Annotated in this window: 47 protein-coding genes, 5 tRNA genes and 1 other RNA gene (1 of these 53 running past the window's edge); 27 read left to right on the forward strand and 26 right to left on the reverse strand. The window is 71.9% G+C overall.

The features are described from left to right. Positions 1-67 precede the first annotated feature (67 nt). Complete coding sequence (opcA, locus tag AC061S_RS30220) at positions 68-1,003, forward strand: glucose-6-phosphate dehydrogenase assembly protein OpcA (protein WP_478689066.1); 936 nt, start codon at positions 68-70, stop codon at positions 1,001-1,003. On the opposite strand, the gene AC061S_RS30225 is transcribed toward opcA, so the two are convergent. Together AC061S_RS30225 and AC061S_RS30230 are read right to left on the reverse strand one after the other, a co-directional pair. Continuing rightward, on the reverse strand, positions 949-1,425 hold the full coding sequence (locus AC061S_RS30225) for a cupin domain-containing protein (protein ID WP_327253689.1): 477 nt from the start codon (positions 1,423-1,425) through the stop codon (positions 949-951). The genes opcA and AC061S_RS30225 overlap by 55 nt on opposite strands. A gap of 54 nt (positions 1,426-1,479) precedes the next feature. Beyond that, positions 1,480-2,118 carry an HhH-GPD-type base excision DNA repair protein gene (locus AC061S_RS30230; protein ID WP_478689067.1) on the reverse strand — a complete coding sequence of 213 codons (639 nt, stop codon included), beginning with the start codon at positions 2,116-2,118 and terminating at the stop codon, positions 1,480-1,482. Positions 2,119-2,226: 108 nt separating this feature from the next. On the opposite strand from AC061S_RS30230, the gene AC061S_RS30235 reads away from it, so the two are divergent. Next, positions 2,227-3,039 carry a VOC family protein gene (locus tag AC061S_RS30235; protein WP_478689068.1) on the forward strand — a complete coding sequence of 271 codons (813 nt, stop codon included), beginning with the start codon at positions 2,227-2,229 and terminating at the stop codon, positions 3,037-3,039. Positions 3,040-3,079: 40 nt separating this feature from the next. Here the strand turns inward: AC061S_RS30235 and AC061S_RS30240 are convergent, their stop codons facing one another. After that, positions 3,080-3,427, reverse strand: coding sequence for a DoxX family protein (locus tag AC061S_RS30240; RefSeq protein WP_478689069.1), 348 nt, complete (start codon positions 3,425-3,427; stop codon positions 3,080-3,082). Between the two features lie 257 nt (positions 3,428-3,684). Here AC061S_RS30240 and AC061S_RS30245 point away from each other — a divergent pair, with 257 nt between their 5' ends. Next, positions 3,685-4,104, forward strand: a complete 420-nt coding sequence (locus tag AC061S_RS30245) for a TOBE domain-containing protein (protein WP_243341847.1) — start codon at positions 3,685-3,687, stop codon at positions 4,102-4,104. Positions 4,105-4,123: 19 nt separating this feature from the next. Here AC061S_RS30245 and AC061S_RS30250 read toward each other — a convergent pair whose 3' ends face one another. Next, positions 4,124-4,570 carry a molybdopterin-dependent oxidoreductase gene (locus AC061S_RS30250; RefSeq protein WP_478689070.1) on the reverse strand — a complete coding sequence of 149 codons (447 nt, stop codon included), beginning with the start codon at positions 4,568-4,570 and terminating at the stop codon, positions 4,124-4,126. Positions 4,571-4,917: 347 nt separating this feature from the next. Between AC061S_RS30250 and AC061S_RS30255 the strand changes: the two genes are divergently transcribed. Next, positions 4,918-7,683, forward strand: coding sequence for a PKD domain-containing protein (locus AC061S_RS30255; RefSeq protein ID WP_478689071.1), 2,766 nt, complete (start codon positions 4,918-4,920; stop codon positions 7,681-7,683). Between the two features lie 58 nt (positions 7,684-7,741). Here the strand turns inward: AC061S_RS30255 and AC061S_RS30260 are convergent, their stop codons facing one another. Both AC061S_RS30260 and AC061S_RS30265 read right to left on the reverse strand, forming a co-directional pair. Further along, complete coding sequence (locus tag AC061S_RS30260) at positions 7,742-10,528, reverse strand: molybdopterin-dependent oxidoreductase (protein ID WP_478689072.1); 2,787 nt, start codon at positions 10,526-10,528, stop codon at positions 7,742-7,744. Continuing rightward, the gene (locus AC061S_RS30265) at positions 10,525-11,361 is read right to left on the reverse strand and encodes an FAD binding domain-containing protein (RefSeq protein WP_478689073.1); all 837 of its coding nucleotides are present in this window, start codon (positions 11,359-11,361) and stop codon (positions 10,525-10,527) included. Before AC061S_RS30265 ends, AC061S_RS30260 begins: the two co-directional genes overlap by 4 nt. Before the next feature lie 234 nt (positions 11,362-11,595). On the opposite strand from AC061S_RS30265, the gene AC061S_RS30270 reads away from it, so the two are divergent. After that, complete coding sequence (locus tag AC061S_RS30270; protein ID WP_478689074.1) at positions 11,596-13,107, forward strand: helix-turn-helix domain-containing protein; 1,512 nt, start codon at positions 11,596-11,598, stop codon at positions 13,105-13,107. Positions 13,108-13,117: 10 nt separating this feature from the next. Here the strand turns inward: AC061S_RS30270 and AC061S_RS30275 are convergent, their stop codons facing one another. After that, positions 13,118-13,519, reverse strand: coding sequence for a TOBE domain-containing protein (locus tag AC061S_RS30275; protein WP_478689075.1), 402 nt, complete (start codon positions 13,517-13,519; stop codon positions 13,118-13,120). Positions 13,520-13,698: 179 nt separating this feature from the next. Here AC061S_RS30275 and AC061S_RS30280 point away from each other — a divergent pair, with 179 nt between their 5' ends. Further along, positions 13,699-14,589 (forward strand): universal stress protein, encoded by an 891-nt coding sequence (locus AC061S_RS30280; RefSeq protein WP_478689076.1) that lies wholly within the window; start codon positions 13,699-13,701, stop codon positions 14,587-14,589. A gap of 36 nt (positions 14,590-14,625) precedes the next feature. Here the strand turns inward: AC061S_RS30280 and AC061S_RS30285 are convergent, their stop codons facing one another. The 6 genes from AC061S_RS30285 to AC061S_RS30310 all read right to left on the reverse strand — a co-directional run bounded on the left by AC061S_RS30285 (position 14,626) and on the right by AC061S_RS30310 (position 22,670). Beyond that, positions 14,626-15,399 (reverse strand): ATP-grasp domain-containing protein, encoded by a 774-nt coding sequence (locus tag AC061S_RS30285; RefSeq protein WP_478689106.1) that lies wholly within the window; start codon positions 15,397-15,399, stop codon positions 14,626-14,628. A 182-nt stretch (positions 15,400-15,581) separates the two neighbouring features. Continuing rightward, on the reverse strand, positions 15,582-17,282 hold the full coding sequence (locus tag AC061S_RS30290) for an aspartate:alanine exchanger family transporter (protein ID WP_478689077.1): 1,701 nt from the start codon (positions 17,280-17,282) through the stop codon (positions 15,582-15,584). A 147-nt stretch (positions 17,283-17,429) separates the two neighbouring features. Continuing rightward, positions 17,430-18,206 (reverse strand): SDR family oxidoreductase, encoded by a 777-nt coding sequence (locus tag AC061S_RS30295; RefSeq protein ID WP_478689078.1) that lies wholly within the window; start codon positions 18,204-18,206, stop codon positions 17,430-17,432. Further along, entirely contained in the window at positions 18,206-19,159 is a 954-nt protein-coding gene (locus AC061S_RS30300; RefSeq protein ID WP_478689079.1) for an RNA polymerase sigma-70 factor, read from the reverse strand. Before AC061S_RS30300 ends, AC061S_RS30295 begins: the two co-directional genes overlap by 1 nt. Positions 19,160-19,168: 9 nt before the next feature. Continuing rightward, entirely contained in the window at positions 19,169-19,879 is a 711-nt protein-coding gene (locus AC061S_RS30305) for a histone deacetylase (RefSeq protein WP_478689080.1), read from the reverse strand. 367 nt (positions 19,880-20,246) lie between these two features. Next, positions 20,247-22,670: a helicase-associated domain-containing protein gene (locus tag AC061S_RS30310; RefSeq protein WP_478689081.1), complete on the reverse strand. Its 2,424-nt coding sequence runs from the start codon at positions 22,668-22,670 to the stop codon at positions 20,247-20,249. A 556-nt stretch (positions 22,671-23,226) separates the two neighbouring features. On the opposite strand from AC061S_RS30310, the gene AC061S_RS30315 reads away from it, so the two are divergent. Both AC061S_RS30315 and AC061S_RS30320 read left to right on the forward strand, forming a co-directional pair. After that, a complete protein-coding gene (locus AC061S_RS30315; RefSeq protein ID WP_478689082.1) occupies positions 23,227-23,502 on the forward strand; it encodes a hypothetical protein in 276 nt (91 codons plus the stop codon). Then, positions 23,499-23,927: a PIN domain-containing protein gene (locus AC061S_RS30320; protein ID WP_478689083.1), complete on the forward strand. Its 429-nt coding sequence runs from the start codon at positions 23,499-23,501 to the stop codon at positions 23,925-23,927. Before AC061S_RS30315 ends, AC061S_RS30320 begins: the two co-directional genes overlap by 4 nt. A 131-nt stretch (positions 23,928-24,058) precedes the next feature. On the opposite strand, the gene AC061S_RS30325 is transcribed toward AC061S_RS30320, so the two are convergent. Further along, positions 24,059-24,146 (reverse strand) — tRNA-Ser (locus AC061S_RS30325). Positions 24,147-24,286: 140 nt separating this feature from the next. Here AC061S_RS30325 and ffs point away from each other — a divergent pair. From ffs to AC061S_RS30355, 6 genes are all read left to right on the forward strand, one after another. Beyond that, positions 24,287-24,385, forward strand: an RNA gene (gene ffs / locus AC061S_RS30330) — signal recognition particle sRNA small type. Positions 24,386-24,542: 157 nt separating this feature from the next. After that, the gene (locus AC061S_RS30335) at positions 24,543-26,768 is read left to right on the forward strand and encodes a DNA polymerase III subunit gamma and tau (protein WP_478689084.1); all 2,226 of its coding nucleotides are present in this window, start codon (positions 24,543-24,545) and stop codon (positions 26,766-26,768) included. A 60-nt stretch (positions 26,769-26,828) separates the two neighbouring features. After that, positions 26,829-28,082 carry a phosphoribosylamine--glycine ligase gene (gene purD / locus AC061S_RS30340; RefSeq protein ID WP_478689085.1) on the forward strand — a complete coding sequence of 418 codons (1,254 nt, stop codon included), beginning with the start codon at positions 26,829-26,831 and terminating at the stop codon, positions 28,080-28,082. A gap of 309 nt (positions 28,083-28,391) precedes the next feature. Then, entirely contained in the window at positions 28,392-30,020 is a 1,629-nt protein-coding gene (locus AC061S_RS30345; RefSeq protein ID WP_478689086.1) for a hypothetical protein, read from the forward strand. A 189-nt stretch (positions 30,021-30,209) separates the two neighbouring features. After that, positions 30,210-31,697 carry a N,N-dimethylformamidase beta subunit family domain-containing protein gene (locus AC061S_RS30350; protein WP_478689087.1) on the forward strand — a complete coding sequence of 496 codons (1,488 nt, stop codon included), beginning with the start codon at positions 30,210-30,212 and terminating at the stop codon, positions 31,695-31,697. A gap of 88 nt (positions 31,698-31,785) precedes the next feature. After that, positions 31,786-32,688 carry a phosphoribosylaminoimidazolesuccinocarboxamide synthase gene (locus tag AC061S_RS30355; RefSeq protein WP_478689088.1) on the forward strand — a complete coding sequence of 301 codons (903 nt, stop codon included), beginning with the start codon at positions 31,786-31,788 and terminating at the stop codon, positions 32,686-32,688. A gap of 109 nt (positions 32,689-32,797) precedes the next feature. Here the strand turns inward: AC061S_RS30355 and AC061S_RS30360 are convergent. The 6 genes from AC061S_RS30360 to AC061S_RS30385 all read right to left on the reverse strand — a co-directional run bounded on the left by AC061S_RS30360 (position 32,798) and on the right by AC061S_RS30385 (position 35,511). Then, positions 32,798-32,870, reverse strand: a tRNA-Gly gene (locus AC061S_RS30360). Between the two features lie 24 nt (positions 32,871-32,894). Beyond that, positions 32,895-33,506, reverse strand: coding sequence for a response regulator transcription factor (locus AC061S_RS30365; protein ID WP_266907114.1), 612 nt, complete (start codon positions 33,504-33,506; stop codon positions 32,895-32,897). Further along, a complete protein-coding gene (locus AC061S_RS30370; protein ID WP_478689089.1) occupies positions 33,503-34,747 on the reverse strand; it encodes a sensor histidine kinase in 1,245 nt (414 codons plus the stop codon). The genes AC061S_RS30365 and AC061S_RS30370 overlap by 4 nt, the downstream gene beginning before the upstream one ends. A gap of 137 nt (positions 34,748-34,884) precedes the next feature. Then, positions 34,885-34,957: transfer RNA gene (locus AC061S_RS30375), tRNA-Gly, on the reverse strand. 78 nt (positions 34,958-35,035) lie between these two features. Further along, a tRNA-Gly gene (locus tag AC061S_RS30380) sits at positions 35,036-35,107 on the reverse strand. Positions 35,108-35,193: 86 nt separating this feature from the next. Next, positions 35,194-35,511, reverse strand: coding sequence for a histone-like nucleoid-structuring protein Lsr2 (locus tag AC061S_RS30385; RefSeq protein ID WP_356511550.1), 318 nt, complete (start codon positions 35,509-35,511; stop codon positions 35,194-35,196). Between the two features lie 356 nt (positions 35,512-35,867). Between AC061S_RS30385 and purS the strand changes: the two genes are divergently transcribed. From purS to AC061S_RS30415, 6 genes are all read left to right on the forward strand, one after another. Continuing rightward, positions 35,868-36,119, forward strand: a complete 252-nt coding sequence (gene purS / locus AC061S_RS30390; protein ID WP_008740952.1) for a phosphoribosylformylglycinamidine synthase subunit PurS — start codon at positions 35,868-35,870, stop codon at positions 36,117-36,119. Between the two features lie 2 nt (positions 36,120-36,121). Continuing rightward, positions 36,122-36,802 (forward strand): phosphoribosylformylglycinamidine synthase subunit PurQ, encoded by a 681-nt coding sequence (gene purQ / locus AC061S_RS30395; protein ID WP_478689090.1) that lies wholly within the window; start codon positions 36,122-36,124, stop codon positions 36,800-36,802. After that, on the forward strand, positions 36,799-39,048 hold the full coding sequence (gene purL, locus AC061S_RS30400; protein ID WP_478689091.1) for a phosphoribosylformylglycinamidine synthase subunit PurL: 2,250 nt from the start codon (positions 36,799-36,801) through the stop codon (positions 39,046-39,048). Before purQ ends, purL begins: the two co-directional genes overlap by 4 nt. A 123-nt stretch (positions 39,049-39,171) precedes the next feature. After that, on the forward strand, positions 39,172-39,711 hold the full coding sequence (locus tag AC061S_RS30405) for a hypothetical protein (protein WP_478689092.1): 540 nt from the start codon (positions 39,172-39,174) through the stop codon (positions 39,709-39,711). 36 nt (positions 39,712-39,747) lie between these two features. Continuing rightward, a complete protein-coding gene (locus tag AC061S_RS30410; RefSeq protein WP_478689093.1) occupies positions 39,748-40,539 on the forward strand; it encodes a maleylpyruvate isomerase family mycothiol-dependent enzyme in 792 nt (263 codons plus the stop codon). A gap of 48 nt (positions 40,540-40,587) precedes the next feature. Continuing rightward, positions 40,588-41,415, forward strand: coding sequence for an META domain-containing protein (locus AC061S_RS30415; RefSeq protein ID WP_478689094.1), 828 nt, complete (start codon positions 40,588-40,590; stop codon positions 41,413-41,415). A 13-nt stretch (positions 41,416-41,428) separates the two neighbouring features. Here the strand turns inward: AC061S_RS30415 and AC061S_RS30420 are convergent, their stop codons facing one another. Continuing rightward, positions 41,429-42,862, reverse strand: coding sequence for a sulfatase-like hydrolase/transferase (locus AC061S_RS30420; protein WP_478689095.1), 1,434 nt, complete (start codon positions 42,860-42,862; stop codon positions 41,429-41,431). Between the two features lie 153 nt (positions 42,863-43,015). Beyond that, positions 43,016-43,111, reverse strand: coding sequence for a putative leader peptide (locus AC061S_RS30425; RefSeq protein ID WP_323187867.1), 96 nt, complete (start codon positions 43,109-43,111; stop codon positions 43,016-43,018). Between the two features lie 148 nt (positions 43,112-43,259). Between AC061S_RS30425 and purF the strand changes: the two genes are divergently transcribed. Further along, a complete protein-coding gene (gene purF / locus AC061S_RS30430; RefSeq protein ID WP_327253640.1) occupies positions 43,260-44,777 on the forward strand; it encodes an amidophosphoribosyltransferase in 1,518 nt (505 codons plus the stop codon). Between the two features lie 161 nt (positions 44,778-44,938). Further along, entirely contained in the window at positions 44,939-46,009 is a 1,071-nt protein-coding gene (gene purM, locus AC061S_RS30435) for a phosphoribosylformylglycinamidine cyclo-ligase (protein WP_478689096.1), read from the forward strand. A gap of 157 nt (positions 46,010-46,166) precedes the next feature. Here the strand turns inward: purM and AC061S_RS30440 are convergent, their stop codons facing one another. Both AC061S_RS30440 and AC061S_RS30445 read right to left on the reverse strand, forming a co-directional pair. Next, positions 46,167-46,433 (reverse strand): DUF3073 domain-containing protein, encoded by a 267-nt coding sequence (locus AC061S_RS30440; RefSeq protein WP_266878982.1) that lies wholly within the window; start codon positions 46,431-46,433, stop codon positions 46,167-46,169. Between the two features lie 299 nt (positions 46,434-46,732). Continuing rightward, a complete protein-coding gene (locus tag AC061S_RS30445; RefSeq protein WP_478689097.1) occupies positions 46,733-47,842 on the reverse strand; it encodes a Leu/Phe/Val dehydrogenase in 1,110 nt (369 codons plus the stop codon). Between the two features lie 217 nt (positions 47,843-48,059). On the opposite strand from AC061S_RS30445, the gene AC061S_RS30450 reads away from it, so the two are divergent. Then, positions 48,060-48,890, forward strand: coding sequence for a DUF8083 family protein (locus AC061S_RS30450; RefSeq protein WP_478689107.1), 831 nt, complete (start codon positions 48,060-48,062; stop codon positions 48,888-48,890). A gap of 637 nt (positions 48,891-49,527) precedes the next feature. Continuing rightward, positions 49,528-49,734 carry a developmental transcriptional regulator BldC gene (gene bldC, locus AC061S_RS30455; protein WP_003949541.1) on the forward strand — a complete coding sequence of 69 codons (207 nt, stop codon included), beginning with the start codon at positions 49,528-49,530 and terminating at the stop codon, positions 49,732-49,734. A 728-nt stretch (positions 49,735-50,462) separates the two neighbouring features. On the opposite strand, the gene AC061S_RS30460 is transcribed toward bldC, so the two are convergent. After that, positions 50,463-50,536, reverse strand: a tRNA-Asp gene (locus AC061S_RS30460). Positions 50,537-50,605: 69 nt separating this feature from the next. Further along, positions 50,606-54,541 carry an ATP-dependent RNA helicase HrpA gene (gene hrpA, locus AC061S_RS30465; RefSeq protein ID WP_478689098.1) on the reverse strand — a complete coding sequence of 1,312 codons (3,936 nt, stop codon included), beginning with the start codon at positions 54,539-54,541 and terminating at the stop codon, positions 50,606-50,608. A gap of 161 nt (positions 54,542-54,702) precedes the next feature. On the opposite strand from hrpA, the gene AC061S_RS30470 reads away from it, so the two are divergent. The 3 genes from AC061S_RS30470 to AC061S_RS30480 form a co-directional block, all read left to right on the forward strand. Then, positions 54,703-55,215, forward strand: a complete 513-nt coding sequence (locus AC061S_RS30470; protein ID WP_478689099.1) for a hypothetical protein — start codon at positions 54,703-54,705, stop codon at positions 55,213-55,215. A gap of 68 nt (positions 55,216-55,283) precedes the next feature. Continuing rightward, positions 55,284-56,045 (forward strand): DsbA family protein, encoded by a 762-nt coding sequence (locus AC061S_RS30475; RefSeq protein ID WP_478689100.1) that lies wholly within the window; start codon positions 55,284-55,286, stop codon positions 56,043-56,045. Next, on the forward strand, positions 56,042-56,573 hold the 5' portion of the coding sequence (locus AC061S_RS30480) for a cytochrome c biogenesis CcdA family protein (RefSeq protein ID WP_478689101.1). It continues 311 nt past the right edge of the window; the window shows 532 of its 843 coding nt (coding positions 1-532); the start codon lies at positions 56,042-56,044; the stop codon falls past the right edge of the window. Before AC061S_RS30475 ends, AC061S_RS30480 begins: the two co-directional genes overlap by 4 nt.

The raw sequence follows: 56,573 nt of genomic DNA on the forward strand, positions 1-56,573 counted from the left end.
GGCGGGGGATCGCGCGGGCGGAGGGATTCCGTAGCTGGCGCACCGTCCGGCCTGCGAGACTCGGAGCATGCGGACCGAACTCACCGATACGACATCCAGCAAGGTCAACCGGGCCCTGCTCGACGCGCGACGGGCCGTCGGGAGTCCCACGATGGGGCTCGTGCTGAACCTCCTCGTCGCCACGGACGAGGAGAACGCCTACGACGCCGTCCGCGCGGCCTCCGAGGCCTCGCGGGAGCACCCCTGCCGGATCATCGCGGTGATCAAGCGCACCGCGCGCGGCTCGCACCGGCTGCGGCAGAACCGGCTCGACGCCGAGCTGCGGGTCGGCTCCGACGCCGGGTCCGGGGAGATCGTGCTGCTCCGGCTGCACGGGACGCTCAACGAGCACGCGGGCTCCGTGGTGCTCCCGCTGCTGGTGCCGGACGCGCCCGTGGTGGCCTGGTGGCCCGCCGAGGCCCCGGCCGCGCCGGCCCGGGATCCGCTGGGCGCCCTCGCGCAGCGCCGGATCACGGACGCCGAGGCGGCCGCCGACCCGGTCGCCGCGCTCGACGGCCGGGGCGCCGCCTACGAGCCCGGGGACACCGATCTGGCCTGGACCCGGCTCACCCCGTGGCGGTCGCTGCTGGCCGCCGCCCTGGACCAGAAGCCGCTCCCGGTGACGGGCGCGGCCGTGGAGAGCGAGCCGGGCAACGCGAGCTCCGAGCTGCTGGCCCGCTGGCTGGAGGACCGGCTCGGCGTACCCGTGGAGCGGGTGGCGACCGAGGGCCCCGTCATCACCCGGGTCCGGCTGACGACCACGGGCGGGGAGATCCGCGTGGACCGCCCGGACGGGGTCCTGGCCACCCTGCTCCTTCCGGGCAGCCCCGACCGCAAGGTGGCGCTGAAGATCCGCAGCAGCGCCGAGCTCATAGCGGAGGAACTGCGACGGCTCGACGCCGACGAGATCTACGCTTCGGCGCTGCGCTTCAGGCGGCCGGCCCAGGCGTCGCTCTCCGCGTAGTGGTTGTCGTAGACGGGCTGGCTGTCGATGATGTCCTGCACCGTGGCCTCGCCGGCCCGGACCCGGCCCAGCAGCCGGTAGTAGTCGAAGCGGCCCATGCCGGGGGTGAAGCCGACGAAGACCTCCGCGGTGCTGTCCGCGGCCGGGGCGAAGGCGTGCTTCACGCCGGGCGGCACGGCGAGGAAGTCGCCCTTGGTCAGGGTGTGTATCTCGTCGCCGAGCAGGACGTCGAGCGTGCCGTCCGTGACGTGGAAGAACTCGGTCGCCTTGGTGTGGAAGTGCACCGGAGCACCCGCGGCGCCCGCCTCGAAGGTGGCCGTGTTGCACGTGAGCTCGGCGGTGTCCGTGAGCAGGGTGATCAGGCTGCCGGGGCCATCGGAGATGATCTCGGCAGTGGCGGCGCGTGTCAGGTTCTCAGTCATGATCACGAGCTTAGGGGCAGGGTCTGACAATGGGCGGGACACTCGCCCGAACCGTCAATTCCGTTTGGTGGCACCGCCGGTGGCCGCTTTCTCGGCCTTCGCGGCGGCCTTCGCCTCCTGCTTGTGCGCCCGTACCTTGGCCAGTGATTCCGGCCCGGTGATGTCGGCCGCCGACCGGTAGACGTTCGCCGGCCCGTACCCGCCGGCCGCCTCGCGCCAGCCGCGCGGCCGTACCCCGAACCGCTTGCCGAGCAGCGCCAGGAAGATCTGCGCCTTCTGCTCCCCGAAGCCCGGCAGCGCCCGCAGCCGCGCCAGGAGCTCGGTGCCGGTGTCCACATCGGTCCACACCGCCGACGCGTCCCCGTCGTAGTGCTCCACCAGGTACGCGCACAGCTGCTGCACCCGCTTCGCCATCGACCCCGGGTAGCGGTGCACGGCCGGCTTCTCGGAGAGCAGCGCGGCGAAGGCCTCCGGGTCGTGGGCGGCGATGGCGTGCGCGTCCAGGTCGTCGGAGCCGAGGCGCCGGGCGATCGTGTAGGGCCCCGAGAACGCCCATTCCATGGGGACCTGCTGGTCCAGCAGCATTCCGACCAGTGCGGCGAGCGGGCTGCGGCCGAGCAGCTCGTCGGCCTCCGGCTGCTGGGCGAGCCGGATGGTGACCCGGCCGGCGCCGGCGTCTGCGTTCTTGTCCATGTCCCCAGGGTCCCGCGCGGCGGTGCTCCCCGCGCGATTGTCGGACCCCGCGCCTAGCGTGAGTACCGAGACGGGTCACGTCGTACACGACACAGGAGTCGATCGATCATGGCTGAGTTCACGGAAGGCGCGCCCTGCTGGGCGGACGCGATGTTCTCCGATCTGGAGGGCGCGAAGACCTTCTACGCCGACGTGCTGGGCTGGACCTTCGGAGAGTCCAGCACCGAGTACGGCAACTACACGCAGGCCTACTCCGACGGCAAGGCCGTCGCGGCCATCGTGCCTCCGATGCCGGGGGCGGACGCCCCTTCCCAATGGTGTCTCTACCTCGCCTCGTCCGACGCCGCGGCCACGGCCGCGAAGATCAAGGCGGCCGGCGGCGAGCTCCTGATGGAGCCGATGCAGGTCGGCTCCTTCGGCACGATGGCCATCGCGAAGGAGCCGAGCGGCGCGGTCTTCGGCGTCTGGCAGCCGGGCGACCACAAGGGCTTCGAGAAGACGGGCGAGGCGGGTGCGTACTGCTGGGCGGAGTTCTTCTCGCGCGACGTGGCCAAGGCGGACGCGTTCCTCCCACAGGTCTTCCCGTACGAATCCCAGCAGATGGACGCCGGTGACGACCCGGAGATGGCCGGGATGGACTTCAAGGTCTTCAGCCTGGGCGGCCCGGAGAACCCGGTGCTGGGCCGGATGAACATGGGCACCGACTTCCCGCCGGAGATCCCCTCGTACGTCCAGGTCTACTTCGCCGTACCGGACTGCGACGAAGCGGTCGCGAAGACCCAGGCCCACGGCGGCACGCTGCACTTCGGCCCGATGGACAGCCCGTTCGGCCGCTTCGCGGCGGTGACGGACCCGCAGGGCGCGGCGTTCGCGCTGATCGACGTGACGAAGACGGTCGGCGAGATGCCGAAGTTCGCCTGACGGGCGGTGCGGGGGCCCCGCCCCCGCACCCTCGTGCGCCCTACGCGGCGTAGCCGAGGGCGAAGGCGGCGACGACCGGGGCCAGGTAGATCACCGGGAAGGGGACGTGGGCGTAGGCGCGGGCCCGGGCCACGGTGATCACGGCGCCGGTGTAGTAGAGGACCAGGCCGATCCCGGCGGCGATGCCGACGGCCGGGACGAGGAGGCCGGCCAGCAGGCCCAGCGCTCCGGCGGCCTTGGCCGCGCCGAGCGGGGTCCACCAGGCCTCGGGGACCCCGTACTGCCCCATGGCCTCCACGACCCAGGGGGCGCGGCGCAGGAGCGAGTAGCCCGAGAAGCCCGACATGGCGGCGGCGAGTACGGCGACGACGGTGGCGGCGATCTGCATGAGGGGCTCCTCGGTAGGCGGTGCGTCCGGCGGTGCGGACGGTGTTTTTTCTTCCTCACCGCACTGACCCGCGCCGCCGCACGGATGTGACAGGAACCCCGAAGATCTTTTTTCCACGCATAGGCCAGCCGCCCGGGTGGTTCCGGGTGGCGGATGAGACGGGTTGAACGCACGCCGGCGCACGGCCGCCTAGCGTCGATCTTGTGCGGTTCTCCCCGGGCCGTACGGAACCGTCTATTCAAGAGGTCGAACCACACATGAGCCTGAGCATCCGCAACCAGATCGCCGGCACCGTCACCTCCGTCACCTCGGGCGAGGCCATGACGACGGTCAAGGTCCGCCTGGAAGGCGGCCAGGACATCACCGCCGCGATCACCACCGACGCCGCCAAGGACCTCGGCCTCGCCGCGGGCTCCTCCGTCAAGGCGCTGGTCAAGGCCACCGAGGTGGCCCTGGCCACCGGCGCCGTCGACGGCATCTCCATCCGCAACCAGATCGCCGGCACCGTGGCCGACATCGCCACCGGCGGCGCCATGGCGTCCGTCAAGGTGGACGTGAACGGCGGTGGGCTGACCGCCGCCATCACCAAGGACGCCGTAGAGGCGCTCGGCCTGGCCGCCGGGTCCTCCGTCGTCGCACTGATCAAGTCGACCGAGATCTCCCTCGCGACGGTCTGAGGGCCGGGGCCGTCCTGCCCTACAGCCCCAGGCTCGGCGGCGACAGCGCGCCGAACCACACGTGCGTGACCGCGCTGACGTAGCGCGCCCCGCACCGGTCCGAAGGGACCACCAGCTGTGCACCCGCCTCGTCGAGGTCCTCCCCGTCGAGGCGGGTCGCCAGCAGCACCGGACTCGCGCCGAAGTCGTCGTCCAACTCGGCCCAGGACAGCATCGAATGATGCCCGTCCCCGCCGGTCACGGCGAGCAGGAAGCGCGCACGGTCCTTGCGGCGGCGGGCGTCGAAGGCCGGGCCGGCGTCCGAGACGACCTCCCGGAGCAACGGGCCCTCGAACACGTGGTGCTGCGGACCGTTCTTCGCGCAGTCGAACGTGACCGCGGCCCGGTGCTGTGCCCAGTCCCGCAGGTCCGCGACGCTGAGCGTCGCCGGGTGGTCCAGGTCTCCGTGCAGCATGAGTTTGGCCATGGGTCACTCATGCCCGGCATCACGGCCATCAGAACCTCATCTGCAAGGTTGGTGGCATGATCTGAGCCGCACCTGTGTGGGATTTGGTCCGTTCTGCCTGGCAGATCGCGATCGCACTGCGTTGTGCGGTAGGCCGCTGGGCGCCAGCCCGGCCGGGTTGACGGGCCTGATCGCCGGTTAGGCCGTTGACCGGGAGGTTTCGCGCCATGGATGATGATCGAACGCTTCTGCGGATCGCGTGCGCCCGACTGTCTCTTTGGGGGGGACAGGACTTTTACCAGTTGTGCGGCGCCGCACCCGCATTGACAGCGGACTACACGTCGCTTCTTCCTGAAGGAAAACTACTGGTGCGTTCCAACCGTGCGGCAGCCTCGCTGACCGCAGGCCTTGTCACTCTTCTCGGTGTTCCGGCGGCATTCGCCGCCGAGACTCCGACCGACCTCTATGTGCGAGTCGGTGCCAATTCGAACTGCTCCGACACCGGGACCGGTTCGCAGGCCGCTCCCTTCTGCTCGATCGCGGCGGCGGCCAAAGTGGTCCTGCCGGGCCAGACCGTGCGCATCGCGTCGGACCTGATCTACACCGATGCCGTCACCATCAACCGCTCGGGAGAGCCGGGCAAGCCGATCACCTTCGTCGTCGAGGGCGACGACGAGGGCACCGACCGTGCCGTCCTGGACCGGCGCCTGACCATCGACGGGGCCTCCCACGTGGTGGTCCGCGGGCTCGACACCACGAAGGGTGTCCGCGTCGAGAACTCCCACCACGTCACGCTGGAGAGCCTCCGGGCCGCGTACTTCGGCGAAGCGAACTCCCTCGCGATCGGCAAGGAGAGCACGGACGTAGCCGTCCGCTGGAGCCAGTTCCACGGTGTCCGCGTCGACGGCGGTGCCCAGCGCACCGTACTCGCCCGCAATACGGCCTACAGCTACAGGCAGTCGCCGATCCAGGTGGTGGACGCGCCCGGCACCGTCCTCACCAACAACACCGTGACCGGTTCCTGTGCGGCGGCCATCTCGGTCGGCGGCACCTCGACCGGCGCGTCGCTCACCAACAACCTGCTCTACACCGCGAACACCGGCGGGACGTGCACGTCCCCCGCCGATCAGCGGACCGGCATAGCGGTGGAGCAGGGCGCGACGCCCGGCACCCAGGTCGACTACAACCTGATCACGGGCAACACTTCCACCCCCCTGGTTCCCTACAGCTGGGCCGGCACCGGATACCCGACCGTGGCGGCGTTCAAGGCCGGCAGCGGTCAGGGTGCGCACGAGATCCTCCGCTCGACGGCCGAGGGCGTCGGTCTGGTCGAGGGCTCGCCCACGATCGACTCGGGCGATGCGACGGCGCCGGGAGCGCTGCCCGTCTCCCCCGGCGGCACGTCGATGGTGGACGACCCGAACGTGCCCAACACCGGCAAGGACGGCGGGTACATGGACCGCGGGTCCGCCGAGTTCCGGGAGCTCATGCGCGGCGTCACCCTGACGGTGGACGAGGTCTGGGCGCCGGTCGGCACGCCCGTGAAGGCTTCGGCCCAGGTGGACAGCCGGTGGCCCGTGGAGGTCACGTACCACTTCGACTTCGGCGACGGGACGGCCCCTGTCGTCACCGAGAAGACCACCGCCGAGCACACGTACGCCACGCCGGGCGACTACGTGGTGAAGGTGCGGGCGGTCAACGCCGCCGGCGAGGAGGTCTCCAAGGAGAGCGGGCCGGTCAAGGCCACCCCGGCCACCCCGCTGACCGCGGACTTCACGAGCGGGTCGGTTCTGCCGGACTCGACCAGCCCCAACGAGCGCGTCCGCCCGCTGACCGTCAAGATCGACCGCGTAGGCAGCGCGACTCCGTGGCCGATCCAGTCCATGACCGTGGACTGGGGCGACGGGTACACGAGCTACGGCGACCCCGCCGGCGTGGTCACGCACAAGTTCGGCGCACCTGGCGAGCGCAAGGTGACGATGACCCTCCAGGACTCCAAGGGTGGGAAGTCCACGGTCAGCAAGACCGTGAAGGTCGACTACGCCCCGTCCGGCTACACCGCCACCGAGCCGTTCCGCATCGAGGACACCCGGAAGGACAACGTGCCCATCGCGGGCGGTATCCGGAGGGGCGTGGTTCTGCCCGTCGGGACCAACATCCCGGGCCACTCGCTCTCGGGGGGCATGGCTTCCGTCGTCCTGAACGTGACCGTCACCGGCGCCACCGAGGACACCCACCTCACCGTCTGGCCCCAGGGACAGGACCGCCCGGCCACCTCGAACCTCAACGTCCGTGCGGGCGGCACCTCCTCCAACACCATCACGGTCCCCGTCGGCAGCCAGCCGATGCCCAGGGACCTCTGGGTCCAGCTGAACTCGGGCAAGGCCTCGCTGATCGTGGACTTCGTCGGCTACTACCAGCCCAACGCCGGCGACCGCTTCTCCCCGCTGACCCCGACCCGCGTCCTGGACACCCGTACGACCGGCGGTGCGCTGGGCGGCGGTAAGACCCGCACGGTGAAGGTCGCGGGGGTCAACGGCATCCCGGCCGACGCCAAGGCCGTCGCGCTGAACCTGACCGGCACGGGCGCGACGCAGCCCGCGCACGTGATCGCCTACCCGAACCCGGCGAAGCGCCCGACCACCTCGAACCTGAACGTGGAGCCGGGCAAGGACAAGTCCAACCAGGCGATCGTCCCGGTCGGCCCCGACGGCACGATCACCCTGTTCACGAACAGCGGCTCGACGCACCTGGTCCTGGACGCGGTGGGCTACTACGGCAAGGACGGCAAGGCGCTCTTCACCCCGGTCGTCCCGAGCCGCCTGGCCGACACCCGTACGACCGGCAAGGTCGCCCCCGGCGCCACGACCACGGTTCCCGGCCTGCCGGCGAACGCCCTGGGCGCGGTCCTGAACGTGACGGCGACGGACACGACCGGTCCGGGCTTCCTGACGGCGTACGCCTTCGGCGGCAAGCTCCCGGGCGCCAGCAGCCTGAACACCCTGCCGGGCACCACCGTCCCGAACCACGTCACCACCCCGATCGGGACCGGCGGCAAGGTCAGCATCTTCAACAGCTACGGCGGCCCCAACCACGTGATCACCGACCTGCTCGGCTACTTCACGCAGGGCTAGACCGCGGCGCGGACCGATTCCAGTGGGGCAGCTCCGGCGGAGCTGCCCCACTGGCGTGTCAGGGCCGGCCGCCGGCCTCGTGGATCTTCTGCCAGACCATGTCCCGGGTCACCGGCAGCTCCGTGAAGCGGATCCCCGTCGCGTCCCGCAGCGCGTTGGCGAAGGCGGGGCCCACCGGGTTGAAGGGGCTCTCGGACATGGACTTGGCGCCGAGCGGGCCGATCGCGTCCGAGGTCTCCATGAAGTGGACCTCGGTGCGCGGGACGTCCGCGTACTGCGGGAGGCGGTAGCGGCGGAAGGCGGCCGTGGTGACCTCGCCGCGCTCGTTCACCCGTACGGTCTCGAAGAGGGTGGCGCCCAGGGCCTGGGCCACGCCGCCCTCGACCTGGCCGCGGCACTGCATCGGGTTCATGACCTTGCCCGCGTCGGCCGCGTGGACGCTGCGCAGGATCTTCATCTCACCCGTGCCGGGGTCCACCGCGAGGCGGAACCACTGGGCGTTGAAGGCCACCGAGCGCGGGGAGCCGCCCCAGTGGCCGTCGGCGGCGACCTCGTCGAGGCTGCCCGCGTCGTGCGCGGCCTCGTACAGCTCCTTGAGGGTGAGGACGCGGCCCGCGCAGTCGAAGGCCTCGGCCCCGAGCGTGCACAGGTGCCGGGCCACGCCCGTGTGGCGGGCGGCGAAGCTCTTGAGGCGCTCGGCGAGGGAGTCGGCGGCCAGCATGACCGCCTTGCCCGCCACCACCGTGCCGGCCGAGCCGAAGGCCCCGGTGTCGTGCCGGACCACGTCCGTGTCCGACTGGCGGACCGTGATCCGGTCGACCGTGGTGTTCAGGGCGCCCGCGGTGATCTGCTTGTGGACGGTGGTGGTGCCGTTGCCGAACTCGGCCGTGCCCACCGCGATGTCGTACGTCCCGTCCCGCAGCAGGCCGACCCGGGCGTCGGCGTAGTGGCCGCCGGGCGGGCCGGTCGCGATCATCGCGACCGCCGTGCCCGTGCCGGTGAGCCAGCCCTCGGGCACCTCCTCGTGACTGCGGTCCTCGGCGACGGCCCTGCGGACGACGTCCATGCACTGCTTCATCCCGTACGAGGCGATGAAGAGGTCCTCCTCGTGCCCGATCGGGGTCACCATGGGGTCGCCGGGCCCGATGACGTTCTTCTCGCGCAGGACGAGCGGGTCCATGCCGAGCCGGACGGCGAGCTCGTCCATCGCCGATTCGAGGGCGAAGAGGACCTGGCCCAGGCCGTAGCCGCGGAAGGCTCCCGCGGGCACGCCGTTGGTGTAGACGGAGTAGGCCTCGACCTCCTTGTTCGGGGCCTTGTAGACCGCGAAGGACTCGCCGACGCTGTGGAACATCACCGCCGGGCCGTGGTTTCCGTAGGCGCCGGTGTTGGAGACGACCCGGATGCGCAGGGCGGTGAGGGTGCCGTCGGCCCTGGCGCCGATCTTGACGGTGATCTTGAAGGGGTGGCGGGTGGTGGCCCCGTAGAACTGCTCGGCCCGGGTGAATTCGAGTTTCACCGGGCGCCGCAGCTTCAGGGCGGCGAGGACCACGATGTCCTCGGTGAGCATCTCCTGCTTGCCGCCGAACCCGCCGCCCACCCGGCCCGCGACGACACGGACCTCGTCCTCGCCCAGGTCGTAGAGGGCGCACAGCGCCCGCCGGGTCAGGAACGGCGCCTGGGTGGAGGACCGGACGGTGATGCGCTCGCCCGGGGAGCCGTCTTCCTTGGGCTCGAAGTACGCGACGCTGCCGTGGGTCTCCAGGCTGGCGTGCTGCACGCGCTGGGTCTGGAAGGTCTCCTCGTAGACGACGTCCGCCTCCGCGTACCCCCGCCCCATGTCGCCGAGGGTGTTGTGGACCTCGCCGCACACGTTGTTCCCGGCGCGGAAGATCCCCGACTCGGGGCCCTTGGGGTGGAGGACGGGGGCGCCCGGGAGCATGGCCTCCTCCGGGTCGACGACGTACGGCAGTTCCTCGTACGTGACCACCACGCGGCGGCACCCCTCCTCGGCCGCCTGCTCGCTGTCGGCGACGACGGCCGCCACGCGCTGGCCGACGAAGCGGACCACGTCGTCCAGGACCCGGGTGTCCATCGGGTCCTCGGTCGGGTGCTCGTGACGGGCACTCGAATAGAGCCGGTCAGGCGCGTCGTGGTGAGTGAAGACCGCGTGGACCCCGGGGACTTGGAGCGCGTCGGCCGTGTCGATGGAGACGATGCGGGCGTGCGGGTGCGGGGAGCGCAGCAGCTTCATGTGGAGCAGGCCGGGAACGGCGACGTCGAAGGTGTAGCGGGCGGTTCCGGTGACGACCTGGGGTCCGGCGGGGGCGCCGGGGCTCTTGCCGACGGCCTGGCCCGCCTCGGGGGTTTCGACGTGCCGCACGCCGCGTACGGCGTCCTCGATGGCGCGGTAGCCCGTACAGCGGCAGATGTTGCCCTTGAAGGCGCGGGGCAGGTCGTCGAGCTTGCCGTCGTCGTGGGCGGTGCCCCGCTCGGCCTGGAGGGCGGAGGTGGTCATGAGGAAACCGGCGGTGCAGAAGCCGCACTGGAAGCCCTGGGCGTCGAGGAACCGCTGCTGGACGGGGTGGAGTTCGCCGCCGGGCGGGCACAGCCCCTCGACGGTGGTGACGGAGCGGCCCTCGGCGCGCACGGCCGGATAGAGGCAGCTGTGGACGGGCTGCCCGTCCACGTGGACCGTGCACGCGCCGCAGTCGCCCTGGTCGCAGCCCTTCTTCACGCCGAACCAGCCGCGCTCGCGGAGGTAGGTGCGCAGGCACTGGCCGGAGCGGGGCTCCTCGGTGAAACGCTGCTCGTTGATGTCGATCTCGTAGCTGCCGCTGCTCATCGCAGCGCCTCCGGGGTGTCGTCGCCCGCCAGTTCGCGGCGGACCTCCTCCGCCAGGCGCAGGCCCATGTGGCGCCGCCAGGCGGGCAGTCCGTGGATGTCGTCGAACCACTCGTCGGGCCGGACGGTGTCGTCGATCGCCCGGCGGAGCGCGGACGCCGTGGGCGGCAGCGCGAACCAGAAGCGGAAGGGGCGGGTGGTGGCGGCCGAGACCGTCACGGCGAGGGAGCCGTCCCGGGGGTCGTGGGCGCCGATGACGAGGGCGCCGGAGCGGCCGAGACCGTAGAGGGAGGCCTGCCGGAAGGCCGTACGGGAGTCCAGGGCGCGGGCGGGCAGCCGCACCGAGCGCAGCAGCTCGCCCTCGCGCAGGTCCTTGACGCCGGCTCCGCGGACGAAGTCGGTGACGGGCAGGCGCCGGGTGGAGCCGTCCTGGCCCTGGAGGAGGACGGTGCCGTCGAGGGCGGCGGAGAGGGAGACCATCGGGCCGGCGGGGAGGGCGTTGCAGAGGTTGCCGCCGACGGTCGCCATGTTCCAGATCTTGAAGCTGGCGAGGAAGGCCCGGCAGCACTGTTCGAAGAGCGGCGCGGCCGCGGCGGGCAGGGTTCGGCCGAAGCGGGACAGCTCGGTGATGGTGCAGGTGGCGGCGATGTCTAGGGAGCCGTCGGGCTGCCAGGACAGGGGCGGCCAGCCCATCCGGGAGAGGTCGACGAGACGGCGGAGGTGGGGCTGGGGCTCGGAGAAGAGGTACGTGCCGCCGCCGAGCCAGGCGTCACCCGGACGCCAGGGTTCGCGGCGGCGGGCGTCGCGTACGTCGAGCACCGTGTTGAGATCCATTTCCCGCCATCCCTTCCGTCGTCATCTGGTCGTTCTTCGTCGACCGGTTCAGTGAAACAACGGGCCGGGGGCGGGGACGACTGGTCCCCGGCACGGAAAAACACGAAGGCCGCCCGGGTGTCCCTGGTGAATCATCCAAGAGGCTGTTCGAATGCTTGCCCTTGCATTTACCATGGCAACCCGCCTATTCACCTCGCGATTGTGGGCTGTCACCCGCCGCAAGGAGTCCCTGCCATGCACGTCCTCGACCTGCTCCAGTCCGACAACCTCGGCCTCACCTTGCTGTGGGGCGAGGAGTCCCTTCTCGGCCAGGAGGTCAGCGGGGTGACGGCCACCGACCTGGAGGACCCGGGCCGGTTCCTGGGTCCCGGCGAGCTCGTGCTCAGCGGCCTCGTGTGGTGGCGTCCGGGAGCCGCGGCCGCCGCCAGGACCGACCGCTTCGTGGCGGCCCTCGCCGACGCGGGAGCGCGGGCGCTGCTGGCGGGCGAGGAGACCCACGGAGGTGTGCCCGAGGAGCTCGTCACCGCCTGCCGGGCCCACCGGATGCCGCTGGTGGCGGTGCCCGCGCGGACCAGCTTCCGGGGCGTCACCGAAGCGGTCTACCTGCGCCAGTGGGGCGACCTCAGCCGGCGCCCGACCCGGCACTTCGCGCTCCCCGAGAACGTGCGCAGCGAGCTCAGCCGGCTCCTGGAGGGCGGGGCCGGGCCGGCGGAGCTGCTGGACCGGGCGTGCGCGCACCTGGGCCGGCTGCCCTGCTACCTGCTGACCGCGAGCGGCCGCACGGTGGCCCGTACCCCGTCCGCGCCCGTGATCCCGGCGCAGCGGGCCGCGTCCGCCGCGAAGGGCGGGGTCTCGCTGGGCGTCGAGGCCGAGAGCTCACCGTACGACGCCTGGCTGCTGCACGTCCCGGACGCGGACGCGGCGCCGCCGCGGGTGCTCCACGAGATCGCCGAGGTCTTCGCGCAGTACCGCGACGGCCGGGCGCGCCGGGTGGCCGCGCGACGGGCCGCCGGGCGGGAGCTGCTCGCCCTGGTGGCGGCGGAGGCCGAAGCGGACCTCCTCGGCGCCGCCCTCCAGGCGGCCGGGCTGCCCGCGGGCGGCCCGTACCGGGTGGTGGCGGCGACCGACGGGGAGGCGCTGGCGGAGGCACTGGGGCACCTGGAGGGAGCCCGCTGGGCGGCGGGCCCCGGCGGGGCGGTGCTGTACGAGGGCCGGGACGGCGGCGTCGCCGGGGCCGCCGGGGCCGCCGGGGCCGGGGCAGGCGGCGGCGCGGCCGGGGACACCGCCGAGCTCACCGACCGGCTGCGCGCCGTGTGGCCGCTGCTCCGGGCCTGCGCCGACCCGGGGGCCGACCTGCGGCTCGGCGTGGGCGCGCGGGTGGCTTCGGCCGACGGGCTGCGCGCGTCCCTGGGCCAGGCGCGCTTCGCGCTGACGGCGGCTGACGCGGTGGTCGCGGTCCGCGGGGTCGACCAGTTGGACACCCTGACCGAACTGCTCTCCGGGGTCCCGCCGGAGGTGCGCGGGGTGTTCGGGGCGCGGACGCTGGGCTCGCTCGGGGACGGGATGCTGCGCGAAACCCTGGAGGTGTTCCTCGCGAACAACTGCTCCTGGACGCGTACGGCGGAGGCGCTGCACCTGCACGTGAACACGGTCCACTACCGGATCGAGCGGGTGGAGGCCCTGACCGGCCGCGACCTCTCGCGACTCGACCACAAACTGGACCTGTACGCGGCGCTGCGCTGCTAGGCCCCGGGGGCTAGAAGGCCAGGTCGATGTGCATGTCCGTGGACTTCACCCGGGCCGTCACGGTGACCCCGACCGCGATGCCGAGCTCCTCGACCGACTCCCGGGTCACCACGGAGACCAGGCGGTACGGGCCCGACTGGACCTCCACCTGGGCCGCGACCTCGTCGAGCCGCACGGCGGTGACGATCCCCGCGAAGGAGTTGCGCACGGAGGTGGCGGCGGCCGTCGCCGGAACCGGATGCAGACCGGCGGCCCGCTCCTTGGCGAAGGCGGCGAGGGCCACGCCGTCGATGCTCCGCACCCCGTCGGGGGACCGGCGCTCGGGCAGCCGTCCCCCGTCGGCCCAGCGGCGGACGGTCTCGGGGCTCACGCACAGCAGGCCGGCAGCCTGCCCGATGGAGTACGACGGCACGCCCGCAGCCTAGGGCCTGCCCGGCTCCGGCCGGGCCCGTATCCCCGGGCTCCCCGGGCTCCCCGAGAGGCGGGGAAGATTCCCGGCAAGGCTCGCGAAGGGGGTAAAAGCGGCAGTTGGCGTAGCGTCGTAGGTGCGACCAGGAATTGGCCGCGGCATGTGAAAGAAGGGTGCCGCCGATGTCCGTCCCGCCTGCCCAGCCCGACCAGCCCGACCAGCCCGACCAGTCCGACCAGGCCGCCCCGTCCACGCCGCCCGCGCCCCCCGTCCTCGTCGGGTTCGACGGGTCCTCCCGGAGTCTCGCCGCCGCCCGGTGGGCCGCCCGTGAGGCCGTGGCGGCCGGGGTGCCGCTCCGGCTGCTCCACGTGGGCCAGGCCTGGCCGACCATCCAGCCGATATCGGTGGAGTTCCAGCCCGTCCTCGGCGCGAGCGAGCACGTGGCGAGGACCGCGCTGACGGCCCTGGTCGAGGAACTCCGCGCCACCCACCAGGGCCTGACCGTCGAGGCGGCCACCGCCGAGGGCGGACCGGGCAACGAGATACCGCGGGAGGCCGCCCAGTTGCACGCCGGGCTGATCGTGCTCGGCGCGAGCGGCGAGGACCGCCACGTCGTTCCGCGGCTCGGCTCCACCGCGCTGCACGTTGCGGGGCGCGCCGAGGTCCCGGTCGTCCTGATACGAGAGCCCGCCGAGCGCGCGCCGCACGGACACGGGGTGGTCGTCGGGGTGGACCCGGCGGGCGACCACGCCGCGGTACTCGACTTCGCGTACGCCTGGGCGGCCAAGCACGCGCTGCCGCTCCGCGCGGTGCACGCCGTGACCACGGGCCCGGCGGCCCCGGAGCCGCTCGAAGCGGTGGTGACCGCGGCCGGCGCGCGCTACCCGCGGGTCCCGGCCGAGTGCGTGACCCGCCCCGGCACCCCGGCGGAGGTCCTGCTCGACGAGTCCGCGCGGGCCGACCTCCTGGTCGTGGGCCGGCGCCACCACCGCCCCCTCCACGGCATGGGCCCCACGGACCACGCGGTGGCCCACCACGCCCACAGCCCCGTGGCCCTGATCCCACACGGCTAGGCCACCCGCTACCCGGGAGCCGGCACCCGGGAGCCGCTACCCGGGAGCCGGGCCGCGCACGAACCCGAGATCTGACTCCGAGACCCGTTCCCGGGGGCCGGCCGAGCGGAGCACCACATCGAGGACATGGCCCGGATCGGCGGCGTAACAGTTCGAGAACCACGCCATGTTGGCCTCCACGACCAACGCGGTGCCGTCGGCGAAGCCGACGTCGACGGTCACCGCACTCGGCAGGGTGTCACCCGCCACCGCGAGCAGCCGGGACGCGAAGGCGCGTACCTCGGCGGCCCGGGGATCCTCGTCCAGCGGGGCGGAGTCCAGCCGGCCGTGGACGGCGTAGCGGCTCCCGGCGGCGATCTCCCCGTCCAGGAGGAACAGCCGGTACTCGGTGGCGAAGTCCACGACCCCGGAGATCAGCACCGGGGTGTCGGGCGGAAGCCCGGGCAGCGCGGCGCCGTCCGCGTACACGGCGGCCGGGAAGGACTTCTCGCGCGGCGGCTTCACGAAGGCCGGCCCCCGCAGCGCCTCCCGCGCCTCGCCCAGGCTGGTCAGCCGGATCCCGCGTCCGGTGGCCCACTCCGGCAGCCCGGCCAGCCAGTCGTCCGGCGGCTCCAGCAGCCCGATCCCGAGCGCCCCGGCCACCCGCGCCCCGGCCGCGGGCCCACCGCACCAGTACACGCCCCGCCCGGCCAGCCCCCCGACCCCGGCGTCGAGCCCCCGCACCTCCATCCCCCGCCGCGCGGCCACCTCACCGAGCAGCCCGGCCGTCGTGGTCCGCTGGCCGGGCACCAGGAACACCGCGTCGTCCATACGGCCGCTCACCGCCGGTCGGTCCCCTTGTCCTCAATGAGGTCGAGGTCGAAGGCGACGTCGGCGAGCAGCTCGTCGTCGAGCTCGCTGACGGTCCGGCTCACGAGCCACCTCCTTCGCTGTCGGCGCGGATGCGGCCGACGTCTCCGAGTGTGTCTCCCGCGCTGCCGTGGCGAAAGCCCTCACCGCCGCAGCAGCACGATCACCGACCCCCACATCGTCAGCAGTACGTTGCCCAAGGCGTACGGCACCGTCGTCCCCAGGGCCGGGATCTGGCTGCGGGCGCGTTCCGTCAGGGCGCCGAGGGCGGCCGTCGTGGTCTGGGCTCCGGCCAGGGCGCCGAGCAGGATCGGGAGGGGGAGCCGCTGCACGAAGTGCCCGTAGGCGAATCCGGCCAGCAGCGGCACGCTCGTCACGGCCGCGCCCCAGAGCAGCAGCGGCCAGCCGGCCTCGCGCAGGCCCGGGGCGAAGCTCGGGCCGGCGTTGAGGCCGACGACCGTCACGAACACGCACAGGCCGAGCGTGCCCATCAGCCACTGCGCCGCCGACGGCAGGTTCCCGTACGTGGGGTACTTGCTCCGGATCCAGCCGAAGACCAGCCCCATCAGCAGCGCCCCGGTGGAGGTGGACAGGGACAGCGGCGCGCCGGCCGCGTGCAGCGCCGGGATGCCCAGGCAGCCGCCGAGGAACAGCCCGAGCGCGATCCACACCATGTCCGTGGCGAAGCTGGTCGGCACCGGCTTGCCCAGCGCCGCCGCGGCCGCCTCCACCCGGCTGCGCGGCCCCGTGAGGACCAGGGTGTCGCCCCGCTCCACGGTGGTGTCGAGCCGGACCCGCAGGTCGGCGCCGGCCCGCCAGTGCTCGTCGACGAAGACGCCCGGCATGAACTCCTCGTGGCGCAGGGTGCGGATGGTGCGCCCGCTGAGGTTCCGGTCGGTGATGACCACGTGCAGGGACTCGGTGCGGTAGGCGAGCAGCTCGAAGTCGTCCGTCTCCATCCCGATGTGCGTCCGCGCGTCGTACGCGACGAGGTCGCCGCGGACCGCGCTGACGGCCAGGACGTCCCCGATCTCGACGCGGGTGTCCGCGGTGTGCTCCAGGATCTCCCCGCCGCGGCGCAGCCGGGTGATGTAGAGCCGCCGCCCGGCGGCCTTCTGCTCCGCCTCGAACTCCCCGATCGTGCGCCCGGCGAAGGCCGCCACGTCGACGGCGTACGCGCGCAGCACGTGCTTGTAGTAGCCCTCCCCGGCGTCGGGGTCGTCCTCGGCGGCCTCCAGGTCGGCGGCGAGCACGGCGCTCTCGGCCGCCAGGTCCCGGCGCAGGAGGCGGGGCAGGAAGCCGGCGAGGAGCAGCGCGGGCAGGACCGTGCCGAGGGGGTACGTGACCGCGTAGGCGACGGCGATCAGATGCGACTGGTCCCGCGCCTCGTCCGCGCCGACGCCGGGCAGGTGGGCGATGGCGTCGGAGCCGACGCCGATGACGGCGGACTGGGTGAGGCCGCCGCCGAGCAGACCGGCGGAGAGGCCGGGCCCGTAACCGGCGAGGGTGGCGAAGGCCCAGGCGGAGGCGAGTCCGGTGACGCAGACGATGAGGGCGAGGACGACCTGGGGAAGGCCGTCCTTGCGCAGGGCGCGGAAGAACTGCGGGCCGACGTCGTAGCCGAGGGCGAAGAGGAACATGAGGAAGAAGACGGACTTGATCGGACCGTCGATCTCGACCTTGGCCTGGGAGCCGATGACCAGGCCGGCGACGAGGCATCCGGTGACGGCGCCGAGGGCGATGGACTTGTACCGGACGCGGCCGAGCAGGAAGCCGACGGCGATGGTCAGGAAGATCAGCAGCTCGGGATAGGGCTGGAAGATCTCCGTCCTGAGCCAGTCCATCCACGCCACCCGCCACTCACCCGCTTCCCGCGCGCCGGCTTCGCCCGCCGGCGCCCGCTAGCGGTGCCGCCCGCGCGACCTCCTCGGCCGTCTCGGGAAACGGTATGTGCCGGTATGTCCGACCGCACCTCAGCGGAGTCAGCAGGTTCAGCGGGCGACCCGCTCGGCGAGGTACTGCTCCCAGGTGCGCCTGCCGAGCGCGTGGCCGGGGGCGGTCAGGTGGCCGGCGCGCCAGGCGGCCCCGATCTTGCCGGGAATGCGGACGGGGAGGACGGCGCGGTGCTTGCCGGCGGCGCGCAGCCAGTCCTTGGCGAGGCCGGCGGCCGGGTACACGGTCGGGCCGGCGAAGTCGGGCACCCGGCCGGCCGGCTCGCCCAGGGCCAGCTCGACCAGCCGGTCCGCCACCTCGCCCGCGTCGGCCGGCTGGCAGTCGGTGCCGGACGGCACGAGGAGAACGGGAAGCTTGGACAGGGCCCCGAGGGCGAGGTCGAGCAGCGCGGGGAACTGGGTGGCCCGCAGGTTGGTCCAGCCGATCCCCGAGGCGGCGAGCACCTGCTCACCCTCCAGCTTGACCCGGAAGTACGGGTAGGGGATCCGGTCGACGCCGACGATCGAGATGTTGACGACGTGCTCGACGCCGGCCCGCTTCCCGGCGTCCAGCAGGTGCCGCAAGCCCGGGACGTCGTTCTTGAAGTGCCGGATGTCGCTCGCGCAGTGGATGACCGTACGGACGCCCGCGAGCGCCTCGTCGAGTCCGGCGCCGCTGGTCAGGTCGCCGGTGTACCAGTCCACGCCGGCGTCGTCCGGCAGCGCGGTCCTGCGCGTGAGCGCGCGGACCGGGCGGCCGGTGCGGCGGACCCGCTCCAGGACCTCGCGGCCGAGCATGCCCGTCGCTCCGGTCACCATGATCGTGTCGTTCTTCATCAGTCTCGGCCTTCCGAATCCCTCGTCGCTCTCGCCGTCACTGATGAAGAACCGGCGGGTCGGGCGTTCTGTGACAACTCTCGGAGCTGAGTCGCGAGGAAGGCGAGTTTGTCCGGGTTCAGGACGAGCCGGATGCCGGTGATCCCGCTCTCGCCGAGCTCCAGCGCCCCGAACGCGGTCAGCTCGCCGTCCGCCCAGCTGACCACCGCCGGAACGCCGTTCGCCTCGGCGAACCCGATCTGCGCGCCGTTGACCCACCGGGAGAAGAGGCCGACCAGGAAACGGGCCGCGTTGTCCCGCCCGGCCACCGGCCGGCTCGACGCGCTCGCCTTGCCGCCGCCGTCCGACCAGACGACCACCTGCTCGGCGAGGAGCTCCTCCAGCCGGTCCATCGCGCCCTCGGACGCGGCGGCCAGGAACCGGGCGAGCAGCTCGTCGTCCTGCTCCCGCGAGGCGGTGAACCGCGGCCGGCCGTCGGCCAGGTGCTGCTTGGCCCGGCGGTAGAGCTGGCGCGCGTTCGCCTCCGAGCAGTCGAGTACGCCCGCGATGTCCCGGTGGCTGTAGTCGAATGCGTCGCGCAGCACCACGGAGGCCCGCTCGGGTGCCGACAGCCGCTCCATCATCGTCAGCACGGCGAACGACACCGAGTCCCGCTGCTCCGCCGTCTCCATCGGCCCCAGCGTCCCGGCGCCGGTCCCCACCGGCTCCGGGATCCAGGGCCCGAAGTACTCCTCGCGCCGCACCCGGGCGGAGGTGAGCCGGTTCAGGCACAGGTTGGTGACCACCTTGGCCAGCCACGGGCCGGGCGCGGCCACCTGGCCGGGCTCGACTCCGTGCCAGCGCAGGTACGCGTCCTGCACGGCGTCCTCGGCCTCGGCCGCCGAGCCGAGCATCCGGTACGCCAGCGAGAACAGCCGTGGCCGGTGGTTCTCGAATTCCTGTCCCGTGTCCATGACCTCACGCTAGTGCGGGGCCCCGCTCCCCTCCGCCATGCTCCCCTCCGCCCCGCTCCGCCCCGTGAGCAGGTCGAGCACCTGTCGCGGTGTCCAGTGCCCGGCCGCGCCCGGGCAGGCGCACAGGTACTCGGCGATCTCCTGCTCTTGCCACGGTCCCGACTCCAGCAGGCCGCCCGCCAGGTACCGCAGGTACGCGGCGGACGGCATGAGCGGCTCCACGTCCCGGAGGGACCACGGAGCGGTGAGCGTCAGCACGGGGATGCCGTCGACCGTCCCCGGGCAGATCAAGGTCTCGTAGCGGCCGCCGCCCGACTCGTCGCGGCCGTCGCGCAGCACCTTGGCGAGGTCGAGGTCCTTCCCCGGTTCCCGGTACATCTCCTGCGCGGCGATGTCCGAGATCTGGCCGACGGTCACGAGGTGGGCGCGCCCCAGCAGGCGACCGGGCGCCGACGGGTCGTAGAAGCCCCTGCCCCCCGTCCACACCGGGGACTCGGTGGCGAAGTAGAGGCATCCGTCGAGCTGGACGGCGATCGACCGCTCCGGCGCCCGGCGGTCCCGGCAGCCGGGATGGGAGCGCGTCGCGCCGGGCGGCGTCCCACCGGCGATGTAGGCGGCCAGCCGGTCCATGTGCATGTTGGAGCCGTACGAGGCGTACCAGACCCGGCCGTGGCTCCTCGGCGACTCGACGCCGAACGGAACCGCGGTGTGGACGACCATGCTGTTCCTCGCCTGTGGGAAGGGGAGCCGGCATCAGTTCGTCAGTATGTGAGGAGAGACGCGAAGAGCCCCGCTGCAAGCAGCGGGGCTCTTCGCTTATTGCCCGGTGAGAGCAATGGCGGAGGATACGAGATTCGAACTCGTGAGGGGTTGCCCCCAACACGCTTTTCAAATGTTCGTACGCCCGTCCGGCGGAGGCCGTACCGGTCCTGACCTGGGCCGGAAGCTGACCCAGAGGGTTCGCCGGATGGCCCTGGACGGGTACGAATGAGACCGGAACTGAGACCGGTCTCGGGTCCCGAAGCCAGCTCAGGGATCCGTACCGTGGCGGACCACGACGTCAGCCGAGAAGCGGCGCCTCACCGGCCTACTGGGGCATGACGCCGTGGATGCGGGAGAGCGTGAAGACGCGGTCGGCTTCACGCAGGTGACACCAGGCTTCCAGGTAGGGCGGGTCGAGTTCCAGGCTGCTCAGGGTGCGTACGGTGCGACTGCCCGAGGTCGCGACGTACTCGACCGTGATGGCGGTGCCGGCGTCGATGGCTTGGGCGAGCTGGCGGACATCGCCGTACGACAGGTGCTGCGCGTATCCGGCGACGATTTCCTCGGTGTCCGTCCCGAAGGGGACTCCGCTGCCGAAGGGGTCGGGTTGCGGCGCGGTCGGTGGTGCGGCCAGCAGCCGGACAGCCAGATCATCAATGTCGGCCCCGCCCGGGACCTTCGACGTGCGGATGGCGCTTCGGGTGCCGCGCTTGTCGCCGGTCTGCCGAGGGGCTGGAACAGGAGCGGCCGCCCGCTGGGGCCGGACCTTCTCGACGCGTACGGTTCCCCCGGCCGTTTCGGCGACGGGGGCGTAGCCCTCGGCGCGGAGCGTTGCGAGGGTAGTGTCGAGCGAGCTACGACTGACCAGAACAGTCGGGGCGAGCCGGCGCAGGCCGAGCTTGGAGAGCCCCCGGTGGGCGGCGAGTTCGGCCAGGAGCGCCGGCTCCTCGCCGTGGAGGACGCAGGCGGCCGGGGCGATGCGCACGCGTCCGTGGCCCCGCGCGGTGTCGGCGATGAGATAGGACAGCGGTTGGGGCAGGGGCCCGGCTGTGATGGCGGCCAGATCGGCTGCGATGTCCCCCGGGGCGCGGCCGGCGTCCAGGGCCCGTCGGATGCTGGCGGAGCTGAACCGCCACACCGAGGCCGTGCCACTGGTTTCCCGGTCAGCGGTGGCATCGAGGACCACGGCGACCCGCGCGGCCGGTGTGCCGGCGACGACGGCGGTGAGGTCGCCGCCGATCCGGGCGGTTTCGGCGGCCGGGGGCAACAGTCGTCGGCAGGTGGCGGTCAGGCCTTCCTCGTCGTAGGTGAGCAGATGGGCGCCCAGAGCCGACAGGGCGCCTCGGGCGATCACTCCGAACATTTCGGCCTCGCGGATCACCGTGGCGAACGGGGTGATGTCCGTAGGTGAGGTGTCGGCGAGCGGGCGGTGCCAGGCCACCGCCGGTCCGAGATCGGAAGCGTTCTTCACCCCCTGACCGGCCGGGAGCTGTGCCGCTGCGGCAAACAGCCCGTGGCGGGCCTGGCGGCAGCCGTTACAGGGCGGTGCTCCCGCGAGGGCAGGTAGCGCCTTGTTGTCCTCGTCGCGCGCCCGGGTGGAGGTGAGCGGCAGTTCGCGCCATGCCTGGAGCAGCGTGGCAAGCCGCTCTGCGGGCTCCTGTTCCGCCCAGACGTCGTATGCCTCGGTCGGTGCCACGCGGTCGCCGACCCTGGCCAGCAGCCCGGCCGTGTACGCGGCCTCCAGGGTGATGCGGACCACGGCATCGTCGGCATGGGCGGCCTTGCCGATTCGGGCCAGCTCACGCGCGCCGATCCCACCGGACTTGAGTCTGGCGGGCGGAGCCGAGGAACAGGCCGAGAGGACCGAGGCGGCCTGGGTCAACAACGCCGCGGCCGAGGCTGCGGCCTCCCGCTCCACCTCGGCGGGGGTGATGGACACCAGCTGAGGGGACGGTGGAAGCGGGGCGAAGGGGGCGTGCCAAGTGGGCCCGCGCAACGCCAGCGCGACTTCGACGGGCATACGCGCGGGACCGTATCGGCGGCGATCTTGGATCAGGAGGCCCCGGTCGAGCGCCCATCGCGCCCCCGGTTCGAGGACGGGGCCAGGGGTCCCGAACACGATGGCCTGCGGCTGCCTCGGCGCAGGCCCTGCCCGGTGGGTCAGCAGCTTCTGTGTGACCGCGGGCGCTCGTGCCACCACTTCGGCAATGACCTCGGGGTCGCTGTGGTGCGCGACGAGCGCCGCCATACGCTGCTGCTTGGTGCCGGGCGGCTTGATGCCCAGCGCCACCAACATGCCGCGCAGCTCGTCGGAGGTCATGTCCGCCAGCAGCTCCGCAAGCGGTGCGTCCAGCCCGAGCGGCGCGTCCCACGCCTGCTGCAACGGTGCCGCCGTGTGGAGCCTTCCGTTGTGGTCCGGCCAGACCAGCGCGTGCCCGGCCAGAGTCTCCAGGACCGCTTCCAGTGCGAGGCCGGCCTCGCTTGCCGTCGCTCCCAGCAGCTTCGCCAGGGCCTCGCGCGACGCGGTCGTCCCGAGCGCCGCCACGGCCTCGGCCACCTGCAAGTCGGGCAGGGTGAGCAGGGGCAGCGCGAGTGCCACCGACCCCGGCCGCTGAAGGCGGTCCGCCAGCTCCCCCACCGAGCGGGGCTCCGGAGGGGACGTGGTGTCGTTCCGTGTCGCGAGCACGCGTGCCAGGCGCGGGCCGTCGAGACCGCTCAGCCAGGCTGTCAGCGTTGATCCGGACGCCATGGAAACCTCTCCTCCGGCCAGGAAACGGGCCGTGGCCGGACCTCGGCCAGTCCGGCACCGGGCTCAAGGATGGCCCATCCGGTGGGTGTGGACGTCTCGCAAGGCGAAAGATCCCCGCCCACGGGTGACCTCGAGCCGCGGACGCGCCCTGCCCACCCTGACGCCGGGCGGGTTCGGCAGGCTGACAGGTCCTCCACCGAGCGCGGTCCGGGGCGGAGGCGTCCTCCCGATTGGCGGCATTCGACAGGTGCGCTCTGCCCGCGGCAGCGTGAGGTCCTCGGCCGCAGGTGGACCATGCCGACCTCGCGCCAAAAGGCCTGACGGTCCGACGGAACCGGAGTCGGCCCCGCTACGCGCACGGCTGCGTCAACCGCTGTGGGGCGCAGTTACTCGCTGTCGCAGGCGGACTACGGCTGCCGGACACAGTCGACGGCGACTCGGCGGATGTGTTCCGTCACAGCTCGGATTCGGGTTGTTCTCGGCCCTCTCCAGGGTGGTCCGGCCTAGGGTGGTCTTCAGGCATGGGCCCGTGGACCACAGCGTGGAGGAGCCGATCATGAGCACTGCCCCGAATCTGCCGCTCCCGCCGCGCAGACCCGAGGAGCCTCATCCGCTCCGGACGATCCGGGAGATCCGGGAGTCTCTGACCGAGCAGCAGCTCGGGCACTTCGATGCCGAGCTTGCCGACACCGACATCGATGCCCTGCCCGACATGCTTCACCGCTGGGCGACCCTGGGCAGCGACGGGTTTCTCGAACGGCTCGCGGCGGCCCCCTTCGAGGGCCTGGAGTTCGGGCAGCGGTCCTACGACGACGAGGCGGATGGCGAGTGATCTATCTGCTCGACACCAATGTGGTCGCCGAGATCACCACCCGGCCGAAGCCTGCCCCGGCCGTCGTCGCCTGGGCTCGGTCGGTTCCAGCTCCTGCCCTCTACCTGAGCGTCATCACGATCGCGGAGATCGAAGCGGGCATTGAGGGAACACCTGATCCGGTGCGGCGTACCGCTTTCGAGCTGGCGCTCATGGAAATCCGTGATCAGTACCGCGACCGGATCGCCGCCGTTGGAGAGCGGGAGGCACTCGCCTACCTCGCTCTTCACCGGAGGCTCAAGAGTGCCGGGACCAGCATCGATCCCCCCGATGCGCTGATCGCTGCCACCGCCCTGGCGAACGGCTGGACGCTGGTGAGCCGGAACATCAAGCATCTGGCGCGATCAGGCGCACTCCTGCTGAACCCATGGGAGCACGAGGGATAGGCCATCGAGGCCGGATCTGGTGGATCGCCCGGTTATGCGGCAAATAAATGAGACTGGAACTGAGACCACGGAACGCAAAGAGCCCCACCGCAAGCGGTGGGGCTCTTCGACGTATTGCCCGGTGAGAGCAATGGCGGAGGATACGAGATTCGAACTCGTGAGGGGTTGCCCCCAACACGCTTTCCAAGCGTGCGCCCTAGGCCACTAGGCGAATCCTCCGCGGCAAACAATACAAGACGTTGAGGGGTGCTCGCGAACGTGATCGCCGGGCGGGCCCGGGCCGGGGTCCAGGTCGGGGTCGGGTGGAGCTCCGGCCGGGGTCCGGCTCGATTCCGGGGCCCTCCATCCGCTAGGGTGGGGCCAGCCCCTCACGTGGCGCTATCTCACCCAACTCCCCCAGGGCCGGAAGGCAGCAAGGGTAAGTGGGCTCTGGCGGGTGCGTGGGGGGCGCTTTGCGTTCCGGGACGGGTCGGGCCGGCCGGGCCGCTCAGCCGCATCACGTCGGACCTCGGGGGACCCGCGTCGTGTCGGACCGCGTCGGATCGCGGGGGACCACGGCGGGCCGGGCGGGTCCGCGGGCCGCCGTTGTCGGTGGGCCCGGATAACCTCGTAGACGTGTCGTCCCTTGCGCTGTACCGCCGCTACCGCCCCGAGTCGTTCGCCGAGGTCATCGGGCAGGAGCATGTCACTGACCCGCTGATGCAGGCCCTGCGCAACAACCGGGTCAATCACGCGTACCTGTTCAGCGGGCCGCGAGGCTGTGGCAAGACCACCAGCGCGCGCATCCTCGCCCGCTGCCTGAACTGTGAGCAGGGCCCCACGCCCACCCCCTGCGGGGAGTGCCAGTCCTGCAAGGACCTCGCGCGCAACGGGCCGGGGTCCATCGACGTCATCGAGATCGACGCGGCCTCGCACGGTGGTGTGGACGACGCCCGTGACCTGCGCGAGAAGGCCTTCTTCGGGCCCGCCTCCAGCCGGTACAAGATCTACATCATCGACGAGGCGCACATGGTCACCCCGGCGGGCTTCAACGCCCTGCTGAAGGTGGTCGAGGAGCCGCCGGAGCACCTCAAGTTCATCTTTGCCACGACCGAGCCCGAGAAGGTCATCGGGACCATCCGGTCCCGGACGCACCACTACCCCTTCCGGCTCGTGCCCCCCGGCACCCTGCGGGACTACCTCGGCGAGGTCTGCGGCCGCGAGGGCGCCCACGTCGAGGAGGGCGTGCTGCCGCTCGTCGTGCGCGCCGGCGCCGGCTCCGTCCGTGACTCCATGTCCGTCATGGACCAGCTCCTGGCCGGCGCCACCGAGTCGGGTGTGACGTACGCCATGGCCACCTCGCTCCTCGGGTACACCGACGGGACCCTCCTCGACGCCGTCGTGGACGCGTTCGCCGCCGGGGACGGGGCCGCCGCCTTCGAGATCGTCGACCGGGTGGTGGAGGGCGGCAACGACCCGCGCCGCTTCGTCGCCGACCTGCTGGAGCGGCTGCGCGACCTGGTGATCCTGGCCGCCGTGCCCGACGCCCGGGAGAAGGGGCTCATCGACGCCCCCGCCGACGTGGTCGAGCGGATGCAGGCCCAGGCCTCCGTCTTCGGGGCCGCCGAGCTGTCCCGGGCCGCCGACCTGGTCAACACGGGGCTCACGGAGATGCGCGGGGCCACCTCGCCCCGGCTGCAGCTGGAGCTGATCTGCGCCCGCGTGCTGCTCCCCGCCGCCTTCGACGACGAGCGTTCCGTGCAGGCGCGGCTCGACCGGCTGGAGCGCGGCGGTGCGGCCTCCGCCGCCGCTGCCTTCGCCCCGGCCCCCGCCATGGGCTACGTACCCGGGCCGGAGGCCCACGCCATGGCCCCGGCGACCGTACGGCCCCCCGCGCAGCCGGCTCCGGCGCACCAGGCCCCCGCTCCGGTGCATCAGGCTCCCGCTCCGGCCCCGGTGGCTCCGCCCGAGCCGGTGGCCCCCGCGGCTCCCGCGGCTCCGGCGGCGCCCGCCACCGCACCCGGAGCCTGGCCCGGCGCCGCGCAGCCCGGCGGCGGCGCCCCCGGTGCCTGGCCCGGCGCGGCCACTCCCGGCGCCCCCGCGGCCCCGGCTCCGGCCCCCGCCCCGGCCGCCGCCCCCGCCGCGGGTGCCTGGCCCGGCGCGGCCACCCCCGGCGCCCCGGCAGCCCCCGCGGCTCCCCCGGCGGCCCCCGCCCAGGCCTCCGCTCCGGCGGCGCCCGCCGCCCCGGGACCCGGTATGGCCGCCGGCGCCGGGCAGATCCAGGCGATGTGGCCGGCCGTCCTGGAGGCCGTGAAGAACCGCCGCCGCTTCACCTGGATCCTGCTCAGCCAGAACGCCCAGGTCGCCGGCTTCGACGGCACCACCCTCCAGCTCGGCTTCCCCAACGCCGGAGCCCGCGACAACTTCGCGAGCAGCGGCAGCGAGGACGTCCTCAAGGCGGTGCTCGCCGAGCAGTTCCAGGTCACCTGGAAGATCGAGGCCGTCGTCGGCGGGGGCGCCCAGCCCATGGCCCCCGTGTCCGCGTCCTCCTACGGCGCTCCGCCCGCGCCCGCCTACAACCAGCCGCCGGCCCAGCAGGCCCCGCAGCAGCCCCAGCAGTCGCAGCAGCCCCAGCAGTCGTACCAGCAGCAGCCGCAGCAGTCCCAGCAGCCGCAGCAGTCGTACCAGCAGCAGTCCCAGCAGCACCAGCCGCCCACCCATCAGGCGCCCCCGCCGGTCGCCCCCGAGGACGACGTCGCGGAGGCCGACGACCCGGACCTCGTCGACACCGCACTGAGCGGGCACGACCTGATCGTGCGCGAGCTCGGCGCCACCGTTGTAGAGGAATATACGAACGACTAGGGGGTCCGACTTGGGTGCCCGCACGAAGGGCACCCGGGAACGCGGGCTAGTCTTCATCGCGTGAAGGTCCTCGTCATCGGCGGCGGCGCCCGCGAACATGCCCTGTGCCGCTCTCTGTCCCTCGATCCCGACGTCAACGCGCTGTACTGCGCTCCCGGCAATGCCGGCATCGCCGAGGTGGCGGAGCTCCGCCCCGTCGACCCGCTCGACGGCGAAGCCGTCGCCCGCCTCGCCACCGAGCTCCGCGCCGACCTGGTCGTCGTCGGCCCGGAGGCCCCGCTCGTCGCCGGGGTCGCCGACTCCGTGCGCGCGGTGGGCATCCCCGTCTTCGGCCCGTCCGGCGAAGCCGCGCAGCTGGAGGGTTCCAAGGCCTTCGCCAAGGACGTGATGGCCGCCGCCGGAGTCCCGACGGCGCGCAGCTACGTGTGCACCACCCCGGAAGAGGTGGACGAGGCCCTCGACGCCTTCGGCGCCCCGTACGTGGTCAAGGACGACGGCCTCGCCGCCGGCAAGGGGGTCGTGGTCACGGACGACCGGGCCGCCGCCCGCGCCCACGCGCTGGGCTGCGACCGCGTGGTCATCGAGGAGTTCCTCGACGGCCCCGAGGTCTCCCTCTTCGCCATCACCGACGGCGTCACCGTGCTGCCGCTCCAGCCCGCGCAGGACTTCAAGCGCGCGCTCGACGGCGACGCGGGCCCCAACACCGGCGGCATGGGCGCGTACTCCCCGCTCCCCTGGGCCGACCCGAAGCTCGTCGGCGAGGTCATGGCCTCCGTCCTGCAGCCGACCGTGGACGAGCTGCGCCACCGCGGCACCCCCTTCTCCGGGCTGCTCTACGCGGGCCTCGCGATCACCTCGCGCGGGACCCGTGTCATCGAGTTCAACGCCCGCTTCGGCGACCCCGAGACCCAGGTGGTCCTGGCCCGGCTGCGCACCCCGCTCGCGAGCGTGCTGCTGAGCTCCGCCAACGGCACCCTGGACGCCCTGCCCCCGCTCAGCTGGCGCGAGGACGCGGCCGTCACCGTGGTCATCGCCTCCCACAACTACCCGGAGACCCCGCGCACTGGGGACCCCATCACGGGCCTGGCCGAGGTGGCCGAGCTGGACGCCCCGCACGCGTACGTCCTGCACGCCGGGACGCGCAGCGAGGGCGACGCGGTCGTCAGCGCGGGCGGCCGCGTGCTGTCGGTGACGGCGACCGGTTCCGATCTGGCGGAGGCCCGGGACAGGGCGTATAAGGCGGTCGCGCGGATCGGGCTCGACGGCTCGCAGTACCGCACGGACATCGCGGCGAAGGCCGCGGAATCCCGCTGACAGGCGGCGTTCAAGGGGATTTCACGGACGCGGGCCCGGTGCGCACTCGGTGCGGCCGGGCCCGCGCGCATGCTCGCGTGCGAGTGCATCCAGCCGCGTTCGAACGCACCCACCTTTACCCAAAGCCATTCCATCGGGTGATCGTCACCCGGTCTGCCTGACGGCCGCCCTCGCCCCAACTATGGTGCGGCGCAAGCATTCCGGCACTCATTCCGGCACATGGCCCACCGGCATTGCGATGTCAGTGGCTGGTGTCACAGTGGGGGAGTGAGCAACGCCGCCGCATGGCAGAGGGGGTGAGGTCCGGCCGTGTCCGGAACCGGTTCGATCGCTGAAGTGGGTACGCCGTCCGCGCGTTCCCGTGCCTTGGCCGTGCTGCGTGTGCGCAGCAGGGCACTGGCCGTCGGGCTGCTGCCCGCCGCCCTCGCCGTGGTGCTGGTGAGCGCCCGCTCGACGGGCCGGCTCGCCGGTGACCCCTGGCCGGCCGTGACCCTCGCCGTGTGCGCCGTCGCCGCGTTCGTCCTGCTCGTCGGCGGGATCTTCGCCGCCGTCGTGCTGCGGGCGAGCCCCGCCATGACCCCGACCGTGCCGCTGTCGGAGGCCGCCGCCCCCGATCTCTACCGGCTCGTGCGGGACCTGGCGGACCGGATGGACGTCCCGGCGCCCTCCGCCATAGCCCTGACCCCCGACTGCGACAGTTGGCTGGAGGACCGGACGCACGCGGCGCACCGCCGTGCCCGCGGCCGCACGCTGATATCAGGTGGGGACGGTGGGGCCGCCGGAGCCGGCGGCCCGGAGTCCGAGCCCGGCGCCGCCCCGGTGCTGGTCATCGGCTCGCCGTTCCTGTGGTGGATGAGGGTCGCGGAGCTCCGGGCCGTCCTCGCACCCGTGGTCGCGGGTACGGGCCCGTCCGCGCACCCGGACATAGCCGATGCGCGCGGATTCGTACGGGGCCTCGACGCCGCCGTGGACGTGGGCGGCCGGCGCTTCCTCGGCTGGATCGCCGCCCCCGCCCGGCTGCTGCTGCGGCTGTGCCGGGTGGACGCCGCCGAGATGGAGCGCGGGGTCGCCGCCGCCGCCTCGGACCGTGCACAGGGTGTGGACTACGCGCTGCGCATCGTCGCCCAGGAGCAGGTCGGGCTGGCGTACGCCGGCTGGGACCGGCTGCTGACCCGGGTCGCCCTGCCCGCCTGGCGGATGGGCCGCTGGCCCGCCCACCTGGACGCGGGGGTCGTCTCCGCACTGACCGAGCTGTCCCGGCGCGACCGGCTGGCCGACGGGTTCACCTCACGGCTGGGCGAGCGCCCGGCGTGCGATCTGCTGGACCAGCCGGGTGCGGTGGACGAGGCCGCCTCGCTGCTGGCGGCCCGGCTGTTCCACGGCGGTCCGGCCGAGGCCGGACCGGACTGGTCGCCGGTGGACTGGGCGGCCTATCCGGAGGAGGTCGTCGACCGCAAGTGGCGCACGGAGGCGGCCCGCCTGCTGGCCGCACTGGACGGCCTGTCGTCTTCGTCGGTGCCCGCCGCTTCCACCGTGGAGCGGGTGCTGAGCCACCTCGCGGACGCCGACGCCGACGCCCTGGCGGGCCGGCTGAGCGGTGACCTGGCGCGGGAGGCCCTGCCCGTGGCGGCGGCGGCCGCCGCCTCGGGCCGCGGAGCCGACGCGCTGCCGCTGTTCCCACTGGAGGCTCCGCGCAGCGGCCGGGACCTGCTGGCGGACCACGTCGTGGCGCTGGTGTGCTGCGCCGCCGTCGACTCCGCCGGGGGCGAGCCCGGGCTGGACTGGCTGGACGGGCCGGTCCTGCTGGTCGCCGGGGTCCGGCGGGCCGATCTCGCCGGACCGGTGCTGTCGCTCGTGGAGGACCGGGACCCCGGCCCGCTCCGGGACTGGCTCGCGGAGGTCGGCGTACGCCCCGAGAAGCCGGTCCGCCTGGTCTAGGCCGTCGGCTCCAGGGCCCCCGGGCCCCGGGCGCCCGGCCCTCCGGCCCCTCGGGCCCCCACGCCCCAGGACCGGGCGCACGCGGGATCCCCGTTGAACTTTTCGCGACGAACGGTGACGGAGTGCGTGCGTTATGTGATGTGCTGGGGATCGGTCGCGGCATTCGGGGGAGCGAGGGAGGGGAGCGGTATGGGTGCGGAGCAGATCCGGCGTTGGGAGTCAGGTGCGCTCGCGCACGCGGTGACCGATCCCTTCGGCCAGGGCCCCCTGCCGTGGTTCCGGGGGAGCGAGCTCTACTACGACGACAACGGCCAGGTCGTGCCCTGGTACGTGGACCCGGCCGTCGCCGCCGGGCCCGGCCAGCAGATCCCCCGCGCCCGTGGCGCCGGCGGCCCCCGCACCGCCGACGACGTGCACCGGCAGATCAAGGGGTTCACCTCCACCGGAGCCGTCGCGCCCGGTGAGGCCATCGACTTCCACATCACCGTGGATCCGCCCCAGCAGTTCTCCGTGGACGTCTACCGCATCGGGCACTACGGCGGCGACGGCGCCTCCAAGATCACCACCAGCCCCCGGCTCTCCGGCATCGTCCAGCCCGCGCCCCTGACCGCCGACCGCACGGTCTCCTGCCACCACTGGTGGCTCTCCTGGCGGCTCCAGGTCCCCTCGTACTGGAGCATCGGCGCCTACGTGGCCGTCCTCACGACCGCCGACGGGTACCGCTCGCACATCCCCTTCACGGTGCGCGACGACCACCCGGCCGATCTGCTGCTCCTGCTCCCCGACATCACCTGGCAGGCCTACAACCTCTACCCGGAGGACGGCAGAACGGGCGCGAGCCTCTACCACGCCTGGGACGAGGAGGGCCGGCTGCTCGGCGAGCGCGACGCAGCCATCACCGTCTCCTTCGACCGCCCCTACGCCGGCGCGGGCCTGCCCCTGCACGTGGGCCACGCCTACGACTTCATCCGCTGGGCCGAGCGCTACGGCTACGACCTCGCCTACGCCGACGCCCGCGACCTGCACGCCGGCCGCATCGACCCCACCCGCTACCGCGGCCTGGTCTTCCCCGGCCACGACGAGTACTGGTCCGGGCCCATGCGCCGCACCGTCGAGCGCGCCCGCGACCACGGCACCTCGCTCGTCTTCCTCTCCGCCAACACCATGTACTGGCAGGTCGAGCTCTCCCCCTCGCCCTCCGGGGTCGACGACCGGCTCCTCACCTGCCGAAAACGCCGCGGCCCCGGCCGCCCCAGCCTCTGGCGCGAGGTGGACCGCCCGGAGCAGCAACTGCTCGGCATCCAGTACGCGGGTCGGGTTCCCGAGCCCGCGCCCCTCATCGTGCGCAATGCCACGCACTGGCTCTGGGACTCCACGGGAGCCGTCGAGAACGACGAACTGCCCGGCCTGGTCGCGGGCGAGGCCGACCGGTACTTCCCGCGCACGCAGCTCCCCGAGCACCAGAGCCGGATCCTGCTCGCGCACTCCCCGTACGAGGACGGCGAGGGCCACCGCCGCCACCAGGAGACCTCCCTCTACCGGGCCCCCAGCGGCGCGCTCGTCTTCGCGTCCGGAACCTTCGCCTGGTCACCGGCCCTGGACCGCCCCGGGCACGTGGACGAGCGGGTCCAGCGGGCCACCGCCAACCTCCTCGACCGGATCTGCAAGAGGGACTGACCGGGGGACCCGCGGACCCGTTGTCCGCGCCCGTGGGCAGGTGCGGGAGAATGGGCCGCGCGCTCGTACAGAACCACAGGGAGACTCCGTGCCCGGATTCGTCGAAAAGCCCGAGCCGGTCCAGGTGCCCGGCCTCGTCCACCTCCACACCGGCAAGGTCCGCGACCTCTACCGCGACGAGGACGGCCATCTCGTCATGGTCGCCAGCGACCGCATCTCCGCCGCCGACTGGGTGCTGCCCACCGAGATCCCGGACAAGGGCCGGATCCTGACCCAGCTCTCCCTGTGGTGGTTCGACCAGCTCGCGGACCTCGTCCCGAACCACGTCATCAGCGCCGAGCTGCCCGCCGGCGCCCCCGCCGACTGGGCCGGCCGCGCCCTGGTCTGCCGGAACCTCGCCATGGTCCCCGTCGAGTGCGTGGCCCGCGGCTACCTGACCGGCTCGGGCCTCGCCGAGTACGAGAAGACCCGTACGGTCTGCGGACTGGGCCTGCCCGAGGGCCTGGTCGACGGCTCCGAGCTGCCTGGCCCGATCTTCACACCGGCCGCCAAGGCCGAGGTCGGCGAGCACGACGAGAACGTCTCCTACGAGGAGGTCGCGCGCACCCAGGGCGCCGAGACGGCCGCCCTGCTGCGCCAGACCACCCTTGCCGTCTACGGCCGGGCCCGGGACATCGCCCGCGACCGCGGGATCATCCTGGCGGACACCAAGTTCGAGTTCGGCTTCGACAAGGACGGCAACCTGGTCGCCGCCGACGAGGTGCTGACCCCGGACTCCTCCCGCTTCTGGCCGGCCGACCTGTGGGAGCCGGGCCACAGCCAGCCGTCCTTCGACAAGCAGTACGTCCGCGACTGGCTGTCCTCCCCGGCCTCCGGCTGGGACTCCAAGGGCGAACTCCCGCCGCCGGCCCTCCCGCAGGAGGTCGTGGAGCAGACCCGCTCCCGGTACGTGGAGGCCTACGAGCGACTCACCGGCCAGACCTGGGCCTGAGGCCACGAGCGGCGAAGGGGCCCCGGAAACGGGGCCCCGGAGCCGGGCCGGAACCGGCCCAGGACATGAAAGAAGCCCCGGTCCGAGGACCGGGGCTTCTTCACTGCTGAGCGGACAACGCGACTCGAACGCGCGACATCCACCTTGGCAAGGTGGTGCTCTACCAACTGAGCTATGTCCGCAGGTGCGCCTTAGCGCGAGAACTACTATACCCAACCCCGGGCCCGTGCGAGACGCACCGCCGTGTGCCGGTTCTCGGCACCCAGCTTCGTCGCCGCCGAGGACAGGTAGTTCCGTACCGTCCCCGGGGAGAGCGAGGCCCGCTCCGCGATCTCCGCGATCGGCGCCCCGTCCCCCGCCAGTTCCAGCACCTCGGCCTCGCGGGCGGTCAGCGGGGAGTCGCCCGCGCTGATCGCGTCGGCCGCCAACTCCGGGTCCACGTAGCGGCCTCCGGCGTGCACGGTCCGGATCAGCTCGGCCAGCCGCTGCGCCGAGACGGTCTTCGGCGCGAAGGCCCGTACGCCCGCGGCGAGGGCCCGCTTCAGGTGCCCGGGCCGGCCGTGGCTGGTCACGATCATGGTCTTGCAGTCGGGGAGTTCGGCCCGCAGCGACGTGGCCACGCTCACACCGTCGGCCCCCGGCATCTGCAGGTCCAGCACCGCCACGTCCGGCCGGTGGGCCCGCGCCATGGCGAGCGCCTCCGGCCCCGAGGCGGCCTCGGCGACGACCAGCAGATCGTCCTCCAGTCCCAGCAGCGCGGCGAGCGCGCCCCGGATCAGGTGCTCGTCATCGGCCAGCAGTACGCGTACGGGGCTCATGCCCGCGCCTCCATTTCTCGGATCGGCCCGGCCGCCGGGCCGGGGATCCGCGCCCGCAGCCGGAACCGGCCGCCGTCCACCGGGCCGGCCTCCAGCGTGCCGTCCAGCACCGCGAGCCGCTCCCGCAGGCCCGCGAGCCCCGAGCCCGGCGGCCCGGCCGGGGCCTTGGGGGCCCCGTCGTTCTCCACCACCAGCGTGAGCGCGCCCGAGGGGCCCGCGGTCAGCCGGATCACGCAACTGCGGGCGTCGCCGTGCCGCAAGATGTTCGTCGTCGCCTCGCGCACCACCCAGCCGAGCGCCGACTGGGCCTCGGCGGGCAGCTCGCGGCCCTGTTCGTACTCGACCAGGCAGTCCATCCCGGCCGCGTGCAGCACCCCGCGCGCACCCTCCAGCTCCACCGCGAGGTTCGCCTCCCGGTAGCCGCGGACCACGTCGCGGACCTCCTTCTGGGACTCCCGGGCGATCCGCTGCACCTCGATCATCTGGTCGACGGCTTCGGGGCGTTCGCGCCGGGCGAGCTGCACGGCCAGCTCGCTCTTGAGGGCGATCACCGCGAGGTTGCGGCCCATCACATCGTGCAGGTCCCGGCCGAACCGCAGCCGCTCCTCGGCCACCGCGAGCTGTGCCTGGACCTCGCGGGCCCGGTCCAGCTCGTACACGGCGCCGAGCAGCCAGCCGGAGAACCCGCAGGCCGCGCAGAGGAAGGCGCTGGTCAGCAGCACCCCGACGGCCACCCCCGCGGACTCGCCGGCCGAGACGCCGAAGGCGAGGGACGCCAGACCGACGAAGGCGGCCGCGGCCGGGGGCACGTAGCGCATCTGCCGGACCTTGGGCAGACACAGGACGAGCGTGCCGGTGGTGAAGCAGGTCATGCCGGCGATGACGGTCGGGGTCATCACCGGATCGCTGGTGAGGCCGGCCGCGCCCACGCCGAGGACGCCCAGGCAGGCGGCGGCGGTCAGGGCGGTGACGGCGGCCGCGAGCCGCACCGGGCGCTCGCGCAGGCCCAGGATCCAGTCGAGCGACCGGGAGGAGAGGAAGCCGACGAGCACGGAGTGCGCGCACACCGTCAGGAAGAGCGCGACCGCGACCACCGCGGAGGCCTTTCCGTCCATCGAGCCCAGCACGGCCAGTCCGACCGATGCGATCTCGAGGACCACGAAGAGGTGGAACGACCAGCGCGTGTACAGCTCGACCTTCCCCGCGCTGCTGCGGTTCTTCCACCACCCGCTGAGTTTCATGGCCCCAGTCTCGCGGGCTCCGGGCGGGAGAGGCCATGACACCTGTCATGGATCTCGGAGCTCACTTCGATCCCGGATAACCCGGGTCCGGGGATACGACAAAGGCCCCGGTCAATGACCGGGGCCTTCATACGCTGAGCGGACGACGCGACTCGAACGCGCGACATCCACCTTGGCAAGGTGGTGCTCTACCAACTGAGCTACGTCCGCATGCTTCCCACGACAAACTGCCGTGCGATGCGTGCATCACTCTACCTGATCCACAACCGTGGTCGGTAAAGCGAGCAGAGCGGGTGACAGGGATCGCACACTGCGCCTTCCCCCTGGAAGGGGGATGTTCTGCTACTGAACTACACCCGCACGACTTCGGAGTCCGGCCTGCGGCCTCGCCCCTTGGCGTGATCCACACACTAGCGGACCGGTAGGGGTGGATGGCAAATCGGCTCTCAGTGAGCGGCGTTGTACTCCTCGTACACCTTCTTGGGGATCCGTCCGCGCGGCGGGACGTCGAGCTGGTTGGAGCGGGCCCAGGCCCGGACGACCGCCGGGTCGGGGGCGATGGCGGTGTGCTTGAAGGTCTTCCCGGAGCGGGCCTGCCGGCGGCCGGCGGCCACGAAGGGGGCGAGGCTCTTCCGCAGTTTCTTTGCGTTGGCCACATTGAGGTCGATCTCGTACGACTTACCGTCCAGCCCGAAGACGACCGTTTCCGATGCATCTCCGCCATCGATGTCGTCGGAGATCGTGACTACTACGCGCTGCGCCACGGATATCGGTCCCTTCGTGCGACGCCGCTCCCCGCTGACGTGCGTGGACGGAGCGGTGATGTCGCCTGTGTGGATGTTTCGGAAGAATGCATCTTTCTGGCGTCGCCGTCCACCGAAAAATGCCGGTGCGACGGAGGAATCCTTTGTACCCCGATTCTCATTGCATTGCGAAGCCCAGTTAATTATCTCCGCGTGTCCCGCCGCAATGCCGGACGCGTGGTTTTCCGGCGGATTTTGCGAAGCGTTGGTGAAGTGGAAACGGCGTGGAGGATCGTACAAGAGCGAAATCTACCCGCGTAGAAATTTCCTACAGGTACGCTGAGGGAACCGCCTTCGCACCAACCACCTCATCGGGAGTGCCAGTGGCACGCGTCGTAGTCGACGTCATGCTCAAGCCGGAGATCCTCGACCCCCAGGGCCAGGCGGTGCAGCGTGCACTGCCGCGCCTGGGCTTCGAAGGGATCGCCGACGTCCGCCAGGGGAAGCGTTTCGAACTGGAGGTGGAGGGACCGGTCGACCAGGCCGCCCTCGACCGCATCCACAAGATGGCCGAAACCTTCCTCGCCAACACCGTCATCGAAGACTTCACCGTGAAGGTCGAGGCCTGACGGTGACCACTCGCATCGGAGTCGTCACGTTCCCCGGAACGCTCGACGACCGTGACTCGCTGCGCGCCGTGCGCCTCGCGGGAGCCGAGCCCGTATCGCTCTGGCACCGCGACAAGGACCTCCACCAGGTCGACGCGGTCGTCCTCGCGGGCGGCTTCTCCTACGGGGACTACCTGCGCGCCGGAGCCATCTCCCGCTTCTCGCCGGTGATGGAGAGCATCATCGAGCAGGCCAAGGCCGGCATGCCCGTCCTCGGCATCTGCAACGGCTTCCAGATCCTCACCGAGGCCCACCTGCTGCCGGGGGCGATGCTCCGCAACAACCACCTGCACTTCGTCTGCCGCGACCAGAAGCTGCGGGTGGAGAACGCGGCGACCGCCTGGACCGGCGACTACACCGCCGGCGAGGAGATCTCCGTACCGCTCAAGAACATGGACGGCCGCTACGTGGCCGACGAGCGGGTGCTGGACGAACTGGAGGCCGAAGGCCGAGTGGCCTTCCGCTACGTGGACGTCAACCCCAACGGCTCGCTGCGCGACATCGCCGGCATCACCAACGCCGCGGGCAACATCGTCGGCCTCATGCCGCACCCCGAGCACGCGGTCGAGCCGCTGATCGGGACGGGCCGCACCGACGGCCTCCCGTTCTTCACCTCGGTCCTGAAGAAGCTGGTCAGCGCATGAGCCTCGACACCGTCAAGAACGCCACCGAGACCCCGGACACCTCCCAGCCCTGGAAGGAACTCGGTCTCAAGGAGGACGAGTACGCCCGGATCCGCGAGATCCTCGACCGCCGTCCCACCGGCGCCGAGCTCGCCATGTACTCCGTCATGTGGTCCGAGCACTGCTCGTACAAGAGCAGCAAGGTCCACCTGAAGCAGTTCGGCGAGAAGGTCCCGCAGAACGACGTGATGCTCGTCGGGATCGGCGAGAACGCCGGGGTCGTCGACGTCGGCCAGGGCTACGCGGTCACCTTCAAGGTCGAGTCGCACAACCACCCGAGCTACATCGAGCCCTACCAGGGCGCGGCCACCGGCATCGGCGGCATCGTCCGCGACATCCTCGCGATGGGCGCCCGCCCGGTCGCGGTCGTGGACCCGCTGCGCTTCGGCGCGGCCGACCACCCCGACACCAAGCGCGTCCTGCCGGGCGTCGTCGCGGGCATCGGCGGCTACGGCAACTGCCTGGGCCTGGCCAACATCGGCGGCGAGGTCGTCTTCGACGCCTGCTACCAGGGCAACCCGCTCGTGAACGCCGGCTGCATCGGCGTCATGAAGCACGAGGACATCCACCTCGCCCAGGCCTCCGGCCCGGGCAACAAGGTCATCCTCTACGGCGCCCGCACGGGCGGCGACGGCATCGGCGGCGTCTCCGTCCTCGCCTCGGAGACCTTCGACGACACCAAGCCGACCAAGCGTCCGGCGGTCCAGGTCGGCGACCCCTTCCAGGAGAAGCTCCTCATCGAGTGCACCCTGGAGATCTTCAAGGAGAAGCTGGTCGCGGGCATCCAGGACCTCGGCGGCGCCGGGCTCTCCTGCGCCACGAGCGAACTGGCCTCCGCCGGCAGCGGCGGCATGCGCGTCGAGCTGGACACCGTGCCGCTGCGCGACGCGACGCTCTCGCCCGAGGAAATCCTCATGAGCGAGTCGCAGGAGCGCATGTGCGCGATCGTGGAACCGCAGCACGTGGACCGCTTCATGGAGATCTGCGAGAAGTGGGACGTCATCGCCACCGTCATCGGTGAGGTGACCGAGGGCGAGCGCCTGGAGATCTTCTGGCACGGCGAGCTCATCGTGGACGTGCCCCCGGGCACCGTCGCCCACGAGGGCCCCGTCTACAACCGCCCGTACGCGCGCCCCTCCTGGCAGGACGCCCTCCAGGCGGACGACGCGGGCGAGCTGCCGCGGCCGCAGACCTCCGAGGAGCTCCGCGCGCAGGTCCTGGCCCTGGTCTCCTCCCCGAACCAGGCCTCCAAGTCCTGGGTCACCGACCAGTACGACCGCTTCGTGCAGGGCAACACGGTGCTCTCGCAGCCCGAGGACGCGGGCATGGTCCGCATCGACGAGGAGACCAACCTCGGCGTCGCCATGTCCACGGACGGCAACGGCCGCTTCGCCAAGCTCGACCCGTACGCGGGCGCGCAGCTCGCGCTGGCGGAGTCGTACCGCAACGTGGCCGCGACCGGCGCCAAGCCGATCGCGATCTCGAACTGCCTGAACTTCGGCTCCCCCGAGGACCCGGACGTCATGTGGCAGTTCGCCGAGGCCACCCGCGGTCTCGCGGACGGCTGTCTGGAACTGGGCACCCCGGTGACCGGCGGCAACGTCTCCCTCTACAACCAGACGGGCGACATCGCGATCCACCCGACCCCGGTCGTGGCGGTCCTCGGCGTGATCGACGACGTCAACCGCCGTACGCCGATGGCGTTCGCGGAGGCCGGCCAGCTCCTGTACCTGCTCGGCGACACCGCCGGGGAGTTCGGCGGCTCGGCCTGGTCCGAGGTGGTCCACCAGCACCTCGGCGGTCTGCCGCCCAAGGTGGACCTGGGCCGCGAGAAGCTCCTCGCGGAGATCCTCATCTCGGCCTCGCGCGACGGCATGATCGACGCCGCGCACGACCTGTCCGACGGCGGCGTGATCCAGGCGCTCACCGAGTCCTGCCTGCGCGGCGGCAACGGTGCGCGGATCGTGGTGCCGGAGGCGCTGGACGCCTTCACCTTCCTGTTCTCCGAGTCCGCGGGCCGGGCCATCGTGGCCGTCCCGCGCAGCGAGGAGCTCCGCTTCACCGACATGTGCGGCGCGCGGGGCCTTCCGGCGGCCCGGATCGGTGTGGTCGACGGCGAGGAGATCGAGATCCAGGGCGAGTTCACCCTCCCGCTGGCGGAGCTCCGTACCGCCCACGAGGGGACGATCCCGGCGCTGCTCGCCTGAGCAGCCGTTCCTCAGGAACCGAGCAGCCCCCGTCCGGAACCATTTCCGGGCGGGGGCTCGTCCGTTCCGGCAAGGAGCCCGCGCCGACGGCGGTGGCGGGGCCGGCGGGGGAAGGGGGCCCAGATGGAGCAGAGTTGGGGCCGATGGCTGCTCGGGGCCGGGATACCGGTGGTCGTGGCCGCCGTGGGGGTGGGCGGCTGGTTCCTTTACGACAACTCCGGGGACCGTGCGCAGAGCCGGGCGGAGATCATCGAGAACTGTCAAGGACTGGTCGATCCGGATGCGGCGATGGGGTTCGGCATGCCCAGGGTGGAGGCGGGCGCCTCGGCGGACCAGGCGTGCGTGCTGCTGCGTGCGGTGACGTTCGAGGGCCAGGAGCAGATGGAGGAGTTCGCCTCCCTCAAGGTGGAGGCCTCCAAGGACGCCGAACCGGGCGGGAGCCGGTTCGACCACGACGCCCGCAGCGTCGTGGCGATCGCACGGTGCGCCGACCCCGCCAGGTCCGGCGGAGTGACCGCCCTGCGGGCGACCGCCGCCACCGAGGGCGACTCCCCGGGTCGCGGCAGGCCCGGCTTCCTGTCGGGGCTGGCCCGCGGGGCGGCCCTGCGCGCGGCGGCGAAGGCGGGCTGCGAGACCACCCTGCCGGCGGCCCCGAGGGTCTGACGGCGGCCGGATCCCGGGCGGCGTAGGGTCGGCCTCATGCCGCCCGCCAAGAAGAAGCCGCGCACCTACGACCAGGCCCGCACCCGCACGGCCGTCCTCGCGCAGTTCCACCACGTCCGGGACGCCGTACGGGAGTTGGATGCGGAGCAGCTCGCCCGGCCCAGCGGGGTCGGGGGCTGGTCCGTCGCCGAGCTGGCCGCGCACATCGCGTGGATCGCCGACTCGCTGGCCGGCGGCCTCGCCCGGCCGCCCGCCGCCGTCGCCGAACTGTCCGCCGCCGAATGGCCCTTCGCGACGGCCTCGCTCGCCGGGAAGATCGCCGAGGCCGCCAAGGAGACCCTGGAGGGCGCCCCGCTCGCCGAGCTCTACGACCAGGCCGGCGCCCGGCTGGCCGAGGCGCTCGACGCGAACCCCGGCGGCCGCGTCCTGGACCTGTGGATCGGGGCCATGACCCTGGCCGACTTCCTGGTCACCCGTACCGTCGAGCTCGTCGTGCACACCGACGACCTGCGCCGCGCCACCGGACTGGACATCCCCGTGGACCGCCAGGCCCTGGCGGCCTGCACCCGGCTGCTCGCCGACGCCCTCGCGCTCAAGGCCCCGGGCGGGGCGGTGGAGTTCCGCGTCCCGCCGTTCGCGGTGGTGCAGTGCGTCGAGGGGCCCCGGCACACCCGCGGCACCCCGCCGAACGTCGTGGAGACCGACCCGCTGACCTGGATCCGGCTCGCCACCGGCCGTACGGGCTGGGCCGAAGCGCTGGACGGGGCCCAGGTCCGGGCCAGCGGCGAGCGCGCCGACCTCTCCGCGCTGCTGCCCCTGATGAGCTGACCGGGCGAAGCCGTGGAACCGCCGGGGCGCGGGCCGCGTCACACCGGCATGCGTACGCTGCCGCTCCTCCCCGCCGCCCTGGTCGCCGTGCTCGCGCTGTCCGCCACCGCCACCGCCTGCGGTGACGACGGCGCGGCGCCGGGGACGCACCCCGCCCGCGGGTTCTCCGGATCCTGGTCGGTCGAGAGCCTGACCGTCGACGGCAAGACGCTGCGGGGCCCCGCCGCCGCCCGGTTGTCCGTGGAACGCGGCAAGGGCTACGAGGCCGAGGCCAACGGCAACTACGGCTGCAACGGCTTCACCGCCGCCGTGGTCTTCGACTCGGCGGCGACCATGACGGTGACGCCCGGCGCCCACACGGACATGGCTTGCGCGGACCTGCCGTTCGAGACGGCCTTCGCCAGGCTGTTCCGGGGTCCGCTGACCGTGGAACAGGGCCAGGGCAAGATCACGTTGAAGACCTCCGACGGGAACGCGATCGCCCTGAGCTCGAAGCCCCCGGCCCCCGACGCCCCGCTCGTGGCCACGCAGTGGACCGTCGACTCCCTGACCAAGGGGGAGACCGCCTCCTCGGTCCCGGCAGGCGCCGAGGGCCGGGCCCGCTTCAGCCTGGCCGCGGACGGCACGGCGAGCGGCAACCTCGGCTGCAACCGGTTCAGCGCGAAGGCCGTCGTCGAGGGGAACAAGCTCACCTTCGGCCCCCTGACCAGTACCCGGATGGCCTGCGAGGGCGGACCCGGAGAGGTCGAGCGGGCGCTCACCGAGCTGTTCGGCGGCGGCCCGCTCGACTGGAGGATCCAGGGCGACGCCCTCACCCTCACCGCGGCCGGTTCTGGCACCGGCATCACGGCGAAGGCGGCCTCGGCCGTCGAGTGACCCCGGTGGCCGATCAGCCCGGGTACGGCAGCAGCCCCGCGTCCGTCTTCTCCCAGGCCGCCCGCAGTTCGGCCAGCCGGGCGGGCTCCAGCGCAGCCTTGTCGGCCTGCTCGCGGATGTCCCCGGCCAGGTTGAAGAGCTGGTCGCGGCCCGCCTTGCCGCGGTAGTACTTCCAGTCGCCGCGGCGCAGCGCCCGCTCCCCGCGCACCCGCCAGAACAGGTTCCGCTCGGCCACCTTCTCGCCGCGCAGCAGGTACCCGGCCAGGCTGACCCCGTCCAGCGGGTACGCCGGGTTCGCGCGGGCGCCCGCCAGTTCGAGCAGGGTGGCCGTCCAGTCCGGGGTGAAGACCGGCACGTGGCTGACCTGGCCGCCGTCGAGCCGGGCCGGCCAGCGCGCGATGTTCGGGACGCGGATGCCGCCCTCCTGGAGGGACGACTTGTTGCCGGCGAGCGGCCAGTTGTGGGAGAAGCGCTCGCCGCCGTTGTCGCTGGAGAAGAAGACCAGGGTGTCCTCCTCCTGGCCGGAGCGCTTCAGCGCCTTCAGCACCTCGCCGATCGAGCGGTCGAGGTCCTCCACCATCTGCTTGTACTTCTCGACGGACCCGCCGTCCTCGTGCCACAGGGCCCGCCGGTCGCCGGCCTTGATCCGGCGGGTGACCTCGGCGCTCGCCTCGGTGTCCCCGTCGGCGATCCACGGCCAGTGCGGGGTGGTGAAGTTGAGGTTCAGCAGCCACGGCTTGTCACCGTGGTCGCGGGAGACGTACTCGCTCGCCCGCTCGGTCAGGATCCGCGTGTAGTAGCGCAGGTCCTTGTACTCGGCGTCGCCCTCGTAGAGGTCGTACGAGCCGTCGCCGGTCAGCTTCGAGTAGTACTCCAGGGCCCCGCCGAAGTTGCCGAAGAACTCGTCCCAGCCCGACTTGGTCGGGCTGTAGTCGGGCAGGGATCCGCAGTGCCACTTGCCTATCAGCGCAGTCGCGTAGCCGGAGCCGCGCAGCAGCGAGGCCAGCGTCGGGTGGGTCGGCTCCAGGCCCGCCGACTTGTCGGCGATGGGCTCGGCCAGCCCGCCCTTGGCGCGGCCCGGGTAGCGGCCGGTGTACAGGCTGAAGCGGGTCGGGGAGCAGGTCGCGGAGCCCGCATAGGCATCGGTGAAGCGGACGCCCTGGCGGGCGAGCCGGTCCAGGTTCGGGGTCTTGATGTGCGGGGAGCCGTAGGAGGACAGGTCGGCCCAGCCGAGGTCGTCCCCGAGGATGAACAGGATGTTCGGGCGGCGGGAGCGGCGCCCCCGCTCGGCACGGAACTCCCGCTCCTGCGGGCCCGCGTGCTGGGCTTCGGCCGGTGCCGCCTGGGCCGGGGCGGCGACGCCCAGCCCCACCGCCGCGGCGGCTGCGGTCACGCCGACCGCGCCGCCGAAGGCGCGCCGGGACAGGTTGGGTTCGTACGAGGTCACGGGTGCTCCAGAGCACGGCCCGCCGGCCCTCCGGTCCCGGGCCGGCTCCGGGCAGCGCGGGACGGCGCAGGGCGCGGCGGAGGGCACGCCGGAGCAAAGACGGACGGAAAGCGGCGGGGAAAGGAGAAAAGGAAAGGGAAATACGGCGTGTGACTACGCAGAACAGCGACAGATGGCGCTGGCGACACGGACGAGGTCCACGTGTCGGCGCGCGACGAGGGTGACGGTGCGGTCACCGAGAGGCTGCATGAGCCGGAGCTTGTACGAAACCACAGGCGACTGTCAACCAGGGCAATCCGGATATTGAGACGAACAGGTTCCGTCACCCTGCGTGCTGTGACATTTCCCGGGCATCCCCAATTCGGACCAGTGGTCGATCTCGCCTACACTCGGAGACGTGCCTCGTGGTGATGGACGACTCAACCACGACCTGCTCCCCGGCGAAAAGGGCCCCCAGGACGCTTGCGGCGTCTTCGGTGTCTGGGCTCCGGGTGAAGAGGTCGCCAAGCTCACCTACTTCGGACTGTATGCACTGCAGCACCGTGGACAAGAGTCCGCGGGTATCGCTGTGAGCAACGGTTCCCAGATCCTCGTCTTCAAGGACATGGGCCTCGTTTCCCAAGTCTTCGACGAAACCTCTCTCGGCTCGCTCCAGGGTCATATCGCGGTCGGTCACGCCCGCTACTCGACCACTGGCGCCTCCGTCTGGGAGAACGCTCAGCCGACCTTCCGTGCGACCGCCCACGGCTCCATTGCCCTGGGTCACAACGGCAACCTGGTGAACACCGCCGAGTTGGCCGAGATGGTCGCCGACCTCCCCCGTCAGGACGGCCGCGCCACCCAGGTGGCGGCCACCAACGACACCGACCTGGTCACCGCCCTGCTGGCCGGCCAGACGGACGACGACGGCAAGCCCCTGACCATCGAGGAGTCGGCCACCAAGGTCCTCCCGAAGGTGAAGGGCGCCTTCTCGCTCGTCTTCATGGACGAGGGAACGCTCTACACCGCCCGTGACCCGCAGGGCATCCGCCCGCTGGTCCTCGGCCGCCTGGAGCGCGGCTGGGTGGTGGCGAGCGAGACCGCCGCCCTCGACATCTGCGGCGCCAGCTTCGTCCGCGAGGTCGAGCCGGGCGAGCTCATCGCGATCGACGAGAACGGTCTGCGGACCTCCCGCTTCGCGGAAGCAAAGCCCAAGGGCTGTGTCTTCGAGTACGTCTACCTGGCGCGCCCGGACACGGACATCGCCGGCCGGAACGTCTACCTCTCGCGTGTCGAGATGGGACGGCGCCTGGCCAAGGAAGCCCCGGCCGACGCGGACCTGGTGATATCGACGCCGGAATCGGGCACGCCCGCCGCCGTCGGCTACGCCGAGGCCAGCGGGATCCCGTACGGCGTCGGCCTGGTCAAGAACGCCTACGTCGGCCGGACCTTCATCCAGCCCTCGCAGACGATCCGCCAGCTCGGCATCCGTCTCAAGCTCAACCCCCTCAAGGAAGTCATCCGGGGCAAGCGCCTGGTGGTCGTCGACGACTCGATCGTCCGCGGCAACACCCAGCGCGCCCTGGTCAAGATGCTCCGTGAGGCCGGCGCGGCGGAGGTCCACATCCGGATCTCCTCGCCGCCGGTGAAGTGGCCGTGCTTCTTCGGCATCGACTTCGCCACCCGGGCCGAGCTGATCGCCAACGGCATGACGGTCGACGAGATCGCCACGTCGCTGGGCGCGGACTCGCTCTCGTACATCTCGCTCGACTCGATGATCGAGGCGACGACCATCCAGAAGCCCAACCTCTGCCGTGCCTGCTTCGACGGCGTGTACCCCATGGAACTGCCCGACCCGCAGCTCCTGGGCAAGCAGCTTCTGGAGTCGGAGCTGGCCGGCGGCACCGACGCCGCCGACGCGCTCCGGCGCCCGTAGGGCCTGAGGCAACGCCACGGTCCGCGGGCTCGTCCGAGCCCGCGGACCGCAAGCCCTCCCAACCCCCTCTCATCCTGCTCAACCTGCGCGAGGCCTTCTCTTTCAGGCTTTTCCGGGGCCTCGCACCACACGCAGCAACGACACGAAAGCTCTCTCCTGTCATGACAGAGAAGACCACCGGTGCCAGCTACGCAGCCGCGGGCGTGGACATCGACGCGGGAGACCGCGCCGTCGAGCTGATGAAGGAGTGGGTGAAGAAGACGCAGCGCCCCGAGGTCCTCGGCGGCCTCGGCGGGTTCGCCGGCCTCTTCGACGCCTCCGCCCTCAAGCGCTACGAGCGCCCCCTGCTCGCCTCCGCCACCGACGGGGTCGGCACCAAGGTGGACATCGCCCGCCGCATGGGCGTGTACGACACCATCGGCCACGACCTCGTCGCGATGGTCATGGACGACATCGTCGTCTGCGGCGCCGAGCCGCTCTTCATGACCGACTACATCTGCGTCGGCAAGGTCCACCCCGAGCGCGTCGCGGCCATCGTCAAGGGCATCGCCGAGGGCTGCGTCCTGGCCGGCTGCGCCCTGGTCGGCGGCGAGACCGCCGAACACCCCGGGCTGCTGGGCCCGGACGACTTCGACGTGGCGGGCGCCGGCACCGGCGTCGTCGAGTACGACCGCCTGCTGGGTGCCGATCGCATCCGTACGGGCGACGCCGTCATCGCGATGGCGTCCTCCGGTCTTCACTCGAACGGGTACTCGCTGGTCCGCCACGTCCTCTTCGACCGGGCCGGAATGTCCCTGGAGGGCCACGTCGAGGAGCTCGGCCGGACCCTCGGCGAGGAGCTGCTGGAGCCCACCAAGATCTACTCGCTGGACTGCATGGCCCTCACTCGTACGGCCGATGTGCACGCCTACTCCCACATCACGGGCGGCGGCCTCGCGGCGAACCTCGCCCGGGTGATCCCGGACCACCTGCACGCCACGGTCGACCGCTCGACCTGGACCCCCGGCGCGATCTTCGACCTGGTCGGCAAGGCCGGTCAGGTGGAGCGCCTGGAGCTGGAGAAGACCCTGAACATGGGCGTCGGCATGATGGCCGTGGTCCCGCAGGAGTCGGTGGACGTGGCCCTGACCGCCCTGGCCGACCGGGGCGTCGACGCCTGGGTCGCGGGCGGGATCCTGGACCGTGGCGACCACACCGAGGGCGCGACCATGACCGGCGACTACGCGAGCTGACCGGTTGCGGGAGCCCGGCTCACGCCGCGGCTCCCACCTGCGCGAACAGCACGGAAACCCGGCCCGGGGCGATGCCCTGGACCGGGTTTCCGTGCATGTGAAGCTGTGTGCCGCTGCTGAGGATCAGCGCACCGCGAGTTCGACGCCGACTGGCGCGTCAAGCACCGCGACGGTAGACGGACGGACCGGACTCTTCGTCCTCGTCGTCGTCATCGCTGTTGTAGCGCTCCGCGTACTTGGCGTACGGGTCGTCCTCGTCATCATCATCAAGCTCGTCATCGACGACCGGCTCGCTGACAGGCAGCGGTTCCGTGTGCGATGCGCCCAGCTCATTGGCCAGACGCGACAAGTCAGTCCCGCCGCTGCTGTACTTCAGCTGGCGGGCGACCTTCGTCTGCTTGGCCTTTGCCCGGCCGCGCCCCATGGCTCGACCCCCTCGGTGACGGGGCTCGACGGCCCCAGAGTCTGACACGCGTTCATGGTTCGGAGCGGGCTCTCCGTGGAGAGACCGTCCGTAGGGGTTTAACGGTACCTGCTTCCGCGGCCATACGGTACGCCGCCCGCATGACGCGCCCCGGTGCAGTACCAGCAAGGCGCCCCGTCCTCGCTGGTCAGCTGCGATTTTAGTCGTTTCCTGACGGGCGACCCGCCGAAGCGCAGTGAGTTCCGTCTCGCTGCGCCCCGACGGGCCGCCCCGGAAGCCCCGTGAGGGCCCCGTGAGGGTCAGGCGGTGCGCGTCGTGCGGGCGTCCGCCATCCGCTGCTCGGCGATGCGGTCGGCCGCCGCGGCCGGCGGAATCCCGTCCACCTTCGCACGTGCGAAGATCTCCAGCGTGGTGTCGAAGATCTTCGCGGCCTTGGCCTTGCACCGGTCGAAGTCGAAGCCGCGCAGCTCGTCGGCGACCTGGATGACCCCGCCCGCGTTGACCACGTAGTCCGGCGCGTAGAGGATCCCGCGGTCCGCGAGGTCCTTCTCGATGCCCGGGTGGGCGAGCTGGTTGTTCGCCGCACCGCAGACGATCTTGGCGGTGAGGGCGGGCACGGAGTCGTCGTTCAGGGCACCGCCGAGCGCGCAGGGGGCGTAGATGTCCAGGCCCTCCACGCGGATCAGCGCCGCGGTGTCGGCGACGGCGGTCACCTTGCCCGGGTGCTTGTCCAAGATCCGCTGCACGGACTCGGCGCGGACGTCCGTGATGACGACGTCGGCGCCGTCCTCCAGCAGGTGCTCGACCAGGTGGTGGCCGACCTTGCCGACGCCCGCGACGCCGACCTTGCGGCCGCGCAGGGTCGGGTCGCCCCACAGGTGCTGGGCGCTGGCGCGCATGCCCTGGAAGACGCCGAAGGCGGTGAGGACCGAGGAGTCGCCGGCGCCGCCGTTCTCGGGGGAGCGGCCGGTCGCCCAGCGGGTCTCGCGGGCCACGACGTCCATGTCGGCCACGTAGGTGCCGACGTCGCAGGCGGTCACGTAGCGGCCGCCGAGGGACTCCACGAACCGGCCGTAGGCCAGCAGCAGTTCCTCGGACTTCAAGACGTCGGGGTCGCCGATGATGACGGCCTTGCCGCCGCCGAGGTCGAGGCCGGCGAGCGCGTTCTTGTACGACATGCCGCGCGAGAGGTTCAGCGCGTCGAGGACGGCCTCCTCGTCGGAGGCGTACGCGTGGAAGCGCGTACCGCCGAGGGCCGGGCCCAGGGCGGTGGAGTGGATCGCGATGACGGCCTTCAGGCCGGAGGCTCGGTCCTGGCACAGCACGACTTGCTCGTGGCCGCCCTGTTCACTGCGGAACAGGGTGTGCAGGACGCCGTCGGTCATTTCGGTCACGGTGGTGACTCCCATGGATGAGATGCGGCGGGAAAGACGCCCGCCCTGCGGGTGGGGGAGGGCGTGCTGGGAGCAGCGTAAGACCTGTGGGGCCCCGCGATCCTCCCTGTCCGGAGATCGGGACGTTCCGGGGTGGCGGCCCGGCGCGCGGGCGGGGCCGGGGGCCGCCGTCGGAGTAGCGCCGGGCGGGGCGGGGGAGTACGAGAGCGTGAGCGAATCCCCCGATCCCCGGCTGCCGTCCGCCCGCTCGGCCCCCGCCGTCCCGTACGCCTCCTACCTGCGGGTCTACGAGCCCCTGACGGCCTTCCCGGAGCCCGAGCGCACCCACTGGGCCGACTACGCCCGGCGCGGGGCCACCCCGACGGCCCAGGACGAACTGCGTCGGTCGCTGGTGGATTTGGTACGGGTGCCCGTGGTCGGGGTCCCGGCGCACGAAAGCGCGGACGCCTTCACCGCCGAGGTCGACGGGGTCCTGCTGGTCTGCCCCTGGCGTACGCGGCTGCGCGGCTGGCTCGCGCTCCAGGAGCTGGTGGCCGACTTCCCGCTCCCGGTGCTCGACGCCGCCCTGCCCGCGGCCGCCCGCCGCCGCGCGGCCGAGGAGTACGAGGCCTGGCGCGGGCGGAACCCCGACGCGCGGCCGTGGATCCGTACGGGTGTCTGGCAGGTGCCGCTGCGCTGGTTCGTGCTGGTGGCCGACGAGGAGCGGGAGTACGTGCCGGGCGAGGGGCTGCGCTACCGGACGCCGATGGTGCAGGCCCGGCGCCGGCTCGCACGGGGGCTGCGGACCCTGCGGGAGGCGGAGGGGTACGGAATGCTCGCCGAGGGGCTGGTGGAGGTCGGGAGCTGGCTGGAGGAGTTCCACCCCCGCTCGATGGTGGAGCTGGACTACGGCGGGCTCCTGCACGCCCTGCCGGCGGACCGGCTGGAGGCCGACCACTCGGCGGCGGACCTGGCGGCGGGGCTCGCGGCCCTGCGGGCCGGGGACCGGGACGGGGCGGCGCGGACGTACGGGGCCCTGGCGGAGCGGTGGCGGGCGGTCCGGGAGAGACTCTTCGCCAACTGAGGCGTCAGGTTCCGGAACCCGGTGACCCCCGTGATGCCGGTGATGTCCGTTATCCGGGTGATCCTGGGGGTCCGAGTGACCTGCGAGACTCGAGTAGCGACTCCGGGCGCGGTTGTCCATCCGTCGATCGGCCGAGCACGGAAGAGAACGGCCAGCTCAAGGCCGTGATGCCCTCTTTTGGGTCTTTGTTCCGGGACCTACGTCCCGATACGGGCCATTGGCCCAAGCGTGACGGACCGCACTTTCTACACCCTTGCGCCCTTCCCCTACCCTCGTGCCAAAATAGGACAAGGAGTCCGGGGAGGGTTCCTTCCGTCCAACTAAGGGCGGAATGCTCGGTATTGCACTCTACGGGGGGTCTGACGACTCCTGATCGCTCTGTGACTGATCGTCACAGTGGGGTGACTGTCCGTTATGGGACGGTCCATCGGCTTCCGCCGCTGATGAACACCTCGGAGGGCAATTCCATCGGTTTGGCCGTCGAGGCTGGACGGATGGTGTAGTTGTAGTGCCGAGGACAAGCCGTTCGTCCTATAACCGACTCGGCCCACGTATGTCCATTTCGGGCAACGTGGGCCAAGGTGCAGAATTTAAAGGAAAGAACCGAGATGGTTCGGTTCTCCCGAGGAGGCCGCTCATGACCGCTCGCACCCCTGATGCCGAGCCGCTGCTGACCCCGGCTGAGGTTGCCACGATGTTCCGCGTGGACCCGAAGACGGTCACCCGTTGGGCCAAGGCTGGCAAGCTCACGTCCATCCGCACCCTGGGTGGACACCGCCGCTACCGCGAGGCTGAGGTCCGCGCACTGCTTGCGGGAATTCCGCAGCAGCGCAGCGAGGCCTGAGGTTCCGCAGCACCACTTATTGCCGGGTCTATATCGGGTCCCCCAATCCGATGAGCCCCACATGGCTTCAAACGGCCGGACCTGCCCCAACAGGTTCATCAGTCGTTCGATCGCGCTGGACTCCGCCGGGTCCAGCGCGATCTTTTTTATGCCCTGGTCAGGGGGTTATCGAGCTGGTGTGCGGAGCCGGCCGGGGTGGGTGCAATGGCACATATAAAATCGAGTGGGCGTATGAGCCCCATAAAAGAGTGCGTCTCAAAAACACACGGGGTGACTCCCGTCACAGATGATCACTCTTGTGGATCAGGCAATCCACCCCGTAAAGGGGCGTGCCGCGCAGAGCGCATCATCCGGACGGGCGATTTCGCGGCCGCGATGGGGTGACGGGGCCGGAGCGGGCGCGGGCGCGGGCGGCGGGGCCGGCTTCGGGGCCGGCTTCGGCGGGGTTCCGGGCAAGGCTCCGGCAGGGCTTCCGGGTAGGGGGTGCGGGCGGAGTTCGGCCGGGGCCCGCGGCGGGCCTCCAGGCGGCTCTGGGGGCGCCGTGAGGGGCCCGGTGAGGTCCAGGGTGCCCCAGAGGCTCAATCGGGGCCGTGGGGTGACCTGGTGGGGCGCCGCCGATGCCGGGAGTCCCCGTACTCGGCCCTGCGGCTCGACCCCGCATCCCGCAAGCCGGTGCCGGAAACGCGTCAGGGCCCGCATCCCTGGGGATGCGGGCCCTGACGATCTTGCGAACCTGACGGGACTTGAACCCGCGACCTCCACCTTGACAGGGTGGCGAGCTAACCAACTGCTCCACAGGTCCTTGATTTGCGGCCGCTGGGCGGCTGCGAATCAGACTGTACCGCAGCTCAGGGGGTGCAGTCGAACCCGATCACCGAGCGGGTCCCGGGGCCGCCGCGTCCACCGCCTTCACGATGCGCTTGTCGGAGATCGGATAGGCCGTTCCGAGGGCGTGCGCGAAGTAGCTGACCCGCAGTTCCTCGATCATCCAGCGGATCTCGGTGACCTCCGCGGGGACCGGCCTGCCCTTCGGCAACTGCTCCAGCAGCCACAGGTACTCGTCCCGCATCTCGTGGACCTTCTCCATGCGCGTGGTGTCGCGCTGGACGCCCGTGGGCATCTGCTGGAGCCGCCGGTCGATGGCCACCAGGTAGCGCATCAGGTCCGGCAGCCGGCGCAGTCCGGTGAGCGTGACGAAGCCGGCCGGCATGAGGGCCGCGAGCTGCGTCTTGACGTCCTGGACGTTGGCCACCAGGGCGAGGCTGGCCGTGGTCTTCAGGCGGCGTTCGCAGGCCTGCCAGGCGGCCAGCACCTGCTGCACCTGCGTGATCGTCCGTACGGTCGTGTCCACCAGGTCGGTCCGCACGGCCTCGTAGAGCTTGCGGAAGCCCGCCTCGTCCCACGCCGGGCCGCCGTGCCGCGCGATCAGGTGGTCGGCCGCCGCGGTCGCGCAGTCGTCGAACAGCGCCTGGATGGAGCCGTGCGGATTGCGCGACAGCGCGAGCTTCTGCTGGTTGCTCAGGTGGTCCGAGGCGAACTTCGCCGGGTTCACCGTGATGTTGAGCAGGATCAGCCGCCGGGTCCCGAGCCGCATCGCCTGATGCTGCTCGGCCTCGGTGTCGAAGAGGCGTACGGAGACGCTCGTACCGGCGTCCACGAGCGCCGGGTACGCCTTCACCGGCTGGCCGGCCCGGCGGGTCTCGAAGACCTTGGTCAGCGCGCCGATCGTCCAGTCCGTCAGCCCGGTCTTCTCCACCGACTCCCCGCCCTCGCGCTCGGCGCTGGCCGCGGCGGCCTGCGAGAGGGCCTGGCGGGCCTTGGGCTTGAGCTGGAGCCGCAGGGCCTCCAGGTCCTTGGCCTCGGCGAGGTTCTTGCGGCGCTCGTCGACGATCCGGAAGGTGATCTTCAGGTGGTCGGGGATCCGGGTCAGGTCGAAGTCCTCGGCGGTGACCGGGACCCCGACCATCCGCTGGAGCTCCCGCGCCAGCGTCACGTGCAGGGGCTCCTGCAGCGGGTGCGAGGTGGCCAGGAAGCGGGTCGCGAAGTTCGGCGCGGGCACGTAGTGCCGCCGGATCGGCTTGGGGAGGGAACGGATCAGCTCCGTGACCACCTCCTCGCGCAGGCCCGGGATCTGCCAGTCGAAGCCCTCGTCCGTGACCTGGTTCAGCACCTGGAGCGGGATGTGGACGGTCACGCCGTCCGCGTCCGCGCCCGGCTCGAACTGGTAGGTCACCCGGAACTTCAGCCGGCCCTGCGTCCAGGAGTCCGGATAGTCGGCCTTGGTGACCCCGGCCGCCTTCTCCGTCAGGAGCATCTCCCGCTCGAAGTCGAGCAGTTCGGGCTCGTCGCGCTTCTTGTGCTTCCACCAGGAGTCGAAGTGCGCCCCGGAGACCACGTGCTCGGGGATCCGCTGGTCGTAGAAGTCGAAGAGCGTCTCGTCGTCGACCACGATGTCGCGGCGCCGGGCCCGGTTCTCCAGCTCCTCCACCTCGGTGAGGAGCTTGCGGTTGTCGGCGTAGAACTTGTGGTGGGTCCGCCAGTCGCCCTCGACCAGGGCGTTGCGAATGAACAGATCGCGCGAGACCTCGGCGTCGATCCGGCCGTAGTTGATCTTCCGCTGCGCGACGATCGGCACGCCGTACAGCGTGACCTTCTCGAAGGCCATCACCGCCGCCTGGTCCTTCTCCCAGTGCGGCTCGCTGTACGTGCGCTTGATCAGGTGCTGGGCGAGCGGCTCCACCCATTCCGGCTCCACCTTGGCGTTCACCCGGGCCCACAGCCGCGAGGTCTCCACCAGCTCGGCCGACATCAGGAACTTCGGCTGCTTCTTGAACAGCGAGGAGCCCGGGAAGATCGCGAACTTGGCCGACCGGGCGCCCAGGTACTCGTTCTTGTCCGTGTCCTTCAGCCCGATGTGCGACAGCAGGCCGGCGAGCAGGGAGATGTGCACGCTCGTCTCGGGGGCGTCGGCCTCGTTGACGTGGATGCCCATGGACTTGGCGACCGTACGCAGTTGCGAATAGATGTCCTGCCATTCGCGGATCCGGAGGAAGTTCAGGTACTCCTGCTTGCACATGCGGCGGAAGGAGGACGAGCCGCGTTCCTTCTGCTGCTCCCGGACGTAGCGCCACATGTTCAGGAACGAGAGGAAGTCGCTCGTCTCGTCCTTGAACCGGGCGTGGTTCTGGTCGGCCTGCGTCTGCTTGTCCGAGGGCCGCTCACGCGGGTCCTGGATGGACAGGGCCGCCGCGATGACCATGACCTCGCGGACGCAGTTGTTCTTGTCCGCCTCCACCACCATGCGGGCGAGGCGCGGGTCCACCGGGAGCTGGGAGAGCTGGCGGCCCATCGGGGTGAGCCGCTTCTTGTGGTCCTTCTCGTCCGGGTCGAGCGCGCCGAGCTCCTGGAGGAGCTGCACGCCGTCGCGGATGTTGCGGTGGTCCGGCGGGTCGATGAAGGGGAACTTCTCGATCTCGCCGAGGCCGGCCGCGGTCATCTGGAGGATGACGGAGGCGAGGTTCGTGCGCAGGATCTCGGCGTCCGTGAACTCCGGACGGGTCAGGAAGTCGTCCTCGGAGTAGAGGCGGATGCAGATGCCGTCGCTGGTACGGCCGCAGCGGCCCTTGCGCTGGTTGGCGCTGGCCTGCGAGATCCGCTCGATGGGCAGCCGCTGGACCTTGGTGCGGTGGCTGTAGCGCGAGATGCGGGCGGTGCCCGGGTCGATCACGTACTTGATGCCGGGGACGGTGAGGGAGGTCTCGGCGACGTTGGTCGCGAGGACGATCCGTCGCCCGGTGTGCTGCTGGAAGACCCGGTGCTGCTCGGCGTGCGAGAGGCGCGCGTAGAGGGGGAGGACCTCGGTCAGGCGGAGCTTGCGCTTCTCCAGCGCGTCCGCCGTGTCGCGGATCTCGCGCTCGCCGGAGAGGAAGACCAGGACGTCGCCCGGGCCTTCCGCCTGGAGCTCGTCCACGGCCTCGCAGATCGCGGTGATCTGGTCGCGGTCGGAGTCCTCGGAATCGTCTTCCAGGAGTGGGCGGTACCGCACCTCCACCGGATACGTCCGGCCGCTGACCTCGACGATCGGGGCCTCGCCGAAGTGCCGGGAGAAGCGCTCCGGGTCGATGGTCGCCGAGGTGATGATCACCTTGAGGTCGGGGCGCTTGGGCAGCAGCGTGGCGAGGTAGCCGAGCAGGAAGTCGATGTTCAGCGACCGCTCGTGGGCCTCGTCGATGATGATCGTGTCGTACGCGCGCAGCTCGCGGTCCGTCTGGATCTCGGCGAGCAGGATGCCGTCCGTCATCAGCTTCACGAAGGTCGCGTCCTGGTCCACCTGGTCGGTGAACCGGACCTTCCAGCCGACGGTCTGGCCGATCTCGGACTTCAGCTCCTCCGCGATGCGCTCCGCGACCGTGCGGGCCGCGATCCGGCGGGGCTGGGTGTGCCCGATCATGCCCCGGACCCCGCGCCCCAGCTCCATGCAGATCTTGGGGATCTGCGTGGTCTTGCCGGAGCCGGTCTCGCCCGCGACGATCACGACCTGGTGGTCGCGTATCGCCTCGGCGATCTCGTCCTTCTTCTGGCTGACGGGAAGGTTCTCGGGATACGTGACCTCGGGCTTCCGCGAGGCGCGCTTGGCCAGTCGCGCGGCGGCCGTTTCGGCCTCCGCGGCGATCTCGTCGAGCACGGCCTGCTTGGCCTCGGGCTTGCGGATGCGGCGGGCGCCTTCGAGGCGGCGGCCGAGGCGGTGCGCGTCACGGAGGGAGATCTCACCGAGAAGCGTCTGCAGGGCGGCGAAGGAAGTAGACATACCTGGTCGAGGATCTCACCCGCAGGTGCCGGGTGGCGAACGCATTTGTGGGGCCGACCCGTACCATTTCGGGACGAGTCCGCCGAGCGTTACCCCGATGTGTCCCCCCGACATGTCCCCGTCGATGTCCCCGACGCCGTCCCAGTGAGAGGCCGCCCCCGATGTCCCGCAGCCGCCGCCTCACGTGCGTGTTCGCGGTGCTGCTGGGCTGGGCCCTGCTGGCCGGGACCTTTCAGGCGGCCGCCCGCCCGGCGACCGCCCGGGCCACGGTGGGCCTGGCGGTCCCGGTAGCCCCGGTTGCCCTGCCGGCCCTGGTGGCCCCGGCCGTCTCAGTCGCCCCGGCCGTCTCGGTCGCCGGGGCTCCCGCAGCCACCCGGCGGGGGTCGGTGCGGGCCTTGGCCCCTGCGCAGCCGGGCTCCGTTCCCGCCTCGCCTGCGGAGCCGGGCTCCGCCGGTCCGGGCGGGCCCGCCTGCGCCCCGGGGTTCCCCGGCCGGGACGGCGCACCGGGCCTGCCGGCGCGGGCCGGGTCCGACCAGGCGCAGGCCCAGGCCCCGCCCGCGAGGCCGGGGCCCGAGGTGGCGGTCCCGTCGCCGGCGATACCCGTACGGGTCCTCGTACGGGGGCCCGGCCAGTCGGCGCCGTCACCGCTGGAGCTGTCCGTGATGCGGGTCTAGGAGGACCGGCCGCATCAGCCGCCGGTCCGCCTCGCCCCGCCCGTCCCGCACAGCTCTGGAGCACCCGCATGTCCCCTTCCCCTTCTCCTTCTCCTTCCTCTTCCTCCCGCAAGCCGCTGCTGATCTCCGCCGGGGTCGCCCTCGCCGCCGTCACCCTCGGCCTCGTCTCCTGGCAGGCCACCAAACCCGACAACGTCACCCCCGGCACCGCCCGGTCGTCCGCGGCTTCCGCTCCCGAGACCGGATCCACCGCCGACCCCGCCGCGCAGCTCAAGGCCCTGGCCCGCCGGGAATCCGGGGACAAGCTCGCCGTCGGCCGGGCCGACGCCCCGGTCGTCCTGATCGAGTACTCCGACTTCAAGTGCGGCTACTGCGGCAAGTTCGCCCGCGACACCGAGCCCGAGCTGGTGAAGAAGTACGTGGCGGACGGCACCCTGCGCATCGAGTGGCGCAACTTCCCGATCTTCGGCGCCGACTCCGAGGCGGCCGCCAAGGCCGCCTGGGCGGCGGGGCAGCAGGACCGCTTCGCGCAGTTCCACGCCGCCGCGTACGCCGAGGGCGCCAAGGAGAAGGGCTTCGGCACGGAGCGGCTGACCGAGCTGGCGCGCGAGGCCGGGGTCCCGGACCTGGAGCGCTTCACGAAGGACATGGCCGGGGAGCAGGCCGCCGCCGCGCTGGCGAAGGACCAGGAGGAGGGGTACCGCATCGGTGTCACCTCCACGCCGTCCTTCCTGATCAACGGGCAGCCCATCGCCGGAGCCCAGCCCCCGGCGGCCTTCGACGCCGCCATCGCCAAGGCCAAGGCGCAGGCGCAGGCGGCCGCGAAGTGACCGACGTCGGATATCTGGCCGCCCTGCTCGGCGGCCTCCTCGCGCTGCTCAGCCCGTGCAGCGCGCTGCTCCTGCCCGCCTTCTTCGCGTACTCCATCGACTCCACCTCGCGGCTGCTGGCGCGCACCGGGATCTTCTACGCGGGCCTCGCGAGCACCCTCGTACCGCTCGGGGCGGCCGGTTCGTACGCCGGGCGGTTCTTCCACGGCCACCGCGAGGGGCTCGTGCTGTTCGGCGGCTGGCTGATCATCGGGCTCGGGCTCGCCCAGATCCTCGGCCTGGGCTTCGCCTCAAAGCGGATCTCGGAGCTGTCGGGGAGGATCCGGCCGACCACCGCCCTGTCGGTGTACGCGCTGGGCGCGGTCTACGGCCTGGCCGGCTTCTGCGCCGGTCCCATCCTCGGCAGCGTCCTGACGGTGGCGGCGGTCAGCGGCAGCCCGGTCTACGGAGGCCTGCTGCTGGCGGTGTACGCGCTGGGCATGGCCGTGCCGCTGTTCGTGCTGGCACTGCTCTGGGAGCGCTTCGACC

It is taken from the genome of Streptomyces sp. CA189, assembly GCF_056428985.1.

Excerpts from the sequence above, each read along its gene's own strand:
- opcA (WP_478689066.1), top strand. The coding sequence starts at position 68 with ATGCGGACCGAACTCACCGATACGACATCCAGCAAGGTCAACCGGGCC.
- AC061S_RS30225 (WP_327253689.1), bottom strand. The coding sequence starts at position 1,425 with ATGACTGAGAACCTGACACGCGCCGCCACTGCCGAGATCATCTCCGAT.
- AC061S_RS30230 (WP_478689067.1), bottom strand. The coding sequence starts at position 2,118 with ATGGACAAGAACGCAGACGCCGGCGCCGGCCGGGTCACCATCCGGCTC.
- AC061S_RS30235 (WP_478689068.1), top strand. The coding sequence starts at position 2,227 with ATGGCTGAGTTCACGGAAGGCGCGCCCTGCTGGGCGGACGCGATGTTC.
- AC061S_RS30240 (WP_478689069.1), bottom strand. The coding sequence starts at position 3,427 with ATGCAGATCGCCGCCACCGTCGTCGCCGTACTCGCCGCCGCCATGTCG.
- AC061S_RS30245 (WP_243341847.1), top strand. The coding sequence starts at position 3,685 with ATGAGCCTGAGCATCCGCAACCAGATCGCCGGCACCGTCACCTCCGTC.
- AC061S_RS30250 (WP_478689070.1), bottom strand. The coding sequence starts at position 4,570 with ATGGCCAAACTCATGCTGCACGGAGACCTGGACCACCCGGCGACGCTC.
- AC061S_RS30260 (WP_478689072.1), bottom strand. The coding sequence starts at position 10,528 with ATGAGCAGCGGCAGCTACGAGATCGACATCAACGAGCAGCGTTTCACC.
- AC061S_RS30265 (WP_478689073.1), bottom strand. The coding sequence starts at position 11,361 with ATGGATCTCAACACGGTGCTCGACGTACGCGACGCCCGCCGCCGCGAA.
- AC061S_RS30270 (WP_478689074.1), top strand. The coding sequence starts at position 11,596 with ATGCACGTCCTCGACCTGCTCCAGTCCGACAACCTCGGCCTCACCTTG.
- AC061S_RS30280 (WP_478689076.1), top strand. The coding sequence starts at position 13,699 with ATGTCCGTCCCGCCTGCCCAGCCCGACCAGCCCGACCAGCCCGACCAG.
- AC061S_RS30285 (WP_478689106.1), bottom strand. The coding sequence starts at position 15,399 with ATGGACGACGCGGTGTTCCTGGTGCCCGGCCAGCGGACCACGACGGCC.
- AC061S_RS30290 (WP_478689077.1), bottom strand. The coding sequence starts at position 17,282 with ATGGACTGGCTCAGGACGGAGATCTTCCAGCCCTATCCCGAGCTGCTG.
- AC061S_RS30295 (WP_478689078.1), bottom strand. The coding sequence starts at position 18,206 with ATGAAGAACGACACGATCATGGTGACCGGAGCGACGGGCATGCTCGGC.
- AC061S_RS30300 (WP_478689079.1), bottom strand. The coding sequence starts at position 19,159 with ATGGACACGGGACAGGAATTCGAGAACCACCGGCCACGGCTGTTCTCG.
- AC061S_RS30305 (WP_478689080.1), bottom strand. The coding sequence starts at position 19,879 with ATGGTCGTCCACACCGCGGTTCCGTTCGGCGTCGAGTCGCCGAGGAGC.
- AC061S_RS30310 (WP_478689081.1), bottom strand. The coding sequence starts at position 22,670 with ATGGCGTCCGGATCAACGCTGACAGCCTGGCTGAGCGGTCTCGACGGC.
- AC061S_RS30315 (WP_478689082.1), top strand. The coding sequence starts at position 23,227 with ATGAGCACTGCCCCGAATCTGCCGCTCCCGCCGCGCAGACCCGAGGAG.
- AC061S_RS30350 (WP_478689087.1), top strand. The coding sequence starts at position 30,210 with ATGGGTGCGGAGCAGATCCGGCGTTGGGAGTCAGGTGCGCTCGCGCAC.
- AC061S_RS30365 (WP_266907114.1), bottom strand. The coding sequence starts at position 33,506 with ATGAGCCCCGTACGCGTACTGCTGGCCGATGACGAGCACCTGATCCGG.
- AC061S_RS30370 (WP_478689089.1), bottom strand. The coding sequence starts at position 34,747 with ATGAAACTCAGCGGGTGGTGGAAGAACCGCAGCAGCGCGGGGAAGGTC.
- purL (WP_478689091.1), top strand. The coding sequence starts at position 36,799 with ATGAGCCTCGACACCGTCAAGAACGCCACCGAGACCCCGGACACCTCC.
- AC061S_RS30405 (WP_478689092.1), top strand. The coding sequence starts at position 39,172 with ATGGAGCAGAGTTGGGGCCGATGGCTGCTCGGGGCCGGGATACCGGTG.
- AC061S_RS30410 (WP_478689093.1), top strand. The coding sequence starts at position 39,748 with ATGCCGCCCGCCAAGAAGAAGCCGCGCACCTACGACCAGGCCCGCACC.
- AC061S_RS30415 (WP_478689094.1), top strand. The coding sequence starts at position 40,588 with ATGCGTACGCTGCCGCTCCTCCCCGCCGCCCTGGTCGCCGTGCTCGCG.
- AC061S_RS30425 (WP_323187867.1), bottom strand. The coding sequence starts at position 43,111 with ATGCAGCCTCTCGGTGACCGCACCGTCACCCTCGTCGCGCGCCGACAC.
- purM (WP_478689096.1), top strand. The coding sequence starts at position 44,939 with ATGACAGAGAAGACCACCGGTGCCAGCTACGCAGCCGCGGGCGTGGAC.
- AC061S_RS30440 (WP_266878982.1), bottom strand. The coding sequence starts at position 46,433 with ATGGGGCGCGGCCGGGCAAAGGCCAAGCAGACGAAGGTCGCCCGCCAG.
- AC061S_RS30445 (WP_478689097.1), bottom strand. The coding sequence starts at position 47,842 with ATGGGAGTCACCACCGTGACCGAAATGACCGACGGCGTCCTGCACACC.
- bldC (WP_003949541.1), top strand. The coding sequence starts at position 49,528 with ATGACCGCTCGCACCCCTGATGCCGAGCCGCTGCTGACCCCGGCTGAG.
- hrpA (WP_478689098.1), bottom strand. The coding sequence starts at position 54,541 with ATGTCTACTTCCTTCGCCGCCCTGCAGACGCTTCTCGGTGAGATCTCC.
- AC061S_RS30470 (WP_478689099.1), top strand. The coding sequence starts at position 54,703 with ATGTCCCGCAGCCGCCGCCTCACGTGCGTGTTCGCGGTGCTGCTGGGC.
- AC061S_RS30475 (WP_478689100.1), top strand. The coding sequence starts at position 55,284 with ATGTCCCCTTCCCCTTCTCCTTCTCCTTCCTCTTCCTCCCGCAAGCCG.